General features: G+C 68.0%; 59 protein-coding genes (2 of these 59 only partly in view). 19 read left to right on the top strand and 40 right to left on the bottom strand.

The window, feature by feature from the left end:
• The 5 genes in view from AC3A6P_RS26855 to AC3A6P_RS26835 are tightly spaced (at most 45 nt apart) and all read right to left on the bottom strand, a layout consistent with a single transcriptional unit that may run on beyond the window.
• Positions 1-739, bottom strand: the 5' portion of a protein-coding gene (locus AC3A6P_RS26855; protein WP_487695134.1) for an FAD-binding protein. 752 nt of this gene lie to the left of the window's left edge; only the first 739 of its 1,491 coding nucleotides appear in the window; the start codon lies at positions 737-739; the stop codon falls past the left edge of the window.
• Positions 736-1,239 (bottom strand): VOC family protein, encoded by a 504-nt coding sequence (locus AC3A6P_RS26850; RefSeq protein WP_487695133.1) that lies wholly within the window; start codon positions 1,237-1,239, stop codon positions 736-738. The genes AC3A6P_RS26855 and AC3A6P_RS26850 overlap by 4 nt, the downstream gene beginning before the upstream one ends.
• Before the next feature lie 45 nt (positions 1,240-1,284).
• Positions 1,285-1,932, bottom strand: coding sequence for an SRPBCC family protein (locus AC3A6P_RS26845; RefSeq protein ID WP_487695188.1), 648 nt, complete (start codon positions 1,930-1,932; stop codon positions 1,285-1,287).
• Complete coding sequence (locus AC3A6P_RS26840) at positions 1,929-2,282, bottom strand: ArsR/SmtB family transcription factor (RefSeq protein WP_487695131.1); 354 nt, start codon at positions 2,280-2,282, stop codon at positions 1,929-1,931. Before AC3A6P_RS26840 ends, AC3A6P_RS26845 begins: the two co-directional genes overlap by 4 nt.
• A gap of 42 nt (positions 2,283-2,324) precedes the next feature.
• Positions 2,325-3,011, bottom strand: coding sequence for a TetR/AcrR family transcriptional regulator (locus tag AC3A6P_RS26835; RefSeq protein WP_487695130.1), 687 nt, complete (start codon positions 3,009-3,011; stop codon positions 2,325-2,327).
• Between the two features lie 110 nt (positions 3,012-3,121).
• Between AC3A6P_RS26835 and AC3A6P_RS26830 the strand changes: the two genes are divergently transcribed.
• A complete protein-coding gene (locus AC3A6P_RS26830) occupies positions 3,122-3,559 on the top strand; it encodes a nitroreductase/quinone reductase family protein (RefSeq protein WP_487695129.1) in 438 nt (145 codons plus the stop codon).
• On the opposite strand, the gene AC3A6P_RS26825 is transcribed toward AC3A6P_RS26830, so the two are convergent.
• The 3 genes from AC3A6P_RS26825 to AC3A6P_RS26815 form a co-directional block, all read right to left on the bottom strand.
• Positions 3,556-4,254, bottom strand: a complete 699-nt coding sequence (locus AC3A6P_RS26825) for an Rv1815 family serine proteinase (protein ID WP_487695128.1) — start codon at positions 4,252-4,254, stop codon at positions 3,556-3,558. The genes AC3A6P_RS26830 and AC3A6P_RS26825 overlap by 4 nt on opposite strands.
• Positions 4,255-4,486: 232 nt before the next feature.
• Positions 4,487-5,893 (bottom strand): NAD(P)/FAD-dependent oxidoreductase, encoded by a 1,407-nt coding sequence (locus AC3A6P_RS26820; protein ID WP_487695127.1) that lies wholly within the window; start codon positions 5,891-5,893, stop codon positions 4,487-4,489.
• 9 nt (positions 5,894-5,902) lie between these two features.
• A complete protein-coding gene (locus AC3A6P_RS26815) occupies positions 5,903-6,832 on the bottom strand; it encodes a sterol desaturase family protein (protein ID WP_487695126.1) in 930 nt (309 codons plus the stop codon).
• 61 nt (positions 6,833-6,893) lie between these two features.
• On the opposite strand from AC3A6P_RS26815, the gene AC3A6P_RS26810 reads away from it, so the two are divergent.
• Positions 6,894-8,105, top strand: a complete 1,212-nt coding sequence (locus AC3A6P_RS26810) for an NAD(P)/FAD-dependent oxidoreductase (RefSeq protein WP_487695124.1) — start codon at positions 6,894-6,896, stop codon at positions 8,103-8,105.
• Here the strand turns inward: AC3A6P_RS26810 and AC3A6P_RS26805 are convergent.
• A complete protein-coding gene (locus AC3A6P_RS26805) occupies positions 8,092-9,630 on the bottom strand; it encodes a carboxylesterase/lipase family protein (protein WP_487695122.1) in 1,539 nt (512 codons plus the stop codon). The genes AC3A6P_RS26810 and AC3A6P_RS26805 overlap by 14 nt on opposite strands.
• A gap of 98 nt (positions 9,631-9,728) precedes the next feature.
• Between AC3A6P_RS26805 and AC3A6P_RS26800 the strand changes: the two genes are divergently transcribed.
• Complete coding sequence (locus AC3A6P_RS26800; RefSeq protein WP_487695120.1) at positions 9,729-10,076, top strand: DMT family transporter; 348 nt, start codon at positions 9,729-9,731, stop codon at positions 10,074-10,076.
• Positions 10,076-10,399, top strand: coding sequence for a DMT family transporter (locus AC3A6P_RS26795; protein ID WP_487695119.1), 324 nt, complete (start codon positions 10,076-10,078; stop codon positions 10,397-10,399). The genes AC3A6P_RS26800 and AC3A6P_RS26795 overlap by 1 nt, the downstream gene beginning before the upstream one ends.
• Here the strand turns inward: AC3A6P_RS26795 and AC3A6P_RS26790 are convergent.
• Positions 10,388-11,575 (bottom strand): MFS transporter, encoded by a 1,188-nt coding sequence (locus tag AC3A6P_RS26790; RefSeq protein WP_487695118.1) that lies wholly within the window; start codon positions 11,573-11,575, stop codon positions 10,388-10,390. The genes AC3A6P_RS26795 and AC3A6P_RS26790 overlap by 12 nt on opposite strands.
• A 98-nt stretch (positions 11,576-11,673) precedes the next feature.
• On the opposite strand from AC3A6P_RS26790, the gene malQ reads away from it, so the two are divergent.
• The gene (gene malQ / locus AC3A6P_RS26785; protein ID WP_487695117.1) at positions 11,674-13,839 is read left to right on the top strand and encodes a 4-alpha-glucanotransferase; all 2,166 of its coding nucleotides are present in this window, start codon (positions 11,674-11,676) and stop codon (positions 13,837-13,839) included.
• Between the two features lie 150 nt (positions 13,840-13,989).
• Entirely contained in the window at positions 13,990-15,318 is a 1,329-nt protein-coding gene (locus AC3A6P_RS26780) for an HNH endonuclease signature motif containing protein (protein WP_487695115.1), read from the top strand.
• Between the two features lie 112 nt (positions 15,319-15,430).
• On the opposite strand, the gene AC3A6P_RS26775 is transcribed toward AC3A6P_RS26780, so the two are convergent.
• The gene (locus tag AC3A6P_RS26775) at positions 15,431-16,309 is read right to left on the bottom strand and encodes a LysR family transcriptional regulator (protein WP_487695114.1); all 879 of its coding nucleotides are present in this window, start codon (positions 16,307-16,309) and stop codon (positions 15,431-15,433) included.
• A gap of 102 nt (positions 16,310-16,411) precedes the next feature.
• Here AC3A6P_RS26775 and AC3A6P_RS26770 point away from each other — a divergent pair, with 102 nt between their 5' ends.
• Complete coding sequence (locus tag AC3A6P_RS26770) at positions 16,412-16,768, top strand: YybH family protein (protein WP_487695113.1); 357 nt, start codon at positions 16,412-16,414, stop codon at positions 16,766-16,768.
• Positions 16,769-16,771: 3 nt separating this feature from the next.
• On the opposite strand, the gene AC3A6P_RS26765 is transcribed toward AC3A6P_RS26770, so the two are convergent.
• Genes AC3A6P_RS26765 through AC3A6P_RS26715 form a run of 11 tightly spaced genes read right to left on the bottom strand, consistent with a single transcriptional unit; the run spans position 16,772 to position 28,449 of the window.
• The gene (locus tag AC3A6P_RS26765) at positions 16,772-17,809 is read right to left on the bottom strand and encodes an isopenicillin N synthase family dioxygenase (protein ID WP_487695112.1); all 1,038 of its coding nucleotides are present in this window, start codon (positions 17,807-17,809) and stop codon (positions 16,772-16,774) included.
• Positions 17,806-18,396: a hypothetical protein gene (locus tag AC3A6P_RS26760; RefSeq protein ID WP_487695110.1), complete on the bottom strand. Its 591-nt coding sequence runs from the start codon at positions 18,394-18,396 to the stop codon at positions 17,806-17,808. Before AC3A6P_RS26760 ends, AC3A6P_RS26765 begins: the two co-directional genes overlap by 4 nt.
• 11 nt (positions 18,397-18,407) lie before the next feature.
• Positions 18,408-19,433 carry an allantoicase gene (gene alc, locus AC3A6P_RS26755; protein WP_487695109.1) on the bottom strand — a complete coding sequence of 342 codons (1,026 nt, stop codon included), beginning with the start codon at positions 19,431-19,433 and terminating at the stop codon, positions 18,408-18,410.
• Positions 19,430-20,182: an aspartate/glutamate racemase family protein gene (locus tag AC3A6P_RS26750; RefSeq protein WP_487695108.1), complete on the bottom strand. Its 753-nt coding sequence runs from the start codon at positions 20,180-20,182 to the stop codon at positions 19,430-19,432. Before AC3A6P_RS26750 ends, alc begins: the two co-directional genes overlap by 4 nt.
• Complete coding sequence (allB, locus tag AC3A6P_RS26745) at positions 20,179-21,498, bottom strand: allantoinase AllB (protein WP_487695107.1); 1,320 nt, start codon at positions 21,496-21,498, stop codon at positions 20,179-20,181. Before allB ends, AC3A6P_RS26750 begins: the two co-directional genes overlap by 4 nt.
• A complete protein-coding gene (locus AC3A6P_RS26740) occupies positions 21,498-22,319 on the bottom strand; it encodes an N-acyl homoserine lactonase family protein (RefSeq protein ID WP_487695105.1) in 822 nt (273 codons plus the stop codon). Before AC3A6P_RS26740 ends, allB begins: the two co-directional genes overlap by 1 nt.
• Positions 22,319-23,908, bottom strand: a complete 1,590-nt coding sequence (locus tag AC3A6P_RS26735; RefSeq protein WP_487695186.1) for an ABC transporter substrate-binding protein — start codon at positions 23,906-23,908, stop codon at positions 22,319-22,321. The genes AC3A6P_RS26740 and AC3A6P_RS26735 overlap by 1 nt, the downstream gene beginning before the upstream one ends.
• A 5-nt stretch (positions 23,909-23,913) precedes the next feature.
• Entirely contained in the window at positions 23,914-24,555 is a 642-nt protein-coding gene (locus tag AC3A6P_RS26730) for a cysteine hydrolase family protein (protein WP_487695103.1), read from the bottom strand.
• Positions 24,556-25,560, bottom strand: coding sequence for an ABC transporter permease (locus AC3A6P_RS26725; protein WP_487695102.1), 1,005 nt, complete (start codon positions 25,558-25,560; stop codon positions 24,556-24,558). It abuts the gene before it with no gap.
• Entirely contained in the window at positions 25,561-26,442 is an 882-nt protein-coding gene (locus AC3A6P_RS26720; RefSeq protein ID WP_487695100.1) for an ABC transporter permease, read from the bottom strand.
• Complete coding sequence (locus AC3A6P_RS26715; protein ID WP_487695098.1) at positions 26,443-28,449, bottom strand: dipeptide ABC transporter ATP-binding protein; 2,007 nt, start codon at positions 28,447-28,449, stop codon at positions 26,443-26,445. It abuts the gene before it with no gap.
• A gap of 215 nt (positions 28,450-28,664) precedes the next feature.
• Between AC3A6P_RS26715 and AC3A6P_RS26710 the strand changes: the two genes are divergently transcribed.
• The 3 genes from AC3A6P_RS26710 to AC3A6P_RS26700 all read left to right on the top strand — a co-directional run bounded on the left by AC3A6P_RS26710 (position 28,665) and on the right by AC3A6P_RS26700 (position 31,403).
• Positions 28,665-29,318, top strand: coding sequence for a TetR/AcrR family transcriptional regulator (locus tag AC3A6P_RS26710; protein ID WP_487695097.1), 654 nt, complete (start codon positions 28,665-28,667; stop codon positions 29,316-29,318).
• A 34-nt stretch (positions 29,319-29,352) separates the two neighbouring features.
• A complete protein-coding gene (locus tag AC3A6P_RS26705) occupies positions 29,353-30,825 on the top strand; it encodes a serine/threonine-protein kinase (protein ID WP_487695096.1) in 1,473 nt (490 codons plus the stop codon).
• Positions 30,826-30,965: 140 nt separating this feature from the next.
• Positions 30,966-31,403, top strand: coding sequence for a hypothetical protein (locus AC3A6P_RS26700; RefSeq protein WP_487695095.1), 438 nt, complete (start codon positions 30,966-30,968; stop codon positions 31,401-31,403).
• Here AC3A6P_RS26700 and AC3A6P_RS26695 read toward each other — a convergent pair whose 3' ends face one another.
• On the bottom strand, positions 31,404-32,297 hold the full coding sequence (locus AC3A6P_RS26695) for an SDR family NAD(P)-dependent oxidoreductase (RefSeq protein WP_487695184.1): 894 nt from the start codon (positions 32,295-32,297) through the stop codon (positions 31,404-31,406).
• A gap of 23 nt (positions 32,298-32,320) precedes the next feature.
• Between AC3A6P_RS26695 and AC3A6P_RS26690 the strand changes: the two genes are divergently transcribed.
• Entirely contained in the window at positions 32,321-33,100 is a 780-nt protein-coding gene (locus AC3A6P_RS26690; protein ID WP_487695094.1) for an LmeA family phospholipid-binding protein, read from the top strand.
• An 11-nt stretch (positions 33,101-33,111) separates the two neighbouring features.
• Here AC3A6P_RS26690 and AC3A6P_RS26685 read toward each other — a convergent pair whose 3' ends face one another.
• Genes AC3A6P_RS26685 through AC3A6P_RS26670 form a run of 4 tightly spaced genes read right to left on the bottom strand, consistent with a single transcriptional unit; the run spans position 33,112 to position 38,158 of the window.
• On the bottom strand, positions 33,112-34,335 hold the full coding sequence (locus AC3A6P_RS26685; RefSeq protein ID WP_487695092.1) for an acyl-CoA dehydrogenase family protein: 1,224 nt from the start codon (positions 34,333-34,335) through the stop codon (positions 33,112-33,114).
• A 12-nt stretch (positions 34,336-34,347) separates the two neighbouring features.
• On the bottom strand, positions 34,348-35,367 hold the full coding sequence (locus AC3A6P_RS26680) for an LLM class flavin-dependent oxidoreductase (protein ID WP_487695091.1): 1,020 nt from the start codon (positions 35,365-35,367) through the stop codon (positions 34,348-34,350).
• Entirely contained in the window at positions 35,364-36,713 is a 1,350-nt protein-coding gene (locus AC3A6P_RS26675; protein WP_487695089.1) for a glutamine synthetase family protein, read from the bottom strand. The genes AC3A6P_RS26680 and AC3A6P_RS26675 overlap by 4 nt, the downstream gene beginning before the upstream one ends.
• Positions 36,710-38,158, bottom strand: coding sequence for an APC family permease (locus AC3A6P_RS26670; RefSeq protein ID WP_487695088.1), 1,449 nt, complete (start codon positions 38,156-38,158; stop codon positions 36,710-36,712). The genes AC3A6P_RS26675 and AC3A6P_RS26670 overlap by 4 nt, the downstream gene beginning before the upstream one ends.
• Positions 38,159-38,299: 141 nt before the next feature.
• Between AC3A6P_RS26670 and AC3A6P_RS26665 the strand changes: the two genes are divergently transcribed.
• Together AC3A6P_RS26665 and AC3A6P_RS26660 are read left to right on the top strand one after the other, a co-directional pair.
• Positions 38,300-39,064, top strand: coding sequence for a MetQ/NlpA family ABC transporter substrate-binding protein (locus AC3A6P_RS26665; protein ID WP_487695087.1), 765 nt, complete (start codon positions 38,300-38,302; stop codon positions 39,062-39,064).
• 65 nt (positions 39,065-39,129) lie between these two features.
• Positions 39,130-39,699, top strand: a complete 570-nt coding sequence (locus tag AC3A6P_RS26660) for a winged helix-turn-helix domain-containing protein (RefSeq protein ID WP_487695085.1) — start codon at positions 39,130-39,132, stop codon at positions 39,697-39,699.
• 5 nt (positions 39,700-39,704) lie between these two features.
• Here the strand turns inward: AC3A6P_RS26660 and AC3A6P_RS26655 are convergent, their stop codons facing one another.
• The 4 genes from AC3A6P_RS26655 to AC3A6P_RS26640 all read right to left on the bottom strand — a co-directional run bounded on the left by AC3A6P_RS26655 (position 39,705) and on the right by AC3A6P_RS26640 (position 42,402).
• Complete coding sequence (locus AC3A6P_RS26655; protein ID WP_487695084.1) at positions 39,705-40,553, bottom strand: aldo/keto reductase; 849 nt, start codon at positions 40,551-40,553, stop codon at positions 39,705-39,707.
• A 103-nt stretch (positions 40,554-40,656) separates the two neighbouring features.
• On the bottom strand, positions 40,657-41,358 hold the full coding sequence (locus AC3A6P_RS26650; protein WP_487695082.1) for a dienelactone hydrolase family protein: 702 nt from the start codon (positions 41,356-41,358) through the stop codon (positions 40,657-40,659).
• Between the two features lie 153 nt (positions 41,359-41,511).
• Positions 41,512-41,985 carry an ATP-binding protein gene (locus tag AC3A6P_RS26645; RefSeq protein ID WP_487695081.1) on the bottom strand — a complete coding sequence of 158 codons (474 nt, stop codon included), beginning with the start codon at positions 41,983-41,985 and terminating at the stop codon, positions 41,512-41,514.
• Positions 41,986-42,018: 33 nt separating this feature from the next.
• Complete coding sequence (locus tag AC3A6P_RS26640) at positions 42,019-42,402, bottom strand: STAS domain-containing protein (protein ID WP_487695080.1); 384 nt, start codon at positions 42,400-42,402, stop codon at positions 42,019-42,021.
• A gap of 258 nt (positions 42,403-42,660) precedes the next feature.
• Here AC3A6P_RS26640 and AC3A6P_RS26635 point away from each other — a divergent pair, with 258 nt between their 5' ends.
• The 4 genes from AC3A6P_RS26635 to AC3A6P_RS26620 all read left to right on the top strand — a co-directional run bounded on the left by AC3A6P_RS26635 (position 42,661) and on the right by AC3A6P_RS26620 (position 47,936).
• Positions 42,661-44,145: an aldehyde dehydrogenase family protein gene (locus tag AC3A6P_RS26635; protein ID WP_487695079.1), complete on the top strand. Its 1,485-nt coding sequence runs from the start codon at positions 42,661-42,663 to the stop codon at positions 44,143-44,145.
• Between the two features lie 104 nt (positions 44,146-44,249).
• Complete coding sequence (locus tag AC3A6P_RS26630; protein WP_487695078.1) at positions 44,250-44,807, top strand: TetR/AcrR family transcriptional regulator; 558 nt, start codon at positions 44,250-44,252, stop codon at positions 44,805-44,807.
• Between the two features lie 97 nt (positions 44,808-44,904).
• On the top strand, positions 44,905-47,250 hold the full coding sequence (locus AC3A6P_RS26625) for a xanthine dehydrogenase family protein molybdopterin-binding subunit (protein ID WP_487695077.1): 2,346 nt from the start codon (positions 44,905-44,907) through the stop codon (positions 47,248-47,250).
• Between the two features lie 14 nt (positions 47,251-47,264).
• The gene (locus AC3A6P_RS26620) at positions 47,265-47,936 is read left to right on the top strand and encodes an SRPBCC family protein (protein WP_487695075.1); all 672 of its coding nucleotides are present in this window, start codon (positions 47,265-47,267) and stop codon (positions 47,934-47,936) included.
• Here AC3A6P_RS26620 and AC3A6P_RS26615 read toward each other — a convergent pair.
• Positions 47,903-48,415 carry a (2Fe-2S)-binding protein gene (locus tag AC3A6P_RS26615; protein WP_487695074.1) on the bottom strand — a complete coding sequence of 171 codons (513 nt, stop codon included), beginning with the start codon at positions 48,413-48,415 and terminating at the stop codon, positions 47,903-47,905. The genes AC3A6P_RS26620 and AC3A6P_RS26615 overlap by 34 nt on opposite strands.
• Entirely contained in the window at positions 48,408-49,298 is an 891-nt protein-coding gene (locus AC3A6P_RS26610; protein ID WP_487695072.1) for an FAD binding domain-containing protein, read from the bottom strand. The genes AC3A6P_RS26615 and AC3A6P_RS26610 overlap by 8 nt, the downstream gene beginning before the upstream one ends.
• Positions 49,299-49,494: 196 nt before the next feature.
• Between AC3A6P_RS26610 and AC3A6P_RS26605 the strand changes: the two genes are divergently transcribed.
• Both AC3A6P_RS26605 and AC3A6P_RS26600 read left to right on the top strand, forming a co-directional pair.
• Positions 49,495-50,556 carry an FHA domain-containing protein gene (locus AC3A6P_RS26605; RefSeq protein WP_487695071.1) on the top strand — a complete coding sequence of 354 codons (1,062 nt, stop codon included), beginning with the start codon at positions 49,495-49,497 and terminating at the stop codon, positions 50,554-50,556.
• A 111-nt stretch (positions 50,557-50,667) separates the two neighbouring features.
• A complete protein-coding gene (locus tag AC3A6P_RS26600; RefSeq protein ID WP_487695069.1) occupies positions 50,668-51,147 on the top strand; it encodes a peptidoglycan endopeptidase in 480 nt (159 codons plus the stop codon).
• Here AC3A6P_RS26600 and AC3A6P_RS26595 read toward each other — a convergent pair.
• From AC3A6P_RS26595 to AC3A6P_RS26565, 7 genes are all read right to left on the bottom strand, one after another.
• Positions 51,144-51,599 (bottom strand): acetyltransferase, encoded by a 456-nt coding sequence (locus AC3A6P_RS26595; protein WP_487695067.1) that lies wholly within the window; start codon positions 51,597-51,599, stop codon positions 51,144-51,146. The two genes, AC3A6P_RS26600 and AC3A6P_RS26595, sit on opposite strands and share 4 nt — an antisense overlap.
• A gap of 69 nt (positions 51,600-51,668) precedes the next feature.
• Positions 51,669-52,862 carry a Dyp-type peroxidase gene (locus tag AC3A6P_RS26590; RefSeq protein ID WP_487695066.1) on the bottom strand — a complete coding sequence of 398 codons (1,194 nt, stop codon included), beginning with the start codon at positions 52,860-52,862 and terminating at the stop codon, positions 51,669-51,671.
• On the bottom strand, positions 52,855-53,346 hold the full coding sequence (locus tag AC3A6P_RS26585) for a copper chaperone PCu(A)C (protein ID WP_487695064.1): 492 nt from the start codon (positions 53,344-53,346) through the stop codon (positions 52,855-52,857). The genes AC3A6P_RS26590 and AC3A6P_RS26585 overlap by 8 nt, the downstream gene beginning before the upstream one ends.
• A gap of 113 nt (positions 53,347-53,459) precedes the next feature.
• Positions 53,460-53,984 (bottom strand): hypothetical protein, encoded by a 525-nt coding sequence (locus AC3A6P_RS26580; protein ID WP_487695182.1) that lies wholly within the window; start codon positions 53,982-53,984, stop codon positions 53,460-53,462.
• Between the two features lie 39 nt (positions 53,985-54,023).
• Positions 54,024-54,416 (bottom strand): DUF4267 domain-containing protein, encoded by a 393-nt coding sequence (locus AC3A6P_RS26575; protein ID WP_487695063.1) that lies wholly within the window; start codon positions 54,414-54,416, stop codon positions 54,024-54,026.
• Between the two features lie 38 nt (positions 54,417-54,454).
• A complete protein-coding gene (locus tag AC3A6P_RS26570) occupies positions 54,455-55,279 on the bottom strand; it encodes a putative hydro-lyase (RefSeq protein ID WP_487695061.1) in 825 nt (274 codons plus the stop codon).
• Between the two features lie 100 nt (positions 55,280-55,379).
• Positions 55,380-55,795, bottom strand: the end of a protein-coding gene (locus AC3A6P_RS26565) for a Tex family protein (RefSeq protein WP_487695059.1). It continues 1,954 nt past the right edge of the window; only the last 416 of its 2,370 coding nucleotides appear in the window; its start codon lies beyond the right edge, outside the window; its stop codon occupies positions 55,380-55,382.

Below are 55,795 nucleotides of genomic sequence, written 5' to 3'. Positions count from 1 at the left end.
GGGTGTACTCGGCCACCATCTCGGCGTTCATCGCGAAACCGCCGGCCGCGATGATCACCGAGTTCGCCTTGACCTCGCCGGTGTCACCGAAGTGCTTCCAGCGCACGCCGACGACGCCGCCCCCGGAGTCGGTGACCAAAGCGGTGGCCCCGGTCTCGTACCGGATCTGCACGCCGAGTTCGGCGGCGCGTTTGAGCAGCAGGTCGATCACCATCGCCGCGCCACCCAGTTCGCCGGGAACCGGCACCGAGTGCCCACGCGGCGCAGGCGTGGCCTGCTCGCAGAACGGCCACACCTTCTCGTTACCGGTGTAGGACAACCCTTCGGTGCCCGGCGGGACGACGACCTTGCCCGGGTAATAGCTTCGTTCGAACTGGAAGCCGAGATTCTCCAGCCAGTCGAAATGCTCGACGCTGCCGTCGCAGTAGGCGCGGATCTTGTCGAGTTCCGGCTCGCGGGACTGCGACACCAGGTACTTGTACATCTCCTCGGGCGAATCCTGGTGCCCGGTGGCCTGTTGCACCGCGGTACCGCCGCCGAGGTAGAAGTGACCACCCGCCATCGACGTGGTGCCGCCGGCCGCGGCCGCCTTCTCCAGTACCAGAACGCGGGCGCCTGCCGCGGCGGCGCTGACCGCGGCACAGCCGCCGGCGATTCCGAATCCGAGGACCACGACGTCGGTTTCGTCGGTCCAGTCGGCATCGGCGTCGTTCAGGACGGGCGGGATCTCGATGCTCATTGCTGCTCCTGCTTGATGTAGTCGAAGAACGCCCTGATCTCGTCGGGAATGTGCGCGATTTCGAGGTACGGCACGCCGGCCCGGGGGTCGGAGACATAGGCGAAGCGCATTCCGCCGGGCATGGTGCCCTGGGCGGCGATCTCGGCACCGTGCGCGGTGGCGTTGGCCAGCGCCGCGTCGAAGCCCGCCTGGTCGACCGCGTCGATGCAGATGTGGTGCAGCCCGGCTCCGCGTTCGCGCAGGAAGTCGCTGTAGACGTTGGCGCCGCCGCGCACCGGCTCGATGAGTTCGAGCTGCATGTCGCCCAGATAGCTCAGCGAGATGCTGGCGACGAAGTCAGCGGGGCGGCCGCGGTAGGTGTTGGTGTCCGGGCCGAAGTGCACGTCGGGAATCCGCACCCACGTCCGGACGCCCAGCAGGTTGGTCAGCGCCGCCTCGGTGGCGTCGAGGTCCGGCGTCACCCAGGCGATCTGGACAGCGGTCTGGACAGGTGCACTCATCAAGAAAGCACATTAGCCCAGCAGAGGCGGGAATTGAAACACGTTCTAGTTCTGCGGGGGCGGATCCCCCCGGTAGAACGCAATGGTGTTGTCTGCGGCGCGCCGCGCCACCTCCGCCGACTCACCGGAGGCGGTGTGCGCGGCGTACCAGCCCTCGCCGGCGGCGCGGATGTACTCGCGGCCATCGCCCGTGGTGGCCCATTCCTCCTCCTTGAACTCCTGCGGCACGGGCCTGCCGGTCTCCAGGTGGATCGCCAGGCCCAGAAGCGCCAGATCCCAACCGACGCCCACCGCCCCGGGGCCGTACTGCGGCCACATGTCGTCGTCCACAAAGGCGATGTGATCGAGCTGCATGCGGGTCTGTTCAGGCCCCTCGGCGATGATCTGGAGCTCGATCCAGCTGACGCCGCCGCCGAATTCCCATGTGGCGGTGAAGGTCTTGGGCGGGTCGCAGGTGAGCACCGTGCCCGAGGCATTTCCCTCCACCTGGTACGTGCCACCGAGTTCCAGGTCGCCGCGCACGGGCGCGAACCACCGCGGGAGCCGCTCGGGGTTGGTGCAGGCATCCCACAGATCCTCGACATCGGTGGGATAGCTGCGGCTCAGCGTCACCACATGCGCTTCACCGGCCTCGAGTGTGCGGCCGCCCACGGTACGCGCGACGGCGTTGACGTGATGGCTGACGTCCATCAGTGGTCTCCTTGATCCTCGGTTGACGTGCGCTTGTCCCGTTTGCCGCGGGCGATCTCGGTGGACAGTGCATCCAGGCGCGGTGCCCAGAACTTGCGGAAACCGTCCAGCCACTCGTCGACGTCACGCAGCTTCGCGGGCTCGACCGCGTAGAGCCTGCGCTGCCCGTCCGGTCGCACCGACGCGAAACCGTTGTCGCGCAGCACTTTCAGGTGCTGCGACACCGCGGGCTGGCTGATACCGAATTCCGCTCGGACGACGCCCGCGATGGCCCCGGCGGACTGCTCACCGTCGGCGAGCAGTTCGAGTATCCGGCGCCGTACCGCGTCACCGAGTACGTCGAACGCGTGCACACCCCGAGATTAAAGCTCTCACTTATATAAGTCAATGCTGAATCATTGGCGACCGCCCACCACCTCGAGCAGCAGGCGGACCTGCAGATCGAACAACGCCCGGGGATCACTGATGGTCTCGGCTCCGTACTGACCGAACACCTCGAGGCTGATCGCACCCACCAGGCCCGCCCACAGGGTCACACACGCCGTCACCACCGCGTCGTCGCCACCGAAGCCGAATTCAGCACGCAGACCGTCGAAGTCTCGCGAAAGCCGTTTCCCCACAGACACTTTCGAGGCAGTGATATCGCCATCCCCGATACCGGCGTCGACGGCGGCGAAAAGCGCGGCCACCACCCGGATGCCCGGGCCGACGGTCCGGTCGGCCGGCGCCTGATAGCCGGGCACCGGGCTGCCGTAGAGCAGCGCCCAACTGGCGGGTGAGGCGACGGCCCAGGCCCGGGCGGCGTGCGCGGCCGCGAGTACCTGATCGCGCCATCCCCCACCGGCCTCGGCCTGAGTCTGCACGACGGCATCGGCGAGGTCCGTGTAGGCGTCGATCAGCAGCAGGGTCAGCAACTCGTCGCGGCTGGCGACATAGCGGTACACCGCCGAGGACACCATGCCGAGCTCGCGGGCAATGGCCCGCAACGACAGGCCGGCTGCCCCCTCGGTCACCAGATGGCGACGGCCCAGCTCGATGATCTGCGCCTCGATGCGGTCGCGTGACTCCTGGCGTTTACCCACCGCACCAGTGTCGCACGAAACGAGAGCATTGCTCTTGAATTGAGCGCCCAACCGTGCCACCCTGATGAGAGAGCAGTGCTCTTGAATTTCGATCCGACAGAGGAGAACCGATGACTACCCGCTATGACCAACCCAATTTGATTGCCCGCACCGGTAATTCGCTGATCCGCTGGCTCGCCGAGGCCGGCATCAGCCTGGCCGGCACGCAGGTGTTGCGGGTTCGCGGCCGCAAGACCGGAGTCACCCGCTCGGTGGTGATCAACTTGATGACCGTCGACGGCGTGGACTACCTGGTGTCACCGCGAGGCAACACCCAATGGGCGCGCAACGCCAGGGCGGCCGGGCAGGTGAGCCTGGGCCCGCGGTGGCGTTCCCGCACCGTTTCGCTGTCCGAAGTGGCGGACGACGCCAAGCCGCCACTGCTGAAGCACTACCTCGATCGATGGTTCTGGGAGGTCAAGACCCATATCGGCGGATTGACGCCGGAGTCGGGTCCCGAGCAGATGCGCGCGGTGGCGCCGTCGATTCCCGTGTTCGCGCTGTCCTAGGGAGCGGGAGTCTGCGCCGAGGCGGCGGTCACGACGCCACCGATTCCGGCGCGCACGATATCGCCGGTGGCCTGCCACGACACCGCCGCGGGCAAGGTGCCCCACGTGCTGTTGAACAGTCCGATCACGACGGCGCGGTCACCTTCGTAGACATACACCGGGCCGCCGGAATCACCCTTCTGGCTCACCACCCCGTTGGTCATGGTGAACCAGCCGTTGTTGACGCGTTCGACGGTGCCGCAGCTCTCGCCGGTGATGATGCCGAAGTGGCAGACGGGCTCACCCAGGGCGGCGACCCGGCCGGGAACCGACTCCAACGGCTTGCCGCCGGGCAGGACGTTGTTCACGGTCACGTTGTCGGCCAGCACGATCGCCTGATAGTCGGTGATCACCTGATCGGTGGTGACGACGGCGCCGTTGGGGGTGTTGTCCTCGAACATCGCGACATTGCCGATCACCTGGCCATTGCGGTCGGTGACCGGGCCGTCGGCGTGGCAGTGGCCCGCCGAGAACGCGATCCGCATGGCGGGATCCACGTAGCCGAGGGTGCAGCGGTTGACCCCCTGCAGGATCTCCATGCCGGGGAACACCAGCGGTCCGGGCTGCGCAGCGGCGGCCGGAGATACGAACACCGCGACAAACGCCGCGGCCAGCACGGTCAGAACCCAGCGGACCGGTGAGGTGCTGCGACGCATCGGGTGCTCCGATCAGATCCGGGCCGGCTCCGCGAACGGAGCCCGCCTGCCGTTACGAGACTCACCATGCGTATCGGCAGCACCATCGCAAACCGTTACTGAATCTCCACAAAGTCAAGTACCCATTCGGCGTGTCGGACATTCCAGATCGATATCGATGCAGACCAGAGAGGGTTCCGCGCGGAACCGGGCCCCGCGCCGGGACAGTTACGGCGGGGTCACGGGCGGTAGCTCAGGAGTCGAAACCGAGCCCCAGTGCATCCAGGGTCTTCAGCAAGACGTTGCGCCGGCCGGCGCTGTGGTCGGCGCGATCCAACGACCACCGGGTGGCCTGGATCCCGACACTGGCCAACGGCTCCGGCGGGAACGGCAGCGGCTTTTTACGCACCATCTCCAACCGGGTACGCCGAGTCGGCGTGCCGTCGAGGAGATCAAGGCAGACGTCCGCGGCGAAGCGGGTGGCACCCACGCCCAGTCCGGTGAACCCGTTGACGTAGGCCACCCGGCCGCCGTGTGCGGTACCCCAGTGCGCGCAGAACCGGGTATTGGTGTCGATGGCACCGGCCCAGCGGTGGCTGAACCGGACCTCCTCCAGCGTGGGGAAGGTCAGGAAGAAGTGCGCTGCCAACCGGCGGTAGGTCGCGTCGCGGTCCTCGTAGGCGGGGTCGACGCGGCGGCCGAAGTGGTAGATCGCGTCGTACCCGCCGAACACGATCCGGTTGTCCGCGGACAACCGGTAGTAGTGGAACTGGTTGGCCGAGTCACCGATGCCTTGGCGGCCGCGCCACCCGACGCGGTCCAGCTGGTCCTGGCTCAGCGGCTCGGTGGCCAGCACGTAGTCGTACACCGGCACGGTGTAGAGCCGGTTGCGCTTGACCAGGCTCGGAAAGACGTTGGTGGCCAACACCACTCGATCGGCACTGATCTCCCCGCCCGGGGTGGTGACGGTGCACCCGTTGGGACCCGAGGACAGCGCCCGCGCCGGGGTGTGCTCGAAGATCGAGACGCCGGCCTCGGTGCACGCACGCGCCAGTTCGAGGGCGAGTTTGGCCGGATGCACGATGGCGCAGGTGTCGGGCTCGAACAGCGCGGCCAGATAGGTCGGCGAATTGACCTGTGCCCGAATGGCTTCGCGGTCGAGGAAGCTGCCATGCCCGTCGGCGGCGGATTCGCGCAGCCATTCCACCTGGTGTGGTTCGGTGGCAACGGCCAGCATGCCGGTGCGCTCCCAGTCCACGTCCAGGCCGAGGGTGTTGATATCGGACTGCATCCCGTCGAGGTTCTCCAAACCCAGTGCATCGAGTTCGTCGAGCTCGTCGGGCCAGCGGTTGCGCCCGTTCTCGGCGCCGTGGGTCAGGCTGGCCTCGACGAAACCCCCGTTGCGTCCCGACGCCGCCCAGCCCACGCGTTCGGTGTCGATCACCGCGATCCGGGTGCCCGGGTTGCGCTGTGCGGCGTGCAGCGCGGTCCACAGTCCGGTGTAACCCGCACCGACCACCAGCAGGTCACACCGCAGCGGGGCCGACAGTCGCGGGTACTCCTGGCGCGGGATGTCGAGCCACATCGACCCGAATTCGGCGCCCGCCAGGGAACGGTTGATCAGGGCGGGGTCGACATGACGATCGAAGACGGTTTCCACGGATGAAGATTACTCAGAGGTGCTCAGCTGTCGGGCCGAGACCGGCGCGGCGGCTCGCGTCGGCTGCCATCCGGGTGGGCCGAAGATGTAGCCCAACCGGTCGCGGAACCGTTCGGCACTCTTCACATCACGGCCGATCGCCACGTACTCGCGGGTCTGCAGGGTCCAGATGTTGAACGTGTTGACGGGCTTGGTCAGCCCATAGTGCGGGCGGAACAGCTCGTCTTGGTAGCTACCGAAGATCCTGTCCCAGATGATGAAGATGCCGCCGTAGTTCTTGTCCAGGTACTCGGGATCCATACCGTGGTGCACCCGGTGATGCGAGGGGGTGTTGAACAGGAATTCGAAAGGCGCCCACATCTTGTCGATGCGTTCGGTGTGCACCCAGAACTGGTAGATCAGGTTCAGCGAGAAGCTGGCGAACACCATCCAGGGCGGCACCCCCAGCAACGGCAGCGGCACCCACATCAGGATCTCGCCGCTGTTGTTCCACTTCTGCCGCAGCGCCGTGGCGAAATTGAAGTACTCACTGGAGTGGTGCGCCTGATGCGTGGCCCAGATGATGCGGACGCGATGGGCGATCCGGTGGTAGGCGTAGAACAGCAGGTCCACACCGACGAGCGCGATCACCCACGTGTACCAGGCCGTCGACGGCAGCTGCCACGGAGCGACGTAGGCGTACAACGCGGCGTACCCGAGCAGGGCCAGGAACTTCCAGCCCGCCGTGGTCGCCACCGACACCAGCCCCATCGAGATGCTGGCCCAGGCGTCTTTCCGGGCGTAGGCGCCCGTACCCGGCCGATCGTCCTCCAGGTGCTCGAGTTTGCGTGCCGCGGTCCATTCGAGGATCAGCAGCAACAGGAAGAACGGCACGGCGAACAGCACCGGGTCACGCATCTGCGGCGGCAACACTGCCAGCGCATCGGACAACACCTGCACGCCGCGAGTGTAACGCCACTGTTAGACACGTGTCAGTAGCGCGGTGCACTAGTTTCACCCCATGCGACAGGTGCTCGTCATCGGAGCGGGTTTCGCCGGGTTGTGGGCGGCGCTCGGCGCGGCACGGCGGATCGACGAACTGGGCGCGACGTCATCGGTGCAGGTCACCGTCCTGAGTTCACAACCGTTTCACGACATCCGGGTTCGTAACTACGAGGCCGACCTCCGCGATTGCCGCATCCCACTGTCGGCGGTGCTGGACCCAGTGGGCGTCGGCCACGTCGCCGCCACCGTCACCGGCATCGATGTCGACGCCCACACCGTGGCGACCCCGGATGCCACCGTCCGCTACGACCGGTTGGTGATCGCGACCGGCAGCCACGTCGTCAAACCCGATATCCCGGGACTGGCCGAGTTCGGCTTCGACGTCGACACCTATGACGCCGCAATGCGTCTGGACGCGCACCTGGCCGCGTTGGCATCCCGGGAACCGGGCCCGGTGCGGGACACCGTCGTGGTGGTCGGTGCCGGGTTGACCGGGCTCGAAACCGCCTGCGAACTCCCCCGCCGCTTGGCCGCACGGTTCGGGACGGGTGCGCAGGTGGTGCTGGTGGACCGTAATCGGCACGTCGGCTCCGACATGGGACCGCACGCGCGACCGGTGATCGAAGCGGCATTGGCGCAGTGCGGGGTGCAGGTGCGGACGGCCAGTTCGGTGGCGGCCGTCGACGCCGAGTCGGTCACCTTGAGCAGCGGCGAGGCGATCGCGGCCGCCACCGCGGTGTGGTGCGCCGGAATGCGGGCCGGTGACCTCACGGCCCAGCTCCGGGTGCCACGTGATCGGTTGGGCCGCTTGCCTGTTGACGATTTTCTCCGGGTCTCGGGTGTCGTCGATGTGTTCGCCGCCGGCGATGCCGCGGCGGCCCGGATGGACGACGAACACATGTCGGTGATGTCCTGCCAGCACGGTCGCCCGATGGGCCGCTACGCCGGTCACAACGTGGTCTCCGACCTGCTCGGCGCTCCACTGCTGCCGCTGCGGATCCCGTGGTACGTCACGGTGCTCGATCTGGGACCCGCCGGGGCGGTGTACACCGAAGGCTGGGACCGGCAGGTGGTCGCCACGGGAGCGGTCGCCAAGGACACCAAGACGACGATCAACACCGCACGGATCTACCCGCCGCGCGACGGCAACGCCGCTGCGCTGTTGGCCGCTGCCGCACCGCACCTGCAGGCACCGCCCGGTTACGGCGCCCCGCTCAGCGGAAGCTGAGGATCTCGTCACCCCAGGCGGCCCGGATACCGCGGTCCACGTCATCGACCACCTCGTCGTGCTGGTCGATCACCAGGGTGCTGCGCCGGCCGGTGGTATAGGCCGGCCACTCCGGGTCCGTCCCGGGGGTGCGGCCGTGCGCAAACGACACCCATCGGTCCTGGATCCGCTCCGAGACCGCGGTCCCCGCTTTCAGACCGCCCAGCTTGAACGTGATGTCCTTCGGTCCCATCACGAGATTGCCCCAGACATACGGCAATTCGGTGGCATGCGCGGCGCCCAGGCGCAACAGCCGCAGCATCGGCGTGGTCCAGTCGAAACGGTACAGATGTACCGGAGCGGAGGCGCTGTGACCTTCCGCGAACCACACCGTCGGCATCCGGAACCCGACATCACGCGCGACGTGCAGGCCCAGGGCCCGAGTGCGGATACCGGAGTAGGCCGAGCCGATCTCTGCCTCCGACGGCAGCTGTAGACCCGGCTGCTCGGCGGCGATCTCGTCGAACATCGCCCGGATGGTCTTCGGTGCGATCGGCATCAACGGCGAACGCATCCACCGGAACAGCGCCGCCTCGTCCTTGTTGGTGCCGATCAGCAGCGGCACCGGATGCGAGCGCCCTTCCCTGGCCAGCTTGACCGGGTAGTCCGGCACCAGGTCGCCGTCCATGGTCGGGGCGAACGCCAGTGTGCCGGGCGTGGTGGATGGCACGTGATCGAATACGTAGGCCGACGCTTCCACCAGCGCTTCCATCGGCAACGTGCGGGCCTCGTCGGCCGATACACCCAACCAGTCGAGCACCGACTGGGCCACGGTGTGCGCGCGTGCGCTGCTGTACACCGACGTCGCGGGCGAACTCTGCGCGATGGCGCGGTTAAACAACCCTTCCGCGGCCGGAGCGGTCAACAACGTGGTGACGATGCCGGCACCTGCGGACTCCCCGAACAGCGTCACCCGCTGCGGGTCACCCCCGAACGCCGCGATGTTGTCGCGCACCCATTCCAGCGCGCGCAGTACGTCGCGCAAACCCAGGTTGGTGTCGAAGCGCTCCGGACCGTTGAATCCGGACAGGTCGAGAAAACCGAAGGCACCCATCCGGTAGTTCAGGGTGACCACCACCACGTCACCGCGTGAGGCCATCACCCGCCCGTCGTAGAGCGGCTGGCTGCTCGCGCCGAAGATGTAGGCGCCGCCGTGCACCCACACCATCACCGGTTTCGCCGCACCGGGCTCCGCGCCCGACGGTGCCCAGACGTTGAGGAACAGGCAGTCCTCGGCAACGTGGGTGCCGGGGCCGAGCGGGATCGGGCTCTTGGGCTGCGGGCTGATGGACCCGAAGCTCAGGGCGTCGGCGACCTCGGTCCACGGCTCGGGCGGCTGGGGCGCACGCCAGCGCAGGTCGCCCTCTGGGGGCGCGGCGTACCTGATGCCTTTCCAGACCTTGACCTGGCCGTCATCGGCGCCGCGCACGGGGCCGGAATCGGTGTCGACTATCGCATCGGTGGGGGCGGGACGAACCGCAGTCACAGCTACCTCCTTGTCAGCCTCGACTCTGTCCAACGTACTGGTCGGTAACAATGATCCTGATCGGGTGGAGATCACAGCGGCAGATAGCCTTGGCGCCCGTGCGGAAATGGGTCCTGCTGGCCGGGGCGATCTCGACGGAAGTGGTGGCGACGCTGTCGTTGCGGGCGTTTCAGGACAACCCGGCCTGGCTGGGGGTCGTCGTCCCCGGGTATGTCGCGTCGTTCGTGTTGTTGACGTTCGTGCTGCGGGCCGGGATGCCCATCGGCGTCGCGTACGGGATCTGGGGTGCGTCGGGCACCGCTTTGACGGCAGCGCTGGCCGCCGTGGTGTTCGATGACCCGTTCACCGTGCCCATCATCGTGGGTATCGGGTTCATTGTCATCGGGGTGCTGCTGGTCGAATTCGGTTCGCATCGGGCCGAATCCGGGGCGGGCACAGCCCAGTGATGTGGGCGGCGCTGGCCGGTGCGATCGTGCTCGAGGTGGCGGCGACGCTCGGGCTGCGGGCCTCCGACGGGTTCCGCAAGAAAGCTTGGCTGGCACCGGTGATCCTCGGCTACGTCGCCTCGTTCTCGATGCTGTCGTGGTCGTTGTCACTGGGTATGCCGGTGGGCATCGCGTACGGCGTGTGGTCGGCCTGCGGGGTCGCACTCGTCGCGGTCATCGCCCGCTACCTGTTTGCCGAACCGTTGACCTGGGTGATGGCTGTGGGTATCGGTTTCATCATCGCCGGGGTGCTGACCATCGAGGTCATCGGTTCAGCCCATTGACCTCCTGGGTGCCAACACCCCCGCCGCCAGCATGATGACCAGCCCGGCGACCGGGACGATGAGCAGCCCGACCCGCAGACTCGTCGCGTCGGCCACGGCGCCCACCAGAGGCGGCGTGCCCAGAAAACCGACCCGCATCAGCCAGGTGACCACGGTCAGCCCGGTGCTCGGCGGAAGCCCTCGGACATTGTCTGCGGCGTGGAAGGCCGCGGGAATGACCGTCGCCACCCCCAGTCCCGCGACGGCGAAACCGGCGATGGTGGCGGGCACACTGGGCAACGCCAGCGCCAGGCCCATCCCGACCGCGGCGAGCAATCCCCCGGCCCGCGCGACGGTGCGTTCGCCGAACCGGTCGACCAGTCGGTCCCCGAAGATCCGGCCGACGAACTGGGCCGCCACCAATGCGATGAAACCGAAACCGGCGACGGCTCCCGGTGCGCCGAGGCTGTCGTGCAGATACAGCGTCGCCCAGGATTGGCCCGCGTCCTCGACGGCCGCGCCTGCGATGGCCAGCACCGCCAGCCCCACCAGCACGCCGTAGACGACCACGCGACGTTGCTGGCCGGCGTCGGCGGCGACCCGGGCGGCGGCGGCCGGTGAGTCGTCGTGGTCGGGACCGGGTAGCAGGTACTTGAGGCTGATCAGGCACATGGCCCCGAACAGCACCCCCGAGATCGCCAACTGGGTGCCGATGCCCAACCCGATCGCAATGGCAGCCGAACCCATCACACCGCCCAGTACCGCCCCGACCGACCACAGGGCATGTAACGAGTTGATGATCGAGCGCCCGTAGACCCGCTGGACCCGCAACGCGTGGGCGTTCTGCGCGACATCCGTCAGCGAGTCTGCGGCGCCGGCGACAAACAGCGCCAGCGCAAACGCCCACGCCACCGGCGCCATCCCGGCGAGTGCGGTGAACAGCGCGATCACCAGGCTGCTCAGTACCGCCAGCCGCGCGGAGGTGAAGCGGCGGATCAGGGCAGCCGCAGCCAGACCGGACAGGAGGGCGCCCGCGGGAAACGCCGCCACCGACAGCCCGAACACGGTGTTCGTGGTGCCCAGCGCGGCCTTGATCTCCGGATACCGCGGCAGCAGATTGGTGAAGATCGCCCCGTTGGTGAGGAACAACACCGACACCGCGAGGCGGGCGTTTCGGTCAGCGGGTGCAGGAGCCACGTGGAACCATTGTGCTGCAACGCCGCGCCCGGCTGAGCAAGGCACACCCGGTGCCGATGGCCGGGCCCCCGAGCTGTTGTCAGAGTGGATCGACCAGGATGGGGAACGTGACTGAGGTGGATGCCGGACTCGTCGAACTCGCGACCCGTTTCGGTGTCGCCACGTCCTATACGGACTGGACCGGGCGCACGGTGGACGTCGGCGAAGAGACTCTGGTCGCGGTGCTCGGTGCGCTCGGTGTCGAGGTGGGCACCGGAGAGCAGCGCAGCGGCGCCTTGGCCGCGCAGGACCGCGCGTATTGGTCGAAGACGTTGCCGTCGACCATCATCGGTAAAGCCGGTACCGAGCCCACGTTCTGGGCGCACGTCACCCATGGCGCCGACGCGCATGTCTGGGTACGGCTCGAGGACGGCACCGTCGCCACCGGGGTCCGCCAGCTCGACAACTTCACTCCCCCGTACGACCTCGACGGCCGGTTGATCGGCGAGGCGACCTTCGCCCTGCCGTCGGACCTGCCGCTGGGATATCACCGGGTGCATCTGCGATCCGGCGATGTCGAGTCCAGCACCGCGCTGATCGTCACGCCGTCATGGCTGGGATTGCCTGCGCGCATGGGCAATCGGCGGGTGTGGGGTCTGGCCACTCAGCTCTACAGCGTGCGGTCCAAGCGTTCGTGGGGGGTGGGCGATCTGACCGACCTGACCGACCTGGCCGTCTGGTCGGGCGCTCAGCACGGCGCCGGCTATGTCCTGGTCAACCCCCTGCACGCGGCCGAGCCCACCACTCCGATGGAGCCGTCGCCGTATCTGCCCACCTCCCGGCGCTTCGTCAATCCGCTCTACCTGCGGGTGGAAGCCGTCCCCGAATACGCCGATCTCGTCAGACGCAGCAAGGTGCGTGAGCTGCGCGACGACGTTCAGAAGCGGGCCCGCAAGGTCGACGCCATCGCCCGCGACGCATCATGGGCGGCGAAACGCAAGGCGCTCAAACTGATTCACAAGGTCGAACGTTCCGCGGGACGCGAACTGGCCTACCAGGCGTACCTGGCCCGGGAGGGCAAGGCGCTCGACGACTTCGCCACCTGGTGCGTGCTCGCCGAACGCCACGGCGCCGACTGGCACCGGTGGCCCGACGAGCTGCAGCATCCGGATTCCCCCGATGTTGCGGCCTTCGCCGAAAAGCACGCAAGCGCAGTCGATTTCCACCGGTGGTTGCAGTGGCAGCTCGACGAGCAGCTCGCTGGTGCACAGTCGGCGGCCGTGCGTGTCGGGATGCCGCTGGGCATCATGGCCGATCTGGCGGTGGGGGTGCACCCCAATGGCGCGGACTCCTGGGCACTGCAGGACATCCTGGCGCGCGGCGTCACCGCGGGCGCACCACCGGACGAGTACAACCAACTCGGACAGGACTGGTCGCAGCCGCCCTGGCGGCCTGATCAGCTCGAGGAGCAGGAGTACTTGCCGTTCCGTGCGTTGATCCAGGCCGTGCTACGACATGCGGGCGGGGTGCGTATCGACCACATCATCGGCCTGTTCCGGTTGTGGTGGATACCGGAGGGCGCATTGCCCACCGAGGGCACCTACGTGCGCTACGACCACGAGGCCATGATCGGCATCGTGGCGCTGGAGGCGCAGCGCGCCGACGCCGTGGTGGTCGGTGAGGACCTCGGAACCGTCGAGCCATGGGTGCGTGATTACCTGCGTGAGCGCGGGCTGCTCGGGACCTCGATCCTGTGGTTCGAACTCGACCGTGACGGCTCCGGCGGTCCGCTGCCGGCCGAGCGGTGGCGTGAGTACTGCTTGTCGTCGGTGACCACGCACGACCTGCCCCCGACGGCGGGCTATCTGGCGGGCGACCATGTGCGCCTTCGCGATTCACTGGGGCTGCTGACCCGGCCGGTGGCCGAGGAGTTGGCCGCAGACGAGCAGGAGAACGCCGCCTGGATCGCCGAACTGCAACGTGTCGGCCTGCTGCCGGGCGGGCCCGGTACCGATGCGGCCGAGATCACCGTCGAACAGACCATCCTCGCGCTGTACCGCTACCTGGGCCGGACGCCCTCGAGAATGCTCTCGGTGGCGCTCACCGACGCGGTGGGTGACCGTCGCACCCAGAACCAGCCGGGCACCGTTGACGAGTACCCGAATTGGCGTGTGCCGTTGACCGATTCGAAGGGCAAGCCGATGCTGCTCGAAAAGGTGTTCACCGATCCGCGCGCCGCGGCGCTCAGCGAAGCCATGCACGCGATCACCAAGCCGCACACCTGAGCGTCGTCGAGTTCCACCTGGGGGTCGTTGTCGAGCGCCCATCACAACCCTCACGCAGAACTCGGCGTCGCTTTAAACCCCTTGTGCTACTTCAGTATCAAGCGCCTCAAAGTGGGGTTTCGTGTCGGTGGCTGGGTCTAGCTTCGGGGTATGGGTTCTTCAGCTGTCGCCGACAAGGAGGCGATGCTGGCTGCCCAGGCGCAGATCGAAGTCTTGACCGCGCAGATGAACTCGTTGTCGATCGACGCGTTCACCCCGCTGGAATTATTGGAGCTGCAGCAGCGCCGCGAAACCGTCACCTGGATGCAGCCCACCCTGGATCACAAGGTGTACCAACGCCTAACCGTTGAAAGCACGCCGAAACAGTTGGGCTCCACCAGCTTCAAGAAGGTCTTGGCGGCCCGGTTGCGGATCAGTGACAGCGAAGCCGCCCGCCGCCTCAACACCGCCACCCTGCTGGGCCCGCGCACCGCACTGACCGGCGAACCACTGCCACCCACGCTGCCCAACGTCGCCGCCGCCCAAGCCCACGGCCTGATCGGCCCCGAACACGTAGCCAAGGTCAAAACGTTCTTCAAAAAACTCCCGGCATCGGTGGACTTCTCGGCCCGTGAAGCTGCCGAAGCCGACCTGGCCCGCCACGCCTCGACCCTGGATGTCGACGGCTTCACCGAGGTCGCCGACCGGCTGAAATACCTCCTCAACCAAGACGGCGAATTCTCCGATGTCGACCGCCAAGCCGGCCGGTATTTCACCATCGGCAAGCAGGACGCCGACGGTAACGTACCGGTGCACGGCAGGCTCACCCCGGAGTGCGCCGCCACCCTGCACGCCGCGCAGGCGAAACTTGCCGCCCCGGGCATGTGCAACCCCGCCGATGAATGCCCCCAGGTCGACGGGGAACCGGATCCGGAGCGCGCCCGCACCGATGCCCGCACTCAAGGGCAACGCAATCATGATGCGCTGCTGGCGATGGGCCGGGCGTTGTTGGCCTCCGGTGACCTCGGCCAGCACAACGGGCTGCCCGTCACCGTCATCGTCAAAGCGACTCTGACCGACCTGGAAAAAGGGGTGGGCCACGGCCTGACCGCCGACGGGACGTTGATCCCGATGCCCGAGGTCATCCGGATGGCCTCCCACGCCTTCCACTACCTCGCCCTGTTCGACGGGAAGGGGGTGCCGTTGCACCTGGGTCGGGCCCGCCGGACCGCCTCCCGCGGGCAGCGGATCATGCTGTTGGCCCAACACGGTGGCTGCACCATGCCCGGGTGCACCGCTTGCGGGTACCGCTGCCAGGTCCATCACGCCACCAAAGGCTGGAAAGACGGCGGCGACACCAATATCGAAGACCTCACCCTGGCGTGCGGGCCGGATAACCGGATGGTGGAAACCACCGGTTGGACCACGAGAACCGGCCTGAGGACGGTGTCACCGAATGGATCCCACCCCCGGAACTCGACTGCGGACAGTCCCGCGTGAACGTGTATCACCACCCCGACCGGATCCTCGCCCCCGACGATCCCTAACCCGAGGGTGAGCTCAAAGCCGGCCGCCGACAACACCAGTCAGCGGCCGGCACGAGGATTCCTGCTCAACGTCCGAAGGCGGCCGCCAGCCGCGGCACGAATGCCCGCACCGCGGGACTCGGCGTGGAAGACCACACCACGGCCAGGACAGCGGGCACCGGATTGCCACGCAGCACCACCACCGACAACCGGTCGGTGTAGTCGCGCGCCATCGATTCCGAGAGCACACCGATGCCCACACCTCGGGCACTGAGATCGGCGACGGCATCACCGGCACTGGCTTCGACGGCAACCTGGGCAGCGAAACCCGCGTGCTGGAAACCGATTTCTAAAGTCGCGCGCACACCGGTGCCCACCGGCATCGACACCAGCGACTCCTCGGCCAGCGTGGCGTAGTCCACGTTCTTGCGCCTGGCCAGCGGGTGCCCGGCCGGCACCAGTGCGGCCAGCGGTTCGCTGATGATGGTCATCGACTGCAGCGTGGCCGGCGGCGCTCCAGCCGTGCCGACGATCGCCACATCGAGGTTGCCGGCTTCGACCTCGGCGAGCATGGACTCTGAATCATTCTCGCGCATCGCGAGTTTCACACCGGGATGAGCATGCCGATAGGCTTCGACGGCGGTGAACAGCGGGGTGATGGTGCAGCCGGTCACCATTCCGATGGACAGGGTGCCGCGCAGAACGCCCGCCACGTCGTCGACCGCAGTCCGCACCGCGGCGGTGGCCGCCAGCGCCGCTTTCGCCGGTTCCAACGCCGCCTTGCCCGCGGCGGTCAGCCGGGCCACGCGGCTGGACCGGTCGAACAGCGGTTGACCGAGTTCGGACTCGAGCGCTTTGATCTGTGCGCTGACACCGGACTGGCTGATGTGCACCCGCGCGGCGGCACGGGTGAAGTTGGCTTCTTCCGCGACGGCGACGAAGTACTCCAGCTGCCTCAACTCCATAACCAGAAATTCTAGCTTCGAGAAGAACTATCTGTTGGACTTCTGAACATGACCGGACGAACGTGGAGGGTGCCCGAGCAAGGACACAGAAAGGACACCCCAATGCGACCGAAAGCCCAGCGCCCCGAAGACCTGACCAGGCTGTTCGTCGAGTTCTCCAACGCCGGGGACGCCGAAGGAGTGGCACAACTCTACGAAGAGGACGCGGTGCTGGCCTATCCGCCCGGCAGCCAGACCGTCGGCCGCGCCGCGATCCAGGAACTGTGGCAGAAAGTGCTCGACCAGCGCCCGCGCTTCGAGCAGGAGGAGCCGTTGCCCACGCTGGTCATCGGCGATATCGCTTTGACCTCGACGCCGCCACGCGACGGTGCCGGCGCCCGCGCCCAGGTGGTCCGGCGCCAGCCCGACGGAACCTGGTTGCGGATCCTGGACCAGCCGGAGTTCGTCTCGACGCGGTGAGTGTCAGTGGTGCGCCTGCAGCGCCTGCTGCCCGAAGGAGTTCACGCCCAGGGACCCTTCGGGCAGCACCAGCTGACCGCTGTCGATCCGGGCCCGCAGATACGCGAACGTCTGCGCGGTCTGGGCGAACAGGTGCTCTCCCGCCCGCAGCGGCGGACGCGGCACCGCGTCGTCGGCGACGAACTGCGGCAACGGTTTCACCTCGGTGTCGTAGTCGACGTTGAAGAACAGCGGGAACGAGTAGCGCTCCTCTTTGACCTTGCGCACCCGGTGACTGGTCGCGATGAACGCCCCGTTGGTCCACAACTCGAGCATGTCGCCGATGTTGACCACGAAGGTCCCGGGGATCGGCGGAACGTCGATCCACTCGCCTGCCCCGTTGAGCACCTCCAGTCCGGGCGCCGTCGGCTTGAGCAGGGTGAAGCATTCGTAGTCGCTGTGTGCACCGATGCCCTGCGCATCCTCGGCGCCGGGGTTGTACGGATAGTGCACCAACCGCAACTGGCTGGGCGTCTTGGTGGCGTGCTGGGTGAACGTGTCGGGGTCCTCACCGAGTGCCACCGCGAAGGCCCACAACAGTTTCTGTCCCACGGCCAGAACCGCGGTGTAGTAGGCGGTCACCGCGTCGGCGAAGCCCGGCAGGTCGGGCCAGGTGTTGGGGCCCAGCATCGGATTGCCCGCCAGGTAGTCCGGATCATCGGCGGGCAGATCCAGCGCCGTGTCGAACGCCTCTTTGAGGTCCGGCTTGTCTCCGCTGAGTCCCTCTTCTCCGGTGGGCACATATCCGCGGTGGCACCGCGACAGCCCGATGTAGGAACGCATCTTCTCCTCGAGCGGCAGCGCGAAGAACTTTTTGGTGGCCGCCAGCAGCGCGTCGAACAGGGCATCGTCGATGGCGGCGCCGCGGATGTAGAAGAACCCGACCTCGCGTGCGGCGCGGCCGAGTTCTGCGGCCACCGAGTCACGCACCGCCCGATCGCCCGAGTACAGGCCGCTGATGTCGATGACTGGAACTTCGGTGAACGATGTTGCGCTGTTCACGTTTTCACCTCTCCTTCGCTGTTTGTGACCGTCCACTGCCCGCCTCCGGTGACGGTCAGTTCATGTGTGTGCAGCCGCGGCGCGAGGTCAACTCCGTCGCGGGTACTGTCCGAGGAATCCGTGATGAGCCACCGGTCGCCGCTGACGGTGCCCAGCGAGATCTCTGCGCCGCCGGCGGTGCGGGTGGCCCAACCGAAGAGCTCACCCGCGCGCAGCAGCAAGGCCTGACTGTTGTCGGGGCCGGCGAGGGTGAGCGCCCCGCACGGACCCGCCACCGGTTCGAGCACCCAGTGTTCGACGTAATCGGCGTGCACACCGGTCTCCACCAGAACGTCACCGTCCCAGTGCATCCGGCCCGCGTCGGGAGTGTGCTGCGGCGAGAGACCGGTGAACCGGCGCCATTCGAACACGTCACCGTCCTGGAACAGCCAGCCCGCAAACCCGTCCCAGGCCCCGGGTTCAGCGGGGCGGCGCAGGTCGACGAACGCGCTGAGACCCTGCAGCCACCGCACGTCGGTGGTGGTGTCCCGACTGCCGTCGGCGTCGATCAACAGGGTCCGGCGCCACAGACCCACACACTCCGACATCCGGACGGGTCTCACTGCGCGGCCGCCCAACGCTCAGCGAGTTCGGCGAACCCGCCCGGCGTGGGCCGGCCCCACGCCCGCAACCGGGCGATGCCCCCGTCGGGATACGCCTGCAACCGCAGCGCGGTCACACCGCGGGCGTCCACCGGGTACACCCGCCGCAGATCCGGTAGCAGCGCGGTGCGTTCCAGCACCGGGACGTCGAACGTGACCGTCCACCAGGAGGTCCCGTCGAGTGGGCGCTCACGAGTTCCCAGCACCCGCACCTCCTGCGAGGCGTTGAACACGAACCAGGTGGTGTCGACCTCGATGCGCCGCAGGTCGGCCTCGGCGGCCAGCGCGATGATCACCGCGTCGTGGCTGACCGGCCCGATGTCCCGCCGCCTGCGGGTCTCCCAGCCATCGCCCATGGTGTGCGGCCGCCCCGGCGCGATCAGCGAGGCCGCGTCCGAATAGAACGCGTCGCTGGACCACACCACGCTGCCGCCGTTCTCGATGCCGGACATCTCGACGGTGACATCAGCCCACTCGGCGGGGTCGACGATCACCTCGCCGTACACCCGCAACCGGGCCACTCCCCCGTCCGATTCCAGGTTCAGCCGCACGTGGGTGATCCGCCGCGGATCCCCGGCCGCCAGGAGGTTTCGCGAATCTGGCTTCAGCACCGTGGATTCGGTGATCGGAAACCAGGTCACAGATGGTGCGGTGGCGTCGGCCGACGGCGCCAGCGTCGCGCCGTACACCTGCGCCGCGGTCGGGTGATTCCCGGTGAAGAACCGGGTGTCGACGTCGACGGCGTGCACCACGCCCGGGGTACCCAGGCGCACGATGGCCCAGTCACCGCCCGGATAGGCGTGCCTGCGGGTCTCCCATCCGTCCACCACTTCGCCACGGAGGTCATAGGTACCGGGGATGAAGGCGGGTTCCGAGGCCAGCAGCAGACGCTCCTTGGCCCCGAACGACTCGTCGCTGGCCGCGATCACGCTGCCGCCCACGGCCCGGGCCGCCAGGTCCACGCCGCGTTCGCAGCCGCTCACAGCGGCACTCCCAGCGCCGTCGACAACGGCCAGTGGCTGCGGGCATTCACCGGCCCCGGAGCGTAGGCGCCCACCGTGCTGGTGGTCAGCCCCAACCCGACCAGAGCCTGGGCCAGGGCCACCGCCGCGGCCACCCCGTCGATCGCGGGCACTCCCAGTCGCGCCGAGATCGCCCCGGTCACCCCGGCCATTCCCGCGCAGCCCAGACAGATCACATCGGCCCCGTCCTGCTCGATCGCCCGCTGCGCTTCGGCGACGATGGCCTCCACCGCACCCGCGGGGTCTGCGTCCACCTCAGCGGTGCTCAGCCCGCAGGCGCGCACGGACACGCAGTGGGCTGCCAGCCCGGCCAGCAGCAGCCGGTCTTCGATGGCGGGGATGGACCGTGCCAGGGTGGTGACCACCGAGAAGCGCCGGCCCACCAGTTGAGCGACGTGCGCGGCTGATTCGGCGATGTCGAGGACCGGGACGGTGAGCAGCTCCTGCAGCGCGTCTTTGCCGTGCTCACCGAAGCCGGCCAGCACCACGGCGTCGAAATCGAAGGTGCCCGCGTCGAGCAGCCGCACGGCCACATCGAGTGCACCGACCGCCGCGAGATAACTCTCCGCCGCCGAGTCCACGGCGGCCGCGCCGAACAGCGGTGCCAGCGCCACGATTTCGGTACCCGGAGCCGCCGCGGCGCGGGCGGCCGCGGCGATCTCCTCGGTCATGGTCTTCGAGGTGTTGACGTTCAGGACAAGGATCCTCACGCCGCCACCAGGTTCGCCAACAACCTGCCGCGGTTGGCGTCGGCCACGGGCCGGCCCGCCAACCAGGTCTGCAGCACCGCGCCGCTCAACTCCAAGCCGTCATACGGGGTCAGCGGATGACGGTGCTGCAGCTGCGCCGCCTCTACCCGTGACGAGGCGTCCGGGTCGAAAACCACCAGATCGGCGGTGTGGCCGACGGCGATGCGGCCCCGGTCGGTCAGCCCGGCCAGCGCTGCCGGTCGCTCGGCCATCCACCGGCATACGTCAGCCAGGTCCAGGCCCCGCCTTCGAGCCTGCGTCCACACCGCCCGCAGACCCACTTGCAACGAGCTGATACCACCGAACGCCACCCCGAAATCACCGTCGCCCTTGAGGGCAGGTGCGCACGGCGAATGGTCGGAGACGATCATGTCCAGCACTCCGTCCCCCAGCGCCTCCCACAGCTGCCGGCGGTTGTCCTCGTCACGGATCGGTGGGCACACCGCGAACTCGGTACCGCCGTGGGGAACCTCGGCGGCGGCGAATGTCAGGTAGTGCGGGCAGGTCTCGGCAGTCACGAGCAGGCCGTCGCGTTTGGCCGCGCTGATCAACGGCAAGGCGGCGGCGCTGGAGACGTGCACGATGTGCGCCTGCGCCCCGGTGCGGCGCACCGCGTCGACCACCAGGGCCACCGCCTGCACCTCGGCCGAGTCGGGCCGGCTGGCCAGGAACGAACTGTAGGACCCGCCCTGTGCCGCAGCGGTTTCGGCGAGCACACCGGCACTCTCGGCATGCACCAGCATCACCGTGCCGAGAGCCGCTACGACCTCCATGGCCCGGCCGAAGTCGGCGGGGCTCAGCGGTGGGAAGGCCGCGTTCCCCGAGTCGGCGAGAAAGCACTTGAAGCCCAGGCAGCCGGCCGCCGCCAGCTCGGCCAGCGCGTCGAGATTGCCGGGCACCGCACCGCCCCAGAACCCGACGTCCACACGGCAGAAACCCTCCGCCGCAGCGCGTTTGATCTGCAACGCGGCTGCACTGGTGGTGACGGGGTCGCAGTCGAGCGGCATGTCGACGACGGTGGTGATCCCGCCGGCGGCAGCGGCGGCGGTGGCCGACGCGAAACCCTCCCAGTCGGTCCCGGGGTCGTTGATGTGCACATGGGTGTCCACCAGTCCCGGCAGCAGCACACTGCCCGCGGGCAGCACCACCTCGAGGGCGGCCCGGCCCGCGGCGGGATCAACGGCGGTGATGACACCGCCGGTGATCCCGATGGACGCCGGGCGTACCGCTCCGTCGATCACGGCACGCTCGGCGTGCAACAGGACGTCCAGCGACATCACCCGAACTTCTCCCGGAAGTGGTGTGTCATCTCCGGCCACACGTGCGGATCGTGCCCGGGGATCAGCGGATAGCCCTTCTCCGCGGCCAGGGCTTTGAGCCGACGGATCGGCTCCACCGTCTCCTCGGGGTCCACCCCGACGTATCCGCCGATGGCCAGTTCGTGCTCGATGTTCTCGGTGAGATCGGCGGCGTCGAACGCGAACACATAACCACCGCCGCCCACCGATTCGTCGAGTTCCACCACGAAGCTCTGGTGGCCGGGGGTGTGCCCGTAGGTCGGCACCGCGGTGATCCCGGGTGCCACTTCGTCTTCGCCGTCGGCGAGCCGCCAGTCGATACGCGGGTCGTCGAAATCGATCCGGAAGATCGCATGCTTTTCCGGCTCAGGGTGATTCGACAGTCCGAACTCCAGCTCCCGACGCTGGGTGTGCACCGGTACCCGGCCGGCGAACAGCTTGAGCCCGCCGGCGTGATCGACGTGCAGGTGCGACAGCCCGACGAGGTGGATGTCGTCGATGTCGACGCCGATCTCGGCGAGCGACTCCTCGATGGGCTCGCCGGGACCCGGCAGCAGCGGCTGGTACTCCACCGACGGATAGAACCGTCGCCGCAGATATGGGTCCCTGATCAGCGCGGTGTTGAAACCGGTGTCCAGCAGCACCCAGCCACCGTCGGTCTGCAGCAGCACCCCCGGCACCGGTTCGCGCATCGTGATGTCCTCCGGGGCACCGTGCACCGACACCGATTTGGGCAGATCCTCCCAGCCCAGGGTCAGTAGCACGATGCGCCGGACCTTGCTCCTGCGAACCAGATTCACTATTCGGCGCTCAATGTCGCGATGCGCAGGCTGTTGGGATTGGTCACCACGTGTGACTCCTCCACACCCTTGAGCCACGGCTGGGCCACCATGAAGTCGTCGACGTCGGCGACGTTCATCCAGCAGCCGGTCTTGCTCGCTTCCAGCGCCGCCGTCGAGAACGGTTCGGGCGCACCGGTGGTCAGGCCCTGGGCCAGCGCTTCGGTGATGGGTGGCGCCGAGCAACCCAGGTAGTTCAGGCCGCCGTCCGCGTCCCAGGAGATGTGCCCCCAGGTATAGGGCGAGGGTGCATCCGGCCATGCCAGCGCAGTGAACACGTCCGGCGCGGACTGGCCGTCGGTGCCGATCCAGCCGTAGATCTCCGAGGTCGGGTAACTCTGCACCGTCGCGGTCAGCCCGGCAGCCGCCAGCTGCGTCTGGATCAGGTTGCTGATCAGCTGGTTGTCCGGGTTGGACGAGTCGTAGCCGATCACCACCGACTTCTGGTCGGCGGGCAGGCCGGCGGCGATCTGTGTCAGCACCGAGGGATCGTGTTTGATGTCCTGTTTCGCGAATTCGGGGGCCAACATGTTCGGCGGGTACACCTGCTCAGCCACCTTGCCGCGACCGAAGTACGTCTGCTCCACCAGGGCTGCTGTGTCGATGGCCTGCAGCAGCGCGGTGCGGTTGGCCTGTTCGGTCAGCATTCCCTTGTGCGGGTTGAGGTACAGGTAGTTCGACATCATGGTCGGCAATGAGTAGTTCGCGTACTTGTCGTCGTCGATGTACTGCTGGACCGCTGAAGACGGCAGGTCGTGCAGAATCGCGGCGATCTGCCCGTTGTTGAACTGCAGCTGCTGAGCGGAGACGTCGGTGATCACCGGGATCTCGACGGTCTCGAAATAGGGCTTGTCACCCCAGTATTCGGGGTAGGCCGCCAGGGCGTAACGCGAACCCACCTCGGCGGCGGTCAGCGTGTACGGCCCGGTGCCCAGATCGTTGGTGGTCAGGTAGCTCTGCGCGAAGTCATCCCCGCCGTGCTGCTGCAGCCCGGCCGGACTGACCATCCGCGGTCCGTACGGGGCGGCGATGTAGTCCAGGAACGCGGCGTTGGGCGCCTTCAGCGTGACGGTGACGTCGTAATCGCCCTGAGGAACCACGGATTCGATATCGGCGACCATATAGGCGGGACCCTGGTTGACCGCGAGCCGGCGATCGAAGGACGCTTTGACAGCAGCGGAGGTGAACGGGGTTCCGTCGTGGAAGGTGACGCCCTCGCGCAGCTTGAAGGTGAACACGCGGTGATCGGGTGACTCGGTCCACTCGGTGGCCAGCAGCGGTTCGATCTCCGGCTTCTCCGTGCCCGCTTTGTACTGCAGCAGACCTTCGTAGATGTTGGTGGTCAACAGCAGTCCCTGGCCGGCGTAGAAGACGTCCGGGTCCGGCGGCTGCCCCGGGTCCTGCAGGAACGACAGGTGCAGCACCTTGTCGGTGGGCGCGGCGTTGGGTTCGCCTCCGCCGGAGTCGGATCCGCCGCCGCACCCGGCGAGGGTGAGCATGACGGCGGCGCCGGCGGCCAGTGCCGCCAGACCGCGGCGACGCAACGACATTCGACTCACAGAGCGGCTCCTTCGAGGGTGGGTGTGCTGATTCGGGAGAATGCTTCCAAGATTTCGTCCGACGTCCGGACGGCGCCTGTCTGCAGGTACTCCATGGCGTCGAGTGAGGCGTCATGGCGTTTCTGCGACGAACCGCCGACACAGTCGGCGACCACCCGCACGTAGTAGTCGCGCTGGTGGGCATCGGCGAAGGTGTAGTGCACGCAGACGTCGGTGAGTCCCCCGATGAGGATCAGGGTGTCGGCTTTGAGCCCGCGCAGCACGATGTCGAATTCCGTTCCGATGAAACCGGAGTAACGGCGTTTGACGAGGTGGAACTCGGGCCTGCTGCCGTCGAGGATGGGACGCAGGCTGGGTTCCAGGCCGGTGCCCGGCTGCCCTTCGACGCAGTGCACGCCCTCGGTGCCATCCAGTTCGCGGCCGAAGTCGACGCCGCTGGGGCGGTGCACCTCCTGGAAGAACACCACCGGGAGGCCGGCGACGCGGGCGGCGGCCAGCAGCCGCTGCGCCACCTCGACGCGTTCGGCATGCCCCGCCATCACGGGGATCCCGGCCTCGTCGGCTGTCATACCGCCGCCCTCCTGGATGTCGACGACCACCAGGACTGGATTCCCGACGATCAGTGGTTGTTTCGGCATTTACCCTCCTGCGACAGCGATACGTGGATCCGCGGCGGCCTGCAGCAGGTCGACGGCGGTGTTGATGAAGACGTAGAGCGCGCCGAGCATCAGAGTCACCCCGGCGATGGCCGGGAAGTCGGCGACGGGGATGCTCTGGGCGATGTACTGGCCGATGCCGGGCCAGCCGAACACCTGCTCGACCACCAGCACCCCGGAGAACATCAGACCCACCTGCAGCCCGGTCATCGACAGCGCGGCACCCACGGAGTTGCGCAGCACGTGCCGGGCCATGATGCTGCCCTCCGAAAGTCCCTTGGCGCGAGCGGTTCTGGCGTAGTCGCTGTCGACATCGGACAGCAGGCTGGAGCGCAGCACCCGCCCGATCGCCACCGCCGGGCCGATTGCGATGACGAACGCCGGCAGGACCAGATGATGCAGGGCGTCGACTACGACGTCGAACCGGCCGTGCAGCAGCCCGTCGACCGTCAGCAGGCCGGTGGGCCCGTCGGGCGGATTGGCCACACCGATGCGCCCGTTGGCCGGTACCCAGCCGAGCTGTTGATAGAAGACGATCAACCCGAGAATGCCCAGCAGGAACATCGGCGCCGAGGCACCGGTGAACAGGATGGCCCGCAGCACCCCGGCGCCACGCCACTTCAGCGTCGTGGAGAACGCCAGCAGAACGGCCAGTACCAGCGCCAGCGCGATACCGCACAGCGCCAGTTCCAGTGTGGCGGGCAGGAAGTCACCCAGGTCGGAGGCGACGGGATGGCGGGTGCGGTATGACGTACCGAGGTCGCCCTGGACCGCGGCGGTCAGGTAGTTCCAGAACTGGGTCAGCATCGGTTCGTTGAGGCCGAGTGCTTCGCGCCGCGCGGCCACCGCGTCCGCCGAGGCCTGCGCGCCCAGTTGGGCTTTCACCGGATCCAGTGGCGAGATGTGCTGCAGGATGAACATGACGCCGGTCAGGGCGATCAGGATGGCCACCATCGCGACCAGCCGCGTTGTTATGAATGTTTTCATCTAGACCGTCTTCATCAGGTTGCGCAGGCTGTCGCCGGCGATGTTGCCGATCAGTGCCAGGACCAGGACCCCCAGACCGGGCATCACCGGAATCCACCATTGCTGCAGGAAGTAACTCAGGTTGCGGGCGGCATCGGCGCCGAGTTCGGGCGCGGGTGCCGACTGCCCGAGCCCCAGGAACGACAGGGCGGCCAGAGTCAGGATCAGCGTCCCGATATCGAGGCTCGCCGCCACCAGGGAATTGGGCACCGCGCCCGGCATCAGGTGGCGGAACGCAAGCCGAAATCTCCCGACACCGGCCAGCTTTGCCGCCTCGACGTGCGGGCGGGCCGCCAGCCGGGCCACCTCACCGCGGACCAGGCGCGCGTAGAACGGCCACCACACGATCGACACCGCGATCAACGTGTGGACGAATCCGGGGCCCAAGGCGGCCACCACAGCGATGGCGAGCACCGGCGCGGGCAGCGACAGGAAGGCGTCGGTGATGCGCATCAGCAGCGTATCGACCCAGCCACCGACCGTTCCGGCGATCAATCCGACCAGTCCGCCGATGAGCAGACCGACCGCCACCACCGCCAGCGCGGCGAACCAGCTGGACCGCACGCCGTAGAGCACCCGCGAGAGGATGTCGCGGCCGATGTTGTCGGTGCCGAGCAGAAAGCCGTTGGCACCCGGCGCCTGCAGCGGCATGCCCGCCGGCACCAGCGGGTCGTACGGGGAGATCAGCGGCACGGCCACCGCGATGAGCGTCACCAGGAACAGCAGTGAAAACCCCGCCCAGTTCATCATGGTGGCACGTGAGGTGGCCAAAGCCCATGCGCGCCGTGGTCTCCCGGCCGCGGCCGCCGGGGCCGGCAGTACGGCGTCGGTGATGACAGCCATTCAGCTCGCCTTCCTCTCGATACATGCCAACTGGTGAAGGCCACCGGGGCGGCCCTCGAGCCGGACGTCCAACGCGGTGTCACTGCACGCGTCGATCGCGATGGGACAGCGCGGGTGGAAGGCGCATCCGCTCGGCGGCGACAGAGGGCTCGCGGGTTCGCCGCTGAGCAGCGGGGTCTGGCGACCCAGATCGGGAATGGAGTCGACGAGGGCTTGCGTGTAAGGGTGCGTGGGGCGTGCGATCACCTCGTCGACGGGACCGATCTCGACGATGCGGCCCAGGTACATGACAGCCACCCGGTCAGCGACAACCCGTGCGACCGACAGGTCGTGGGTCACGAAGACCACCGACATGTCCAGCGAGCGCCGCAGGTCGCCGATCAAATTCAGCACCGAGGCCGCCAGCGACACGTCCAGGGCACTGGTCGGTTCGTCGCACAGCAGCACCGAGGGCGGTACCACCGTGGCACGGGCCAGCGAAACCCGCTGCCGCTGACCGCCTGACAGCTGCGCCGAACGGGACTTGGCCACCTCCTTGGGCAATCCGACCCGCTCCAGCACCTCCGCCACCGCGTCCTGGCGCCGGCGTCGCGACAGCCCGGAACCTTTGAGGCGTTCGGCGATCAGTTCCCCCACCGACAGCCACGGGGTCAGCGACGCGCCGGCGTCCTGGAACACCATCTGAGGTCCGGTACCACCGTTGCGGGTCACCGAACCCGCAGTGGGAGTGTCCAATCCGGCGATCAGGCGCAACAGTGTCGATTTGCCCGAACCGCTCTCGCCGACCAGCGCCACCGACTCCCCCTGGGCGACGTCGAGTGAGATGCCCCGCAGAGCATGCAGTTTCCCGTGACGCTTGACCGAGAACACCTTGGTGGCATCGCGCACCGACACCGCGGGTGCGCTCACCGGCGTGGCAGCGCTCACGACGGGCGGCTCCGGGACGGGTTCGGCGGCCGGTGATCCGAGCTCGGCACTGACCTGTTCACCGGGCAGAATGCAGGCGCTGACCCGGTCGTGGCCAACGGCAACGGGATCAGGTGGCGTGCGGGTGCATTCGGGTTTGGACACCCGGCAGCGAGGTTCGAAGGCGCACCCCGGCGGGGGCGTTACCGGGCTGGGCACCGAACCGGCCAGCGCCGCCAGCCGGTGCTCACGTGAGGTCTTCAGCGTCAGCCGGGAGCGCAGCAGGCCGTGGGTGTAGGGATGCGCGGGCTGCGACAGCACCCCGGCGGTGGGTCCGATCTCGGCGATCCGCCCGGCATAAAGCACCGCGATGCGATCGGAGATCTGGGCTGCGACACCGAGATCGTGGGTGATCAGCACGATGCTGCAACCGATCTCGTCACGGAGACGGCGCAGCAGCCGCAGCACCTGCGCCTGCACCGTGACGTCCAGTGCGGTGGTCGGTTCGTCGGCGATGATCAGGTCGGGATCGCCGGCGATGGCGATGGCGATCATCACCCGCTGCCGCAATCCACCCGAGAGTTCGTGTGGGAACGCCCGCATGCGGCGTTGCGGGTCCGGGATACCCACCGCGGTCAGCAGGCGCAGGGCCTCGGCGTCACTGCCCGCCGCTTCGGCCACCTGCCTGCCGATCCGCATCGTGGGGTTCAGCGAGGTCATGGGGTCCTGGAAGACCGCGCCGAGATCGAGACGACGCACCTTGCGCAGGAGTTTGTCCGCGCCGTGGACCATGTCCGAGCCGGCCACCTGCACCGCGCCGTCGACCCGGGCGTGCCCCGGCAGCAGCCCGAGCATGCTGAATCCCAGAACGCTTTTCCCGGACCCGGATTCGCCGACCAGGCCGATGATCTCGCCGGCGCGGATACGCAGGGAGACACCGCGCAGGGCATGCACATCCTTGCCGTTTCGCCGGAACGTCACCGAGAGGTCGTCGACGGTGGCGACCAGCCGCGGCGAACCGTCGGCGGCGACGTCGGCACCCGCGGCCCGGGCACCCGTGTCGGGGGCACCTGCTGCGATCTCCGAGGTGGCATTGGCCATCGGTCACTCCCGCTGGTCGATGTTCCAGGCGCGGGCGGCGCAACTCTGAGCCATCAGCCTGTCGACTGACAGTTTTCACATCTCAGTGGCGCCGTTGGTGTCACCGGCGTAACCAATGAATGAGCGCAGGTAACCGCTACGTCGCGTGTGTTTCTGTCGTGTGACAGAAAACTCGGAGACTCCACTTCCCCGTGTTGCTGAGCCACGATGAGGCGGTGACCACCACTCGGGGCCGGCCCCGGCTCACCACCCAGCGGCGGCCGGGCGCAGGCGCCCGCGATGAAATCCTCGATGCCGCAGGCGAGCTCTTCACCACGCGCGGTTACGCCAGCACTTCCACCCGCACCATCGCCGAGGCGGTCGGCGTCCGGCAGGCCTCGCTCTACCACTACTTCCGCACCAAGGACGAGATCCTGTCCGCGCTGCTGCACCAGACCGTGACTCCCTCACTGCATTTCTCCCAGCGACTCACCGAAGTCACACCGACCCTGTCGGCGCCCCAACAGCTGCATGCCCTGGCCGCTTTCGACGGTGCCCAGCTGCTCACCGGCCGGTGGAACCTGGGAGCGCTGTACCTGCTGCCCGAACTCCGGGAGGCACGGCTGGCCTCGTTCTGGGCGGACCGCGAACGGCTGCGGCTGTTCTATCTGCGCTGCAGTCAGGCCACCGCCCCCGTCGACGACGACACCGCCGACCTGCCGTTCCGCCTCGTCGAAGCCCTGGTCAACATGCGGGCCGCCCAGACCGCCGACAACAGCGCCGCACTTCCCGAACGGGTGGCCGATGCCTGCCTGCGCGTCCTCGGCGTCACCGAGGACGCGCTGCACCAGATCCGGGCCCGCACCCGCACCCTGCTCGTCGCGCCCTGACGTCTGCAGCCCGATCACCTGTACCATCCGCCACATGCCGTTGGCCGACGGTGCCACCTTTGCTGGCTACACGATCATCCGCCTGCTCGGCGCAGGCGGTATGGGTGAGGTGTACCTCGCCCACCATCCGCGACTGCCCCGCCAGGACGCGCTGAAGGTGCTGCCACCGTCGGCGAGCACGGACCGCGAGTTCCGCGACCGGTTCGAACGTGAAGCCGACCTGGCGGGCGGTCTGTGGCACCCGCACATCGTCGGTGTGCACGACCGCGGCGAGTTCGAGGGCCAGCTGTGGATTTCGATGGATTACGTGGACGGCACCGACGCGGGCGTGCTGCTGCGCAAACACCCGGGCGGTCTGCCGCCGGAGCAGGTGCTGGCGATCGTCAACGCAGTGGCCGAAGCACTCGACTACGCCCACGACCGTCAGCTGCTGCACCGTGACGTCAAGCCGGCGAACATCCTGATTGCGCGATCGACCGCCGGTAGTCAACGAATCCTGTTGGCGGACTTCGGCATTGCTCGCAGAGCTGACGAAGCCAGTGGCCTGACCGCCACCAACATGACCGTCGGGACGGTGTCCTATGCCGCCCCGGAACAGCTGATGGGCAACCCATTGGACGGCCGCGCCGACCAATACGCTCTGGCTGCCACGGCCTTTCACCTGCTGACCGGGGCACCGCCGTTCCAGCACTCCAATCCCGCAGTGGTGATCAGCCAGCACCTCACCGCATCGCCACCGAGCCTGGGCCATCGCAAACCCGAGCTGGCGCATCTGGATCCGGCGCTGGGCAAAGCGCTGTCGAAGAACCCGGCCGACCGCTATGCCCGGTGCATGGACTTCGCCCGGGCCCTGGCGCACCAGATCGGGGCGCCCGCGTCGGCATCGAGCCTCGACGCCGGCGGCAGCGGCGCCGTCGAGGCCACCCGCCTGGCCACCGCCACCGAGACCGCACCCACGGCCACCACCCGAAGCTGGGCCCGCCCTGCTGTCCTGGTGCCCGTGGTCCTGGCATTGCTGTTGGTGATCGCGGTGGCGTTCGCGGTCGGCGAGTTCACCGCCGACAAGGAGACCGGGGCCGACACCAGAACCACCGCCACCACTGCCACCACTGCGCGTACCACCACGCCGGCTCCGGCTCCGCCGCCGGTCACCGCCGGCGCCGCCACCGAGACCGAGACGGACGTGGTCACCGAAACCGAGACCGCCTCACCGACCACCACACCGACCGTGAGTCCGGGTACCGCCGCGATCGGCGGCGACTGCCCGCAGGCCAGCGCCACCGGCGTCACCGCCGAGGGCACCAGCGTGTACTGCGCCAACCTGCAGTACACAGACCGCTACCTGTGGTCCAGCAGTCCGGCGCAGATCCCCAACCCCGTGGTGACCACCTCGCCGGCTGCCCCACCGCCGTACGAAACCGAATCCCCGGTCCGGATCTGCATGGACCAGACCGGGCACACCCGGCTGCGCTGCGCCGAGGACATCCTCCGCGGAAACGGCGGTTGACCTGCGACGCGGCCACCGGCGAGCAAGCCCCGCGAAACGTTTGGTGAGGCACCGGCGATAACCCGGGCGTCTTGGTTGGAGTTTCACCGCTATGGCTACTGCGATAGGTTCACACCGCAGAAACGGAAGAAGGTTCTTGAGTGAATAGGCCCGTAGTGAAGAAGCTTGCTCTTCTCGTCGCCGGCTCCAGTGCCGCGGTGTCCATGGCCGTCCTGGGCACCGGCCAGGCGAATGCCGAGGTTCCCGACGTCACCGGCGAGCCCTACGGCCGTGCCATCGCCATCCTGAAGAGCCTGGGCTACAAGGGCACATTCGGCGGCGCCATCGGCAACGACCTGCCGCAGTCGCAGTGCATCGTGCTCGAGCAGCAGCCGTCGGGCCGGTCGGTCCGGATGCGGCTCAACTGCGAGCTCGCACCGGGCGCCGAACAGCCCGTCGCACCGAACACCCACTCGTTGGTGCCGCCTGGCGGGTCCATCCCGCAGCCTGGCACCAGTGGTGCCCCCGCGCCGGCGGATCCGAACCGGCCCACCCCGGGTGCCGGGACGGTCACCGTCACACCGCGCGTGTTGGGCTGATCAACCGGCCGCGCCGGTGATCATGGCGTGAAGTTCCTCGCCGCTCCACGGCGGCGAGGTGTCATGGTCGCGGTACCCGAGAAACGCCGGCGCCGGGCGGTCGAACCGGCCGACGAAATTGCCTGCACCGATCAGGATCTGCCCGGTGACCTCGCGGGCGAGGTCACTGACCAGGTAGGCGTACAGCGCCGCGACATACTCCGGCGGCGCCGGGGCCAACGCGCCCTGCATGGACACCTCATCGAGGAGTCCGCGACGGTGCAGGGTGCGAATCTGCTCTTCGTAGTCGGCGCCGGTCGACAGCCGAGTTCTCGCGCCGGGACACACCACATTGGCGCGCACCCCGTACTCCTTGAGCTCGGCCGCGATGGCCATGGTGAGACCGTTGACCGCCCCTTTGCCCGCCGGGTAGCCGGTGCCGCCGTAGTCGCCGAGGTACGCGAACGAGCTGGTGTTGACGATCGCGCCCGCCGAGCGTGCGACCATGCGCGGAGCGGCGGCCCGGCAGGTGTGGAACACGGTCCCGATGTGGCTGGCCATCAGTTCGTCGAACTGCGCACCGGTGACGGTCAGGATCGACGACTCGGGCGGCTCGGCGATTCCGGCGCAGTTCACCAGGATGTCGATGTCGCCGAAATGCTTGACGCAGGTCGCGACCAGCGCCTGCGCACTTGCCTCATCCGAGGGTGATCCGGAGAAGCCGACCGCGGTGTGCCCTGCGCCGTTGATCGACTCGACCGTCTCGGCGACGGCGTCCGCACCGCGTCCGTTGATCACCACACCGGCGCCGAGCTGCGCCAGCAGTTGCGCGACGGCGCGCCCGACACCGCGGCTTCCCCCGACGATGACAGCGCCACGGTTCTGGAGGACAGGTTCGGTGACCGTCGACATCATGTCCATCAACATAGGGTGGGGCCATGACGGGGCCCAACCGGCGCGCAGGAGGTCCGAGCCGCCGCTGGGATCCGTTCCGTCCGCTGGACATGGTGTCGGCGCTGTGGTCGACGGCGGTGGCGGTGCCGCCGGTGTCCACCGGCGCGGCCGCCGCCTACCGCACCGTGTTCATCACGCTTCGCCGCCTGGTGGTCGGGCGCCGGATGACGGTGCGCGCGGACAGCGGCCCCATCACCTTGACCGTCTCACAGCTCGAGTCGCGCCTCGACGTGCGGCGCCTGGCGGTCGGACAACTCGATGACGTGCACGTCTCTGCCACCGACATCGGCTGGCAGGGCGGCCTCTTCGACCGCGCCTCGGCGGTGCTGCGCAACGTGCATCTACGCCCCGGCGCCCCTCCGACAGTGGTCGCCGCCCCGGTCCACCTCACCCTCGACGTCTCGACCTCGGCGCTCGACGACCTGCTGCCGACAATGGCTCCCCGGTTTGCCGGCACCATCGGTGACGACGGGGTGGCTCGCGTGCGGTTTGCGCGACGGCCCGGGCTCGGACATGTGGAGATCGACGCGGTGCTGGACGGCTCGGTTCTGATGCTGACACCTCGGGCGGTGACACTGCGGCGGCGCAGGTGGCCGCTGCCGCGGCGCACGCCGGCCTACCGGATCAGGTTGCCCGAGTTGCCGCACGGGCTGCAGCTGACCGACGTCGATTTCGAACCCGGCCTGGTGCGGCTGTCGGGCACACTGCCCGAGTGGCGGATGGAGTTCTCCCGCCGCCACCTGGAGTACCTCCTGGAGTTCTGACGGCGGACCCCTCAGAAGTAGCCGTTGGCCGGCGGCGTCGTTCCGTTGACGGCGTGATCGCCGGCGACATAAGCCTTGTAGTCCAGCGGGCTGTGGGTGGCCAGGGTGCGGGCGTTGCGCCAGTGCCGATCGAGATTCAACGACCTGGCCGTGGCCGACGCTCCCCCGGTGTCGAACAGTCGTTGCGCCGCGGTCAGCGTCAGCCGCTCGGCGATCAGCTGCGCTTCGGCGACGGTGACCGCAGCGCGGGCCAGGGCATCGGGATCATCGATGCGATCGTCGTCCACCAGCGCATCCAGATGATCAGCGGCCGACAACACCAACGCCTCAGCGGCTGCGGCCGACGCGGCAATCTCGCCGACGGCGTGCAGCACAAAGGGATCTGCCGCGGCCGTGTCGGCCAGCGAGTGCGCGGCGGGCCGCGCGCGGCGGCGCACGTACTCGACGGCGTCGGCGCGCACGGCGGCCGCGATACCCGCCGCCACCGCGGCCAGGTACAGCTGCAGGAAGGTGGTGCTGTGCCCGAGGTGAGCGCCGTCGGAGACGGTGGTGACCTCGACGGGTTCCACCGCCACGTGGGTGAACCGGGTCCCGCCGCTGGCCGTGGTGCGCTGCCCGAAACCGTCCCAGTCGTCGAACAATTCGACGCCTTCGCGATCGGTGGGGATGATGGCCTGCAGATCGCGGCCGTGAGCGTCGACCGCGGATACGGCGATGACATCGGCATACAACGTGCCCGTCGAGTAGAACTTGTGGCCGTTGAGCCGCAGCACGCCGTCCTCGTCGGCCAGCACCTTGGTGTCAGCGCTGCCCGGCGCCTTGCCGCCGGAATCGGTGATGGCGTTGCCCACCACCAGTCCGGCGGCGATCTTCGGGAACCACTCCTGTCGTTCGGCGTCGGTGGCGCGGTTGCTCAGGAGCCGCTCGGAGAATCCGAAGTGGGCCCGAAGCGCTTGTGCCACATTGGAACTGCCGCTGGCGATCCGGATGACCGCGCCGAGCACGTCCCGCACACTGGCGCCGGGCCCACCGTAGCGGGTGGGCACCCGCAGGCCGAGAATGCCGGCCTGGCGCAGCCGCTCCACGGCGTCGTACTGCAGCACCCGGTCCCGTTCGGCCGCGGCGTCCTCGTGGCGCAGGTCCTCGACGATCGCGTCCAGGCGCTCCAGCCGCTGGCCGGTGGAAACGGGCACGACGTTGGAAGGGCTCGTCGACCGGGTGGGACTGACACTCATCAGGTTCTCCTGTCAGCGGAAGCGCGGAATGATGTGCTCGGCGAACCGGTCCAGCTCGGCCTCCAGCGGCTGGAACTGCAACATGAACAGATCGATACCGGCGTGCTGGAACGCGGTGATGCGTTCGGCCACCTGGTCGTAGCTGCCCACCAGGCCGGCCAGCGTGCCACCGTTGGAGCCCACCCGGCTGGTACCGGAAAGGACCTTGTACATCTGGGTTTTCGGGTCGGTGCCCGACGAGATCTCCGGACGTTGCTCAGCGTCCACCAGGGCCTGCAACCGGGCCAGCTCGGCATGGGCGTCGGCTTCGGTGTCCCGAGCCACCACGAACGCCGACAATCCGAACCGCAAGGGCGCACCGTCACGCGGTCGGGCCCTCAGGTCGTCGATCACCGCGACCGTCGCCTCCAGTGGCCTGCCGTTGATGAAGAACACGTCGGCGTACCGGGCGGCCAGCGCCCGCGCCGGTTCGGATTCCCCACCCAGGTACACCGGGGGAACCACCGCGGGCAGGGGCCGCACCAGTGCAGGCTGCCCGGTCGGATGCGTGGCGGAAGGCACTTGTTTGCCGGCCCACAGCGCCGTCACGGTGTCCAGCCAGGTGCTGGTGTAGGCATAGCGGTCGTCGTGATCGAGCAGGTCCACGCCGAGGGCTTCCAGCTCGGGCAAAAACCATCCGCTGACGACGTTGATCGACAGCCGGCCCGAGGAGATGTCGGCGATGTTCCCGGCGATCTTGGCGAACACCAACGGATTCACCAGCAGTGGCTTGATGGCGCCGATCAATTCGATGCGGCTGGTGGCCTCGGCCAGCGCCGCCAGCGTGGACCACGTTTCCAGCACATCGTCGTCGACATTGCTGGGATGCACGACGTGCTGGGCCACCAGGGTGGCGTCGAACCCCACCTGCTCGGCATGGACCAACAGGTCCCGATTGCGCCGGTAGCCGGCGTCGGGCGCGTCGTCGGGGTGCGCCCTGGCGCCGTGATTGCCGTACACCGGAGCCCATACCCCGAATCGCGGGGCTGTCACGAATGTGCCAGGTAGCGTTGGCGTTCCCAGTCGCTGACATGGCCAACATACTGCTGCCACTCGCTGCGGGCGATGGCTGCGAAATCCGCCACCGAGGCCGCGCCGAGAATCTCGGCGATGGTGTCATCCTGGGTGGCCAGCGCCAGTGCGGTGCCCAGAGAATCGGGCAGCGGTGTGCCGACACCGTAGAGATTGCCCGACGCGGCCGCCGGTGGCCGCCGCCCCGCCTCCAGGCCGGCGATCACGGCGGCCAGCGCTGACGCCACCAACCAGTATGGGTTGGAATCCGAAGCGCCGGTTCGCAGTTCGATGCGGCTGGCACCGGGCTCGGGCTCGATCAGGGAGCGCACCGCAGCGCTGCGGTTGTCGCGGCTCCAGTTCACGGTATCCGGGGCGAAGGTGTCCGGCGCGAAGCGGCGGTAGGCGTTCACCGAGTGTGCACCGAACAGGGTGATCGACGGCAAGTGATCCAGCAGGCCGGCGATCGCCAGCAAGGCGGTATCACTCTCGGACCCGTTCACCGGCTCGAAAGCCGGCGTCTCGCCCTGCCACAACGAGATGTGCAGATGCGACGAACTGCCGGAGTGCTCCGAGAACGGTTTCGGCATGAAACTGGCCAGCTTGCCGTGTTTACGGGCCACTTCTTTGGCGGCGTACTTGAGCCGGGCGCTGTCGTCGGCGGCGGCCAGCGCGTCGGTGTACACCAGGTTGGTCTCCACCTGGCCCGGACCGTATTCGGTCTGCACCCCTTCCAATCTGGTGAAGGCGCCCAGCGTCTCGTACAGGTCGGTGATCAGCGGATCCAGGGCGTTGGCGTTCTCCAGCGAGTAGGCGTGGATGTCGTTCTGGAACGGCGATCCATCCGGCTCCAGCAGGTAGAACTCGTACTCGACACCCACTTTGGCGGTGTAACCCAGCGACTCCAGCCGTGCCAGTACGCGGCGCAGCACCGCGCGGGGATCCAGCAGTGACGGTGACCGGTCGTGGCTGACGATATCGGAGATCACATGACCCACCCCGGGACGCCACGGCACCGGCGTGAAGGTCGAAAAGTCCGGTACCGCATACACATCGGGATAGCCACCGGCCCAGTTGGTCAGGGACAACCCGTCGATCACCGTGGCATCGGTGTTCCAGCCCAGTGATGCCTCACAGAACGCGAAGCCGGTGCCCTGGGCCCGGCCCAGGAACTGCGCGGCCGGGATCCGTTTGCCCTGGGCGTGGCCGAAGGGATCACTCCAGGCCACCTCGATCTCGGTGAGTGAGCCATCCTCGAGCCGGCGGATGAGTTCCCGGGCGCCGTCTGAATCGACCCGTGCCACTGCACCTTCGGTGACTTGGGTCATGCCGTCACCTGCGTCTTGGCTGCCACCCGGTTGCCGACCGCGACACCGGCGATGAAGGAAACGACCAGCAGTCCGATGATCACCCAGCCCAACACGCTCGACCCGCCCACCAGATCCGACAGGTTGGTCAGGATCAGCACCAGCGCGGCGGCCAGCGCCACCAGACCCAGCGCCGGGGCGATTCGGACCCGCCACTGCGAATACCCACGCCGGTCCCTGGCGAAGAACACCAGCACCGCGACGCTGGTGGCGATCAACAACACGACAAAACCGACCGTCGTCGCGCCCGCGAACCAGGTGTAGAACTGGGCGGCCGGGTCGAGCCCGAACACCACGGCCAGCAGCACGCTGATGGCCACCACCCCGGAGATCCACAGCGACGCCTGATGGGGCGAGGCATGCCGAGAGTGGGCGTGGCTCAAAGACTCCGGCAGCACGCCGCGCTGCGACAACGCGAAGACGTACCGCGACGCCACATTGTGGAAGGCCAGGATGCAGGCGAACAGGCTGGTGAAGTACAGCACGGTGATCAGGTCGGTGCCGACCAGGCCGATGTAGCGCTGGGCGGTGTCGGCCAGGAAGGTGCCGCCCGAATCGGTGGCCCGGGTGATCGCCTCCTCGTCACCCCACCCGGAGATCAACGCCCAGCTGGACAGGGCGTAGAACCCGCCGATCAGGATCAACGCGACGTAGGTGGCGCGCGGGATGGTGCGCTCGGGATCGCGGGCCTCGTCCCGGAAGATCGCGGTGGCTTCGAAGCCGATGAAGCCGAGCAGGGCGAACAGCAATCCGATGCCCACCGAACCGGAGAAGATCGCATCCGGGTTCACGATGCCCGACGACAATCCGTGATCGCCTCCCCGCACCACGATCACCAGGTCCAACACCAGCACGATGGCGATCTCGGCGGTCAGCAGCACTGCCAGGACCCGGCTGGACAGGTTGATGTTGCGGTAACCCAGATAGGTGGTCAGCGCGAACCCGACCGCGGCGAACAGCCACCACGGCAGGCTGGGCCCGCCGAACAGTTCCAGCACCACCGCTCCGGCCGGCCCCAGTAGGCCGTAGACGCCGGCCTCCAGTGCCACATAGCTGACCAGCGCGACGAAGGCGATCCCGATGCCCACCGGAAAGCCAAGGGCCTGGCGGACATACGAGAAGAAGGCACCGGCGTCGTCGACGAACGGCGTCAACGCGGTGAATCCGACCGCGAACAGCAGCAGGATGACGCTGGCCACCACGAACGCGGCGGGGAAACCTGCGCCGTTGCCGCCGGCCAGGCCCAACGGCACCACGCCACCGATCACACCCAACGGTGCGGCCGCGGCCACCACCATGAACACGATCGAGGCGACGCCCAGATCGCCGCGCAACCGGCGTGCGGGAGCGTTGGTGTCCGGCTCCGGTGAGCCGCCGCCGTCGGCCGGCGCTGTTGTCTCGGACATGGGTGTCCGCCCTTCGAGTCGAGTGGTGGTGAGCTTTCGGCACGATAGGAATCGCGCCCCGCCGACCACCAGCCCTGGCGTCACCGTGAGTTCTATTACGACACAGTCGGACACAATCGTGTTGAGCGGTAATCTGCCGGCATGCAGCGTGGACGGTCCATCCGCTCGGTCGGCGGGCGGGGTATGCGCGCGCTGCGCGTCGGGGCCACCCCGATCCCCCATGCCGAGGTGCTCGATTTCCTCCGGCCGGCCCTCGCCGGTCACGGCATCGACCTGCGCATCGAGGTGTTCGAGTCTTTCGACGAGCCCAACGAGTTGCTCGCAGAAGGCCGACTGGACGCGAACTTCTTCCAGTACCTGCCGTTCCTGGAGGAATTCACCGGCCGCACCGGCGCGCCGCTGGTGGCGGTGGCGCCCGTACACATCGAACCGTTCGGCCTCTATGCCCGGCCCGGCAGCGGAATCCTCCACCTCACCGATATCGCCGACTACACAGAGGTGGCGCTACCCGCCGACCCGGTGAACGCCGACCGGGCGTTGGGCATGCTGCATGACCTCGGGCTGCTGACGTGTCCACCCGGACCGGCACCGCGCACCCTCGGTGACATCAGGGCCAACCCCCGCGCGCTGATCCTCAAGGAGATCAGCAGCTGGTTGCTCGGCGGCGCCCGCGAGGATTTCGACGTGGTCTTCCTGTTCGGCAATCAGGCCATGGGGTTGGGTGTCGGCGCCGGCGACGCGCTGCACTGCGACCACGGCAACACCACGTACGCCGAGTACCTGGTGACCCGTTCGGAACTGCGTGCCGACCCGCGCATCCGCGCCCTGGCGGCGGCGCTGAACGGCGATGACGTACGGGCGTTTTTGCTACAGGCCTACCGGGGACAAGTCATTCCGGCGTTCTGAACCGTATTGCGCTCACGCCGAACGAAACTGTTCACCGCAGGCGTGGCGGCCGCGACAGTGGACCCGTGTATCAGGCCGTGGGCCCTGCCGAGCCCGCCCCGGGGCCGACCATGCGCGTCGTGGTGGTCCTCGACGTACCGACCGACCCGCCGGGGCTGCCGCAGCGGGCGGCCGAACTCGCCGACGAGTTCGGCACCATGATGAGCCGCTTGCTACCGGGTGTACGGGCCCGCAAGGCGTCGCTGACGGCCGGCGAACAACCGGTACGCGACACCGAGGCCCCGCAGCGCGGGCTCCTCGTCGACGTGCCGCACCGGTGGGTGACGGTTGACGGCACACCGGTGCGGCTGGCGTACCGCGAATTCGAACTGCTCAAGTATCTGGTCACCGCCGCCGGGCGCGCGGTACCCCGCGCCGAGCTGATGCACAACGTGTGGGGTGATGTCACTGCACCGGATTCCGGTGCAGTGGCGACGATCTCGGAGCGCACCGTGGACACCCATGTGCAACGTGTGCGGGCCAAGCTGGGCAGCCACGGACGGTCTCTGGTGACCGTCCGTGGCAGCGGCTACCGCTTCGAACCCGCCGATGACACCCGAATCATGCTGTCGCGGAGAGTTTCTCAGACCGGCTAGCGAACTCAGCCCGGAATGTAGTCGAACGTGTCCGGGTTCGGGCCGGTGCGCCCGTCCTCGCCTTTGTCCAGGCCCGAGATCGCGGCCATCTGATCGCCGTCGAGCTCGAAGTCGAAGATCTCGAAATTCTCCCGCATCCGGTCCGGAGTCACCGACTTCGGGAAGACGACATCGCCGCGCTGGACATGCCAGCGCAGCACCACCTGTGCCGGCGTCTTGCCGGTGGCCTCGGCGATGCCGGTGATGGTGCTGTCACCGAGCACCTTGCCCTGGGCAATGGGCGACCATGCTTCGGTCACGATGCCGTGCTGTTGGCCGTAGGCGCGGACCTCGTCGTTGGTCAGGTACGGGTGCACCTCGATCTGGTTGACCGCGGGAACCGTGGAGGATCCGGCGGCGAGCTTGTCCAGGTGCGCCGGCTGGAAGTTCGACACCCCGATACTGCGGGCCCGCCCGTCCCTGGCGAACTCCTCCAACACATTCCATGTCGACACGAAGTCGCCGTCGTACAGGGTGGGCAGCGGCCAGTGGATCAGGAATAGGTCGACGTAGTCGTAGCCCAGTGCCGCCAGGGTGTCATCGAACGCGCGGCGCGCATCATCCGGCTTGTGGAAGCCGTTGTTGAGCTTGCTGGTGATGTAGACGTCGCCGCGGGCCAGTCCGGCGGCCCGGATGCCTTCGCCCACGCCCTTCTCGTTGCCGTACATCTCGGCGGTGTCGATGTGGCGGTAGCCGATCTCCAGGGCGGTCCTCACCGTCGGCGCGGTGTCGTCCGGCGGCACCTGGTAGACGCCGAACCCCAGCTGCGGGATGGTGGTGTCGTTGTTCAGTGCGATTGCGGGCACAGTGCTCATACTCTCCAACCTCTTCCTCTGACTCCTGAGTGCGTGTGGCCCCCCAGGTTCCGATACCCCGGACACGCCCGGTCAACGCTACGCCCGTGTGCACGGTGTCAGGTCACCGCAAGTGCTCACCGAAAAACCTCAGGATGCGCACCCACGCGTCCTCCGCCTCGGGTTCGGAATAGAAGAAGCCTGCCGCGCGGGTGACGAACTGCAATGCCGCGGGCGTTCCCCAGTCGTTCATGAACGAGTGTCCGACTTCGGGATACTCCTTGACGTCGTGGGCAACTCCCCCGTCGGTCAGGATGCGTTCGAGCTTGTCCGCCGCACCCTTGAGAGTGGGGTCCTTGGCGCCGTAGCTCGCTACGGTGGGACACGAATTTGCCAGCACCGCTGGGTCTTTCGGCCAGTTGCCGTAGTTGGGAGCGGCCGCGTCGAACACCCCCCGCGGCGCCAGCTGCAAACTGAACCCGCCACCCATGCAGAAACCGAGGACACCGACCTTGCCGGTGCAGGACGGGTCGGCCGCCAGCGCGTCGCGCGCGGCTACCACGTCGTCGATGGCCGCACCGCTGCCGGTACTCAACGCCCGCATGGTGGCCACCACGCATGCCACGCGGTTGCCGCGACGGAACAGCGCCGGCGCCAACGCCAGATACCCCTCCGCTGCGAGCCGATCGCAACTGCGTTTGATGTCGGCGGTCAACCCGAAGGCGTCGTGAATGACGACCACCGCCGGCCACGGGCCCTCACCGGCGGGCTGGGCGCGGTAGTCCGGCAGCGGGCCGGCCGGCGCTGGATACGTGATGTCCGTCATGGCGGGCACTCCTTCACGAGGGGAATTCTTCCGCAGGTCGCCCCGTTGGACATATCGACGGTGCCGAGCATGCCCCGGGTACCACACCTCAGTCGCCTCGAGCGACCACTTGCCGAGAGGCGCACGCCGGCACCGTCCCCAAACTCCCTGTTTCTAGGCAGGCACTTCGTCGCCGTTGCGCGCGGTGCTCACCGCGATGTTGCCGAACCGCATCCGAACGGTGGTGCCGTGGTCACCGGCGTCGATGCCCACCTCGTCGGACAGCGCCTCCATCAACGGGATACCGCGGCCCCTGGTGCGTTTGGCCTCGCGTTCGGTCGAGTCACGCCACGTCCCGTGATCGCTGACGGTGATGGTCAGGATCGATGTCGATCTGTCGTACTCACCACGCAACTCGACTGTGCCGGCGTGGGTGGCGTGGCGGTACGCGAACTCGGCCACGTTGGCCAGTGCCTCGTTGACGGCCAGCACCAGGTCGTTGAGCCGTAGTGCGTCGAGTTCGAAACCCTGCCGCAACCACTGCTCCAACTCTTCGCGCAGCCTGACCACATTCACAGCGTCCGCGACCACACCTGCACGCTCGAAACCATCAGATTCGGGGGGCGCGGTGTCGTTGGTCTTCGTCATGGCAAAAGTGGGGCTACCCGGTTCCAATACACCTCACGCATCGAGTTTTGCGAGTGCCTCGTCCCTGGTCTGGAACAGGTCGACGATGTCGGCGATACCCACCAGTTTGAGCGGCCGGCTGGTCACCGGACCGTCGGCGACAACGCCGAATTTGACGTCGGCGGGCAACTGATCGTGAGCGCCCACCAGGACGCCCATCCCGGCCGACGCCAGGAACTCGACATCAGTCAGATCGACGACCAAAGCCGCGGGCGTCTTGCTCAGCGAGGCGGTGATCGCCTCTTCGAGCTGAGGAGCCGTCAGCATGTCGACAACGCCGGAGACGGACAGCACTGCAACTCGGCCGACCCACTCTTCACCGATGACACACGTCACCGGGCTGGTGGCTTCGTTGACGAGCTTTGGCTGTTCGGACAAGATTCACCTCACTGTTTGCACTGCACGGCCCAGCCGGATCGCGCGTGTAGCTCGCAAGGCTGCAGTCTGAACCCGGCAAGGACGTCTTTCGCACTGGAGCTAGGTTATCCCAGAAGATCACGGACGCGCCGCTGCCACCGGCCTGAGCACCCCGTGTCGACACCGCCAGCGAATCTTCCGGGAAGCCGCCGACGGACCCATGTAGACCAGGTACCGGATTCGCCTGACACTCTGGGGCATTTTTGTAAAGCTGGGCCCATGACCGACATCGCAGAACACACCGGCGTGCTCGCCGGCGAACATCGGATGCTCATCGATGGGGACCTACAGCCCGCGGGTACCGGCGCACTCTTCGACGTCGAACACCCCGCCAGCGAAGAAGTGGTGGGACAGGCCGCCGACGGCACAGTGGCCGACATGGACCGGGCGGTGGCGGCCGCGCGGCGCGCATTCGATGCCGGCGACTGGTCGCGCGATCCCGAGTTCCGGTTCCACTGCATGATGCAGTTGCACGCGGCGCTGGAGCGCGACAAAGAGCACCTTCGCCGGGTGCTCATCACCGAAGTGGGCTGCCCCGTGACGGTCACCGGCTCCCAGATCGAGAGCCCGATCGCCGAAGTGAAGCACTGGGCCGAACACGGGCGCGATTTTCGGTATCTCCAGGACACCGGCCTGCACGACACCCCGATGGGCCCCGCGCGCCGGAAGCTGTCCTTCGAGGCGGTCGGGGTGGTCGGGGCGATCACGCCGTGGAACGTGCCGTTCTACCTCAACATCGCCGAGACCGTGCCGGCTCTGATGGCGGGCAACACCGTTGTACTCAAACCTGCCCAGCTCACCCCCTGGTCAGGCAGTGAACTGGGGCGCATCGTCGCCGAGGACACCGACATTCCCGCCGGAGTCTTCAATGTCGTCACCTCGAACGCCAACGAAGTCGGAGCCGCACTGTCGGCCGATCCGCGGGTGGACATGATCACCTTCACCGGCTCGACGGCCACCGGCCGCGCCATCCTGGCCGCTGCCGCACCGACGGTGAAGAAGACCCTGTTGGAGCTCGGCGGCAAGTCGGCGCACATCGTGCTCGACGACGCCGACCTGACCGCCGCGCTGCCCCTGGCGGCCATGATGGCCTGTGTCATGTCCGGCCAGAGCTGCATTCTGCCCAGCCGGATCCTGCTGCCGCGCCGCCGCTACGACGAAGGTCTGGAGTTGTTGAAAGCCGCCATGGAGAACTTCCCGGTGGGTGATCCCTGGACTCCCGGAGTCATGCAGGGCCCCCAGATCAGCGCCGTGCAGCGCGACAAGGTGCTCGGCCTCATCGAGAGCGGGCTGAGCTCCGGTGCCCGGCTGATCACCGGCGGGGGCATTCCCGAGCAGCTGACCCGCGGTTACTACACCCAGCCCACCCTGCTGGCCGACGTCGACCCCGACTCCCGGATCGCCCAGGAGGAGATCTTCGGTCCCGTCCTCACCGTCACCGGTTACGACAGCGACGACGAGGCCGTCGCGATCGCCAACAACAGCATCTACGGACTGTCCGCCGAAGTCTCCGGCACCGACCTCGACCGCGCCATGGGTATCGCGCGACGGATGCGCACCGGCAACGTCACCATCAACGGCAAGAGTCACTTCGGTATCACCAGCCCCTTCGGCGGCACCAAACAATCCGGATTGGGCTACCGCAACGGCGACCGCGGTTACACCGAGTACCTCGACATCAAGACCATCGGGATGCCCGGGTGATGGACGCACCGCAGATCACCGCGCTGGTGCACCGGTCCCCCGATGCGGCGCACGTCTCAGCGTCGGAAACCTGACCTGGCGAGACACCCGACTACCATTTTGTTGTGGCACCACGACAGCAGGAGCTCTCCCCCTCCGACACCGACGCGGATCCGACAACCAGTGACCGTATTCTTGCGGCCACTGCGGAGGTGCTCGCCCGCAACGGCATGTCCAAGTTGAGCCTGTCCGAAGTGGCGCTGCAGGCGGGCGTCTCGCGTCCCACGCTGTACCGCTGGTTCGCCTCGAAGGAAGACCTGCTCGACGCGTTCGGACTCTGGGAGCGTGAACTGTTCGACCGCGGCATCGCGAAGGCCACCGCGGGACTGCGCGGCAGTGAACGACTCGACGCGGCACTGCGGTTCATCGTCGAGTATCAGCAGTCGTATTCCGGCGTGCGGATGATCGACATCGAACCCGGGCACGTGATCAAGCGGATGGCCTATGTCATCCCGATCATGCGGGAACGCCTCGAGTTGCTGCTGCCCGCCTCCCGCGCCGCGGTCGCGGCAGCCACCGCCACCCGGGTGGCGGTGTGTCATTACATCGTCCGCAGCGACGACGACGGCGAGTTCCTGGCGCAGCTGCGCCATGCGGTCGGTCTCAAACCCCACAACGACTAGTTGTCGCCCGCTTTTCGCGCCTCCTGTACGGGCTGGGGGTCCCCTAGTAGTGTGTCCGCTGAGCGACTGCTTAGCAGACTGAGGGGAGCGACGGCCGATGACGCAGACAGCACCTGTCGACACGGTGACCACCCGCTACGCCGGTACCCGCGTACCGCGCGTGGAGGACACCCGGCTGCTGACGGGCCACGGCACTTTCGTCGACGATGTGAGCCGGCCCGGCATGCTGCACGCCTGTTTCGTGCGCAGCCCGTTCGCCCGCGCCACCATCAAGGGCATCGACGTCTCCGCGGCGCTGGCGACGCCCGGGGTGATCGCGGTGCTGACCGCCGCCGATCTGAACCCCGAGGTGAAAGAGGCCTGGCACGCCGTCGCCGGCAAGGACATCCCCGACACGCCCCGCCCGCCACTGGCCGAGGGTGAGGTGAAGTTCGTCGGCGATCCGGTGGCCCTGCTGATCGCCGAGAACCGGTATCTCGCCGAGGACGCCATCGAACTCGTCGACGTCGACTACGAGCCACTGCCGGCGATCGCCGACTTCACCCGGGCGGTGAATCACGCAGTGGTGGTCCATGATTCGTACCCCGACAACGTGGCCGGCGGGATGGCGGGCGCGCCCCCGGACGAAGAACTGTTCGCCACCGCGGCGCACGTGGTCTCGGAGAACGTCTATCAGCAGACCTATGTGCCGGTGCCGATCGAGACCCGCGGTCTGGTGGTCGAGTGGGAGGCCGCCTCCCAGGAGCTGACCCTGTGGGCCTCGACGCAGACACCGCACGAGCTGCGAGCCTTCGCCGCGCGGCTGCTGGGGCTACCCGCGCAGAAAGTGCGCGTCATCATGCGCGACACCGGCGGCGGGTTCGGCCAGAAGGTGGTGCCGATGCGTGAGGACATGTGCATCATGCTGGCCGCCCGCAAGGTACCCGGCGCCCTGAAGTGGATCGAGGACCGGCGCGAGAACCTGATGGCCGCCGGGCAGGCCCGCCACGTCGACGGCACGGTGCGGATGGCCTTCGACGACGAAGGCACCATCCTGGCCGCCGACATCAAGTTCAGCCAGGACATCGGCGCCTATCCCACGCCGTACCCGGTGCTCACCACCGCCGCCATCGGCATGTTCTTCCCCGGGCCGTACCGCGTACCCAAGGCCAGCTTCGACTACAAGACGGTGTTCTCCAATACCGCCGGACTGGTCGCCTATCGCGGGCCCTGGCAGTACGAAACCCTCTCGCGCGAAGTGCTTCTCGACATCGCCGCCCGCAAGATGGGCATGGACCCGGTGGAATTGCGGCGGCGCAACATCCTGCGCGGTGACGAGATGCCCTACTTCAATGCCAACGGCATGCCGTACAGCCACGTGGCGCCGGCCGACACCTTCGAGCAGGCCGTGAAGATCCTCGACCACGAAGGGTTCCGCAAGGAGCAGGCCGAGGCACTGGCGCAGGGCCGCTACCTCGGCCTCGGGTTCTCCGCGTACATCGAGCCGACGGGTGCGGCCACCGGCCATCTGGGCACCGAGGGCGCCACCATCCGGATGGAGCCCACCGGCAAGATCAACGTCTACGTCAACGGCGGGTCCACCGGAAACAGTCTGGAGACCACGGTCGTTCAGCTCACCGCCGACGCGCTGGGCGCCGACATCGACGACGTGTCGAGCATTCAGGGTGATACGGCGGTGACCCCGTACGGCGCGGGCACCCAGGGCAGCCGGTCCGGGCCGATGACGGCGGGTGCGGTCAACGAAGCCGGCACGATGCTGCGCCATCAGATCGTGACGATGGCGGCCCACCGCCTCGGCGTGGGGGTCGACGAGATCGAACTCGCCGGCTCGGCAGCCAGCGTGCGGTCCGATCCGGACAAGCGGGTGACGTTCGCGGACTTGGCTTTCCGCGCCTACTACGAACCACAGCAGCTGCCGCCGGGGATGTCGGCCTCGCTGGAGGCGACGGCGCGGTTCACCTCGCCCATGGAAGCGATGATCCACTGGGCCAACGCCACCCACGCCTGCACCTGTGAGGTGGACATCGCGACCGGACACGTGACGCTGACCCGCTACATCGTCAGCGAGGACGTCGGCCCCATGATCAATCCGAACGTCGTCGAGGGCCAGATCGCCGGCGGCACCGTGCAGGGTATCGGCGGCGCACTGCTGGAATGCCTCGCCTACGACGACGACGGCAATCCGTTGTCGTCGACATTCGTCGACTACCTGTTGCCGACGGCCACCGAGGTGCCCGCCATCGAATACGGTCACGTCGAGATCCCGGGCCCCGGTGTCGGCGGCTACAAGGGTTGCGGCGAGGGCGGCGCCATTGGCGCCACGCCCGCGGTGATCAACGCGATCAACGACGCGCTCGCCCCGCTCGGGGTGTATCTGACCCGGCTGCCCGCCACCCCCTCCGCCATCGTGGAACTGCTCGAACAGTCCGCCACCAACAAGTAAGGACCCACTCAACAATGGAACTGGTCAACGAGTTTCGTGTTCCCGTGCCCGTCGACAAGGCCTGGACGGTGCTGACGAACGTCGAGCGCATCGCGCCCTGCATCCCCGGTGCGCAACTGCTCTCCGCCGACGGTGACGCGTTCACCGGTGCGGTCAAGGTGAAGGTCGGCCCGATCACCGTGCAGTACCAGGGCAATGCGGAGTTCAAGGAAAAGGACCACAACGCCCACCGCGCCGTCATCAAGGCCGTCGGCAAGGAGACCCGCGGTCAGGGCAACGCGGCCGCTCTTGTCACCGCCGAACTCAAGGACGAGGGCGACTCCACCACCTGCGTGCTCACCACCGACCTCACCATCTCCGGCAAGGCGGCACAGTTCGGCCGCGGGGTGCTCGCCGATGTGGCGACCAAGCTGATCGGGCAGTTCGCCGACCGTCTCGAAGCCGATCTGACCGGTGCCGGGGCCACTCCGGTGACAGCCGCCGCCGACGCGGGCGTCGCCTCACAACCGGCCCCCGCGGCCTCCGACGAGGCGGCCTCGCTGGATCTGTTCTCCGTGGTGGCCGCCCCGTTGGCCAAGCGCGCCCTGCCGGTGGCGGTCGGGCTGGCCGCCGGCGTGCTGCTGGGGTCGCTGCTGGGCGGCCGTCGCAGGCCTTATGTGATCGTGGTGCCCGCCTCGGCGGGTTGACCGTTGCGCTCGAGCAGCTCTGCGGCGCGGTGCACCGCGTTCACGATTCCCTGATACCCGGTGCAGCGGCAGAAGTTGCCGGACAGTCCTTCGCGGATCTCCTCATCGGAGGGTTTCGGGTTGTCACGCAGCAAGGCGGTGATCGACATGACGAATCCCGGTGTGCAGAAACCACATTGCAGACCGTGACACTCGCGCATCGCCGTCTGCACCGGGGACAGCTGGCCATCGGGGGCGGCAATGCCTTCCACGGTGTCGACGGCCGAACCGTCGGCCTGCACGGCGAACACCAGGCAGCCGCGCACCGCATTCCCATCCAGCCACACCGTGCACGCCCCGCAGGCGCCGTGTTCGCAGCCCAGGTGCGTCCCGGTCAGGCCGCACCGCTCACGCAGGAAGTCGGCCAGCGTGACACGCGGTTCGACGACGGCATCGACAGCGCGGCCGTTGACCGTCATCTCGACCGGCATCTCATGCATGGGCAGTCTCCTTCACATCGGCGGCGATCACAGCGTCGGTCCAGGCACGGGCCACCATCGCGGCGCCGACACGAAGTCGGTAGGCGACCGAGCCCTGCAGGTCGGCGGGCACCTCGTCGAGACCGGTCATCGCCAGTCGCCCGATCTCCTCGGCGTCCAGATCTGCGATGGCGGCACCGGTGACGGCCACCTCGGCTGCGGTGGCCCGCAGCGGGGTCGAGCCCAGGCCCATCAGGCCTATGGCGGCCCGTTCCACTTCCCCACCGGCGCCCAGGGACACGGCCACGGCGGCACCGGCGATGGCGAAATCGCCGTGCCGACGCGCGAATTCGTGGAAGCCGTAGCCGATGCGGCCCTGCCACACCGGGATCTCGACGGCCACCAGCACCTCGTCGGGCGCCAGCGCCGTTTCCCACAGCCCGGTGAAGAACTGGCCTGCCCCGATACGACGGGTGCCGGATTTCGAGGCCGCTTCCATCGACGCGTCGAGCGTCAACGCCACGAGCGGATACTCACCGGCAGGATCGGCATGGGCCACCGCCCCGCCGAAGGTGCCGCGATTGCGGATCTGGAAGTGCCCGATGTAAGGCGTCACCTGGGTGAGGAGCGGAACGCCTGCGCCCACCTGGTCGTCGGCGCCCACCGTCGCGTGTGTGGTGGCCGCGCCGATGCGCAGGACGTCACCCCGGCGTTCGATGCCGTTGAGCTCCGGCAGCCGGGTGATGTCGATGAGGTTGTCGAAATAGGCGAGCCGCAAGGCGAGCATCGGGGTCAGACTCTGGCCGCCGGCCAGAATCTTGGCCTCCCCGTCATACTCGGCCAACAGGTTCACTACATCGTCGAGGTCGAACGGGCGGTGGTAGGCGAACGGCGCGGGCTTCATGTCAGAGCCACCGCCTGATCCATGCTGTGCACTCGCTCAGTTTAGAGCACGCCGGTGCGCCGACAAACCGTATCGACGCTTCGATTTCGGCCGGTACGCTTTGACTGTCGCCTGCTACCGCGGCACCGATGTGTAGCACTCGACAACGTTGTCCACTCAACGGAGGTTGCGGTCGGCCGTGTACGAAGAAGGAACCGTGGGCGAATTTCCGGCCGAGTCCCAGGAACCGCCCCGGTTGGCCGTCCACTGCGGTGAACAGACCCGCGTCATCAGCCCCGCCGCCGGCCAGATCACCCTCGGCCGGGATCCCTCCTCGGCGATCCGGCTCGACCACTCCTGGCTCTCCCGCACCCACGTACGCCTCCGGACCGACGGAAGTCGTTGGGTCGCAGTCGATTGCAGCCGCAACGGTATGTTCATCGACGGCGTGCGGCACGAGTCCGTGGTGGTGACGGACGGTCTGACTCTCCAGCTGGGAAACCCCGACGGCCTGGCCGTGCACTTCACCTTTTCCGACGCCGAGGCCGACCCCGACGAGGACGACTGGACCTCCGAGCAGACCATCGATCCGGATATCGCGCGCGCGGGCGCCGCGGTGGCCGCGCGCCGGCGAGAACTCGACCTCACCCAGCGCGGTCTGGCGCGCGACAAGATCATCAACGCCGGCGCGTTGATCGCGTTCGAGAAAGGCCGCAGCTGGCCGCACGAGAGCACCCGCGCCCGGCTCGAACAGGTACTGCAGTGGCCCCCCGGGGCCATTGCCGGGATCCGGCAGGGTGAGCCCTCCCCCGAGGAGGAACCCACCGCGGTCATCTCGACGACGGTGAGTTCGCCGCTGATCGCCCAGGCGCTCCAGTTGGCTCTCAACAGCGTCGACAGCAGTATCGCCGCCCTGCCCAGCCAGTCGTCACCGGAGTTCGACGAGCGAGTCGGTGCCGTGCTGCGGGATCTTCGCAACCTGCAGACCGTGACGTCGGACGCCGCGCGAAACGCCCCCGGGGCCCCGACGCTGGTGATCGTCCTGGGCGGGGTGCGGCGCCGGTACGACGAGCTGATGGCCCGCGCGGCGCAAGCCCCTGACGCTCCCGTCGGCAGACGCCTCTACGCAGCGCGCCGACGTGCGAACCTCACCGCCGCAGACACCGCGCTGGCGGCGGGATTGCCGGTCAGCCTCATCGAGGCGGCCGAGGCCGACCAGCCCGTACCGCCCCACGCGTGTGCCGCACTCGAGGCGCTGATCGGCCAACTCGACGTCTGACCGCACGCTGGGCAAACGCCGATCTTTGTTGCCGAGGCCATCTCACCAGCGAATCGTGATCGATGCCACAGGGTTTGGTTACGCCTGAAGCCGTTGTTAAAGTCCCGCCGCATGTTTGTTCTCGCGACGTTGTTGACATTCGTCAACCAGGTTTCCGGAACTCCGTACGTTGTCGGCGGTGACTCCGCCGCCGGCACCGACTGCTCGGGCCTCGCGTCCTGGGTGTCCAATGTGGCGACCGGGCGACCGGCCTACGGAGACCGCTTCCACACCGGCAATCAAGAACAGGCGCTTCTGGCCCGCGGGTTCCGCCACGGCACCGCTCCGGACGCGTTGGTCATCGGCTGGAACGGCTCGCACACCGCCGTCACCCTGCCCGACGGGACCGCGGTGTCCAGCGGCGAGGGCGGCGGCGTCCAGGTCGGTGGCGGCGGGGCGTATCAACCGCAGTTCACCCACCACATGTATCTGCCGATGCCGACACAACCTCCTGTCGATCCTGCGCTGCCCCCACCGCCTCCAGCACCAGCTGCGCCTCTGGTACCGGTGTCCGTGGCAGCGCCGGCGCCCGGACCGCCGATGGCGGCCTAAACCGGCAACGCCAGATTGAGGATCGGAAACGGCCGCCCGTCGCCGTCAGTGTCCTGCCGGCCCACGGTGACGAACCCGAAGCGCCGATAGAACCCCACGGCCTGCGGGTTCTGCTCGTTGACATCGACCAGCAGACCGGGATGCGCGGTGATGGCGTGGCGCAACAGCACCGCCCCGATGCCCGTGCCCCGGTATTGCTGGTCGACGAACAGCATCTCCAGCTTGCCGTCAGCCAGCCCGGAGAAGGCGACCGGCACTTCGCCGACGGTCGCCACCGTCAACTCGACCGCTCCGAAATAGTCACTGAGCAACCGGCTTTCGAAGAAGTCGATATCGTCGGCGGTCAGGAAGTCGTGGGTGGCCTGCACTGCACTGCGCCAGATCCGCGCCAGCGTAGGCCATTCGGCCTCGCCCCGGCATGCGCGCAACTCCACTTCGCGGGTCTCGTCCACGCAGTAAGAGTAGACAGCACGGATGTCGGCGAAGCGCCCGCCACCCGCGAGTTTCTCCTACGCGGGAGGTCATGTCAGCACCTGCTCGCCCAGGAAGCCACCCTCGCCGATCCCCGGCAGGATCGCGAACACCGCCGAGCCCACCGGCGTGGTCCATGGATTGAGGGCGTCGAAGTCGGCGAGGCGTTGCTGCACCGGCACGAACTGAGTGGCCGGATCCCGTTGATAGGCAAGGAACAACAGCCCGCTGTCACTGATCTGCCCCGGCTCGGGCAGATCGTCGTAGTTGTAGGGCCGACGCAGGAACTGCTCGGCGTCGGCGCGGTGATGGGCCATGGCGATATGCGAGTTCTCCGGGATCACGGTGATGCCGTTGAGCGTCGCGGCGAAGTCGGGCGCATCGGACTCCCGACTACCGGTCAGCGGCGCCCCGGTATCCAGACGGCGCCCGACCACCAACTCCTTGGAGGTCCGATCCAACTCATCCCAGGTGTCCATCTCGGCACGGATGCGCCGCATCACCACGGTGGTGCCGCCGGTGAACCACGGCTGCGAACGGCCGTCATCCCAGACCAGCCGATCCAGCTCGGCGGCGGTGTTCAGGTTGACCGTTCCGTCCACCTGACCCATCAGATTCCGCATCGAGGCCCCCGGCTCCGCGGACCGCGGAGGGTTGCGGAAGCCCCGTTGGATCCACCGAACCGTCGTCATCGAGCGGGCGTTCTTGACCAGCACCCGGCAGGCGTGGCTCACCGTCAGCAGGCTGTCGGCACACACCTGTAGCAGCAATTGCCCACCACTCCAGCGTGATTCGAGACGATCGATGCGAAACGGCGGCAACGGGGCCACCGAGACCGGACGCGCCGCGTCGAGCCCCACCGCGGTGAACAGCTCGGGTCCGTAGCCCACGGTGACCGTCAGCCGGGACGGCTGCGCCGCGAGCTCGGGCTCGGTATCGGCCAGCGCGGGCAGTCCTTGCGTCAACCGCGCCGCGTCCGCGGTCCACAGTTTCATCACCGAGGTCAGCGTTGACCGGTCAGCGCGGTCGGGCCGCAGATCCAACGCGACCAGCGTCGCGTACGCCTGGGGTGCGGTGCCCACTCCGGACTGGTGCTCGCCGAAGAAGGGTTCGGTCTGCGGCGCCGCGGCGTCGGCAGTGTCGCGGCGGGCGCACCCGGTCAGGCCGGCACCGGCCACCCCCGCGGCCAGCGCGCCGGCACCGAGCACCCTGCGCCGGCTGACCCCGGAACGGGGCTCAGCCATGAGAATTCGGGTCGTAATGCTCGTCGGCGCCCGGGAAATCACGGACCTGTGCGGTGATCGGCAGCGTCGATCCGTCCTCGAACGTGGCGGCGATCTCGACGTCGCTGCCCGGCTCGAGCGCTCCGGTGAGTTCCATCAGCATCAGGTGATCACCACCGGGAATCAGGTCGATGGCGCCGCCCGCCGGAATCACGAAACCGCCGTCTTTGGGCCGCATGGTCATCGCGCCGCCGTCGGAGACCACCTCGTGCAGTTCCACCATCGCGGCCGCGGCGGTGGTGGCGGACACGATGCGCGCGTCGTGGGCACCGCTGTTGGTGAGCCGGCCGAAGGCCGCGGTCATACCGTCGTCGGCGGCTTTGACCCAGGCGTCCGCGACAGTGACGGCGTCGGCCGTCACCCGCGGTTGCGCCGGTTCGGACGAACATCCGGCCAGGGCCACAGCAGAGGTCAGAAGAACCGCAAAGTGCTTTGGTTTGAGCATTTTCGAGACTTTCACGTCGAAGCCTGGCAACGCAGGCTGAGTTCAGGGGGCGGACCACGTCCGGGTCCGAACAGGGATGCGCCGCGCCGGACGACGACGCGGTGTGGCGGCAGCTAGCCGCAGCAGGCTGCGAGGGGCGGCGGGGCGCGCATGCCGAGTCCGGATCGCAGCAGCACCGGCCGCGCCACCAGCACGGGCCGGGCGCTTGCTGTGCGCGGCAACCGGGGCCGGCCGCGATGGAGAACGATCAGGCGCAGCCAGCACAGCACCGACCCGCAAACGGCGTAGAGGTACTCGGCGAGGGCGATCAGCGCGGCCAGCCCGACGGAGGCCAGCAGATGTGCGCTCAGCATCGGAAGCGACGCAGCGGCGCCGTGCCCGCCGTGGTGCGCGCCGGCGGCCAGCGTCAGGTGGCCGATCGCCTGAGCCAGACCCAGCGCGGCGGTCACGGTGAGGACCTCCGCGGCGCGACCTTCGACCCGGACGGTACTGACGGCTGCGCCGACGGTTCCGCACAACAGGGCCAGCAGAAGCACCGGGGTGCCCAGCACGCTGCCGCCCGCGGCGGCGTGCGCGGCGGCCGTCACCAGCGCCGAACAGGCACCGACCAGCGTCCCGCGCAGGGCACCGGCCGACATGCTCACGGCCCGAACCTTACTCCGGTACTACTACAACGCCTAGTAGTCCTGAGCGAGGGCGGGCGCTCGACCGCGCAGCGCCCCCCACAGACCAACACCGATCCCCACTGCGGCACCGCCGAGGCCGATGACCCGCTGGCCGCGCGTGAGATCGCGGTGCACGCTCAGCCCGCCGAGCAGATCGGCAGCGTCGGCTCCCCCGGAAGCCAGGAACCAGCCCCGGGTGTCACGTCCGCGCACCGCCGCGGCCAGCAGCAGTCCGCCGATCAGGGCATCGCGATACCCCATCGAGCGCAGCAGCAGGCGCGCCGAGGGTCCGGGGTCGTCGGGTTCACCCCACAAGCGGTTGGCCCGCAGCGGGTCCACCAGAAAGGAGACCCCCGAGGCCAGGCGGATGCTGCCGGCCGCCACCGCGGCGCGATCGATCGACATGGCTGGCAGCGTAGAGCGCCGCACCGGTCGCGACCCCACTAATGAGGGGACTGCTCCGACAGCTCGAACCTGCGGTGAGTCAGATCGGTGACGAACATGTGGCCGGGCATGTGGAAGATCGCCAGTTCAGGTCGGGCTCGCTGGATCACCACCTGCGGTGTCACGCCGCACGCCCAGAACACCGGTGTCTCGTTGTCGCGCAACCGGACTGCATCACCGAAGTCCGGCCGGTCGAGGTCGGTGATGCCCAGCGCCTCCGGCTCCCCGATGTGCAGGGGCCTGCCGTGCATCGCGGGGAACCGCGACGTCACCGCCGCCGCCCGGTGTGCGGCGCCGGGTGAGTAGGGGCGCATGGACACCACCATCGGCCCGGCGAACGGCCCCACCGGCACACACGGCCGGTTGGTGATGTACATCGGGACGTTGACATCCTGCAGCTGGTGCGCCACCGGGAGGTCGGCTGCGGCCAGGGCCCATTCGAAGGTGAAGGAGCAGCCGAGCAGGAACGCCACCAGGTCCGCCCGCCAGTACCGGGTGATGTCGGTGGGTTCGTCCACCAGTTGGCCGTGCCGGAACACGCGGTACCGCGGCAGGTCGGTGCGCAGATCGGCACCGGGCGCGGCGAATGTCGGTTCCGGCGAACCCACCTCGGTGATGTCGAGCAGCGGGCACGACTGCCGGTTGACCACACAGAACCGCAGGAATTCGACGGCGTCATGACGCGGCAGCACCACCAGATTGGCCTGCGCGAAGCCTGCGGCCAACCCGCTGGTGTGCCCGGTGAATTCACCGCGGCGAATGACCGCCCGCGCGGCGGCCGGCGAGTCGGCCGCGGCGTGGAGTTCCACCAATCCGGTGCTCATGGATAGGTGGCTACCCCCGGCGTGCCGGCGGGTAACGCCGCGCGCCTTCGCGAAACACACTCCTAACGGCCGTTAAGACCGCCGTAACCGCGCCGTTGTGCTACTTTCCGAAACCGGCTTTGCGCAGCGCGTCGGCCATCGAACCGGCCGGCTGAGTCGACTCTCGCCGGCCGGAGTTCTTGTTGCGGTTCTGGTTTCGTTGCTGCGCGGCGCGGTTCTGGTTTCCACCGTCGCGCCGGGGTGCACCGCCGGGCCGCTCGTTTTTCTTGCTCTTGTCGGCCTGTGGGGTGTCGTTGAGCCGCAAGGTCAGCCCGATGCGCTGACGCTCGACGTCGACCTCGAGTACCTTGACCCGCACCACCTGACCCGAGCGCACCACCTCGTGCGGGTCGGAGACGAAACGATCGGCCATCGCCGAGACGTGGACCAGGCCGTCCTGGTGCACGCCCACATCCACGAACGCTCCGAACGCGGCGACGTTGGTGACCACACCTTCGAGCACCATGCCCACCTTGA

It is taken from the genome of Mycobacterium sp. Soil_C_30, from assembly GCF_057656995.1.
This window is presented reverse-complemented; position numbering and strand designations above follow the sequence as displayed.

What these genes read in the sequence shown, in the direction of transcription:
- AC3A6P_RS26850 (WP_487695133.1), bottom strand. Translation starts at nt 1,239, where the DNA reads ATGAGTGCACCTGTCCAGACCGCTGTCCAGATCGCCTGGGTGACGCCG.
- malQ (WP_487695117.1), top strand. Translation starts at nt 11,674, where the DNA reads ATGGGGAACGTGACTGAGGTGGATGCCGGACTCGTCGAACTCGCGACC.
- AC3A6P_RS26580 (WP_487695182.1), bottom strand. Translation starts at nt 53,984, where the DNA reads ATGTCGGCCGGTGCCCTGCGCGGGACGCTGGTCGGTGCCTGTTCGGCG.
- AC3A6P_RS26610 (WP_487695072.1), bottom strand. Translation starts at nt 49,298, where the DNA reads ATGAAGCCCGCGCCGTTCGCCTACCACCGCCCGTTCGACCTCGACGAT.
- AC3A6P_RS26695 (WP_487695184.1), bottom strand. Translation starts at nt 32,297, where the DNA reads ATGATGTCGACGGTCACCGAACCTGTCCTCCAGAACCGTGGCGCTGTC.
- AC3A6P_RS26685 (WP_487695092.1), bottom strand. Translation starts at nt 34,335, where the DNA reads ATGAGTGTCAGTCCCACCCGGTCGACGAGCCCTTCCAACGTCGTGCCC.
- AC3A6P_RS26830 (WP_487695129.1), top strand. Translation starts at nt 3,122, where the DNA reads ATGACTACCCGCTATGACCAACCCAATTTGATTGCCCGCACCGGTAAT.
- AC3A6P_RS26795 (WP_487695119.1), top strand. Translation starts at nt 10,076, where the DNA reads ATGTGGGCGGCGCTGGCCGGTGCGATCGTGCTCGAGGTGGCGGCGACG.
- AC3A6P_RS26590 (WP_487695066.1), bottom strand. Translation starts at nt 52,862, where the DNA reads ATGGCTGAGCCCCGTTCCGGGGTCAGCCGGCGCAGGGTGCTCGGTGCC.
- allB (WP_487695107.1), bottom strand. Translation starts at nt 21,498, where the DNA reads ATGTCGCTGGACGTCCTGTTGCACGCCGAGCGTGCCGTGATCGACGGA.
- AC3A6P_RS26720 (WP_487695100.1), bottom strand. Translation starts at nt 26,442, where the DNA reads ATGGCTGTCATCACCGACGCCGTACTGCCGGCCCCGGCGGCCGCGGCC.
- AC3A6P_RS26760 (WP_487695110.1), bottom strand. Translation starts at nt 18,396, where the DNA reads ATGTCGGAGTGTGTGGGTCTGTGGCGCCGGACCCTGTTGATCGACGCC.
- AC3A6P_RS26600 (WP_487695069.1), top strand. Translation starts at nt 50,668, where the DNA reads ATGTTTGTTCTCGCGACGTTGTTGACATTCGTCAACCAGGTTTCCGGA.
- AC3A6P_RS26775 (WP_487695114.1), bottom strand. Translation starts at nt 16,309, where the DNA reads ATGGAGTTGAGGCAGCTGGAGTACTTCGTCGCCGTCGCGGAAGAAGCC.
- AC3A6P_RS26670 (WP_487695088.1), bottom strand. Translation starts at nt 38,158, where the DNA reads ATGTCCGAGACAACAGCGCCGGCCGACGGCGGCGGCTCACCGGAGCCG.
- AC3A6P_RS26730 (WP_487695103.1), bottom strand. Translation starts at nt 24,555, where the DNA reads ATGCCGAAACAACCACTGATCGTCGGGAATCCAGTCCTGGTGGTCGTC.
- AC3A6P_RS26690 (WP_487695094.1), top strand. Translation starts at nt 32,321, where the DNA reads ATGACGGGGCCCAACCGGCGCGCAGGAGGTCCGAGCCGCCGCTGGGAT.
- AC3A6P_RS26570 (WP_487695061.1), bottom strand. Translation starts at nt 55,279, where the DNA reads ATGAGCACCGGATTGGTGGAACTCCACGCCGCGGCCGACTCGCCGGCC.
- AC3A6P_RS26655 (WP_487695084.1), bottom strand. Translation starts at nt 40,553, where the DNA reads ATGAGCACTGTGCCCGCAATCGCACTGAACAACGACACCACCATCCCG.
- AC3A6P_RS26735 (WP_487695186.1), bottom strand. Translation starts at nt 23,908, where the DNA reads ATGTCGTTGCGTCGCCGCGGTCTGGCGGCACTGGCCGCCGGCGCCGCC.
- AC3A6P_RS26780 (WP_487695115.1), top strand. Translation starts at nt 13,990, where the DNA reads ATGGGTTCTTCAGCTGTCGCCGACAAGGAGGCGATGCTGGCTGCCCAG.
- AC3A6P_RS26625 (WP_487695077.1), top strand. Translation starts at nt 44,905, where the DNA reads ATGACGCAGACAGCACCTGTCGACACGGTGACCACCCGCTACGCCGGT.
- AC3A6P_RS26810 (WP_487695124.1), top strand. Translation starts at nt 6,894, where the DNA reads ATGCGACAGGTGCTCGTCATCGGAGCGGGTTTCGCCGGGTTGTGGGCG.
- AC3A6P_RS26615 (WP_487695074.1), bottom strand. Translation starts at nt 48,415, where the DNA reads ATGCATGAGATGCCGGTCGAGATGACGGTCAACGGCCGCGCTGTCGAT.
- AC3A6P_RS26725 (WP_487695102.1), bottom strand. Translation starts at nt 25,560, where the DNA reads ATGAAAACATTCATAACAACGCGGCTGGTCGCGATGGTGGCCATCCTG.
- AC3A6P_RS26705 (WP_487695096.1), top strand. Translation starts at nt 29,353, where the DNA reads ATGCCGTTGGCCGACGGTGCCACCTTTGCTGGCTACACGATCATCCGC.
- AC3A6P_RS26715 (WP_487695098.1), bottom strand. Translation starts at nt 28,449, where the DNA reads ATGGCCAATGCCACCTCGGAGATCGCAGCAGGTGCCCCCGACACGGGT.
- AC3A6P_RS26770 (WP_487695113.1), top strand. Translation starts at nt 16,412, where the DNA reads ATGCGACCGAAAGCCCAGCGCCCCGAAGACCTGACCAGGCTGTTCGTC.
- AC3A6P_RS26665 (WP_487695087.1), top strand. Translation starts at nt 38,300, where the DNA reads ATGCAGCGTGGACGGTCCATCCGCTCGGTCGGCGGGCGGGGTATGCGC.
- AC3A6P_RS26645 (WP_487695081.1), bottom strand. Translation starts at nt 41,985, where the DNA reads ATGACGAAGACCAACGACACCGCGCCCCCCGAATCTGATGGTTTCGAG.
- AC3A6P_RS26650 (WP_487695082.1), bottom strand. Translation starts at nt 41,358, where the DNA reads ATGACGGACATCACGTATCCAGCGCCGGCCGGCCCGCTGCCGGACTAC.
- AC3A6P_RS26675 (WP_487695089.1), bottom strand. Translation starts at nt 36,713, where the DNA reads ATGACCCAAGTCACCGAAGGTGCAGTGGCACGGGTCGATTCAGACGGC.
- AC3A6P_RS26825 (WP_487695128.1), bottom strand. Translation starts at nt 4,254, where the DNA reads ATGCGTCGCAGCACCTCACCGGTCCGCTGGGTTCTGACCGTGCTGGCC.
- AC3A6P_RS26620 (WP_487695075.1), top strand. Translation starts at nt 47,265, where the DNA reads ATGGAACTGGTCAACGAGTTTCGTGTTCCCGTGCCCGTCGACAAGGCC.
- AC3A6P_RS26575 (WP_487695063.1), bottom strand. Translation starts at nt 54,416, where the DNA reads ATGTCGATCGATCGCGCCGCGGTGGCGGCCGGCAGCATCCGCCTGGCC.
- AC3A6P_RS26585 (WP_487695064.1), bottom strand. Translation starts at nt 53,346, where the DNA reads ATGCTCAAACCAAAGCACTTTGCGGTTCTTCTGACCTCTGCTGTGGCC.
- AC3A6P_RS26635 (WP_487695079.1), top strand. Translation starts at nt 42,661, where the DNA reads ATGACCGACATCGCAGAACACACCGGCGTGCTCGCCGGCGAACATCGG.